The following is a 52083-nucleotide window of genomic DNA, read 5'->3' as shown; positions in this document are numbered from 1 at the left end:
TGATTTTGCTCTTCAACACTCACACACACCAAACAGCGCCCCCCCCCATTGGCCAAACCAGTCAACCAAGTTGAAAGCTTTGACCATTGCCCACCCACCGCTCTAGAGCGACTATTTCACCGGTCTACGTACCCATCCTGAAAATAAAAAACACACAGGGATTTGAAGCGATGCGTGATTACTCGGCTGCCACCACCCAGTTCAACTACCAACACACCGTCGACGCTGCCTTGTCGGGCAACCTGCAGGCCCTCAACGCCTGCGTCGAATGCTGCGACCGCCACGCATTACCTGGCCGCATCGCACTGTTCTGGGAGGGCAAGGACGGCCGCAGCGCCACCGTCACCTTCACCCAACTGCAAGACCAGGCCGCACGCTTCGCCAACTTCCTCCTGGCCCAGGGTGTCAATCGCGGCGACAAGGTGGCAGGCCTCCTGCCACGCACCGCCGAGCTGCTGGTGGTCGTCCTCGCCACCTGGCGCATCGGCGCGGTCTATCAGCCGCTGTTCACCGCCTTCGGCCCCAAGGCCATCGAACACCGCCTGAACAGCTCCGGCGCGGCGCTGGTGGTGACCGATGCAGTAAACCGTCCCAAACTGACGGAAGTGGCCGACTGCCCGACCATCGTCACCGTCGCCGGCCCCAACGGCGAAGGCATCGTGCGCGGCGATTTCAGCTTCTGGGCCGAGTTGCCCAACTATGTCAACCTCTGCGAACCCGTATTGCTGGGCGCCGACGATCCGTTCCTGCTGATGTTCACCTCAGGCACCACCGGCCCGTCGAAAGCCCTGGCCGTGCCGCTCAAGGCAATCGTCGCGTTCCAGAGCTACACCCGCGACGCCGTCGACCTGCGCCCCGAAGACGCATTCTGGAACGTCGCCGACCCGGGCTGGGCCTACGGCATCTATTTCGGCGTGACCGGCCCCTTGTCCATGGGCCACCCGATCACCTTCTACGATGGCCCGTTCACCCTCGAAAGCACGTGCCGTGTCATCAACAAATACGGGATTACCAACCTCACCGGTTCGCCCACCGCCTACCGCCTGCTGATCGCCGGGGGTGAGCAGTTCGCCAAGTCGATCAAGGGCAAGCTGCGTATTGTCAGCAGTGCCGGCGAGCCGCTGAACCCGGAAGTGATCCGCTGGTTCGCCGATAACCTCGGCGTGACCATCCACGACCACTACGGCCAGACCGAGCTGGGCATGGTGCTGTGCAATCACCATGGCTTGGAGCATCCGGTGCACGTCGGCTCCGCGGGCTTTGCCTCGCCGGGCCATCGCATCGTGGTGCTGGACGACAACCATCAGGAGTTGCCCGCCGGCCAACCGGGCATCCTCGCCATCGACCGCGAGCAATCGCCGATGTGCTGGTTTGCCGGTTATGACGGCGTCAAGACCAAGGCCTTCGTCGGCAAGTACTACCTCAGCGGCGATACGGTGGAGCTGAACCCCGATGGCAGCATCAGCTTTGTCGGGCGCAGCGACGATGTGATTACCACCTCCGGCTATCGCGTGGGGCCGTTCGACGTAGAAAGCGCCTTGATCGAGCATCCGGCCGTGGTGGAGGCCGCCGTGGTGGGCAAGCCATGTCCGGAACGCACCGAGATCGTCAAGGCGTTTGTGGTGCTCAGCGAGCAGTACCGCGCCGAGCCGGCCCTGGCCGAAGAGCTGCGCCAGCACGTGCGCAAGCGCCTGGCCGCTCACTCGTACCCGCGGGAAATCGAATTTGTCAGCGAGCTGCCCAAGACCCCGAGCGGCAAGCTGCAACGCTTCATTTTGCGTAATCAGGAAATTGCCAAGGCCCAGGCGGCCACGGCGTGACCCATTCTTCAAGGAAACAATGATGCAGATTGAGAACAAGGTTTTTCTGGTCAGCGGTGGCGCTTCAGGCCTCGGCGCGGCAACCGCCGAGATGCTCGTGGCGGCCGGTGCCAAGGTGATGCTGGTGGACCTGAACGCCGACGCAGTGGCCGCCCAGGCGCAAAAGCTCGGCGCGCAGGCCCGCAGCGTGGTCGCCGATATCAGCCAGGAAGCCGCTGCCGAAGCGGCGGTACAGGCCACCGTCGCCGCCTTTGGCGGTTTGCATGGGTTGGTCAACTGTGCCGGTGTGGTGCGGGGCGAGAAAATCCTCGGCAAAAATGGCCCGCACGTGCTGGCCAACTTCGCCCAGGTGATCAACGTCAACCTGATCGGCAGTTTCAACCTGCTGCGCCTGGCTGCAGCGGCTATCGCTGAAACCGAGGCGAATGCCGATGGCGAGCGCGGTGTGATCATCAATACCGCTTCAGTGGCAGCGTTTGACGGCCAGATCGGCCAGGCGGCCTATGCCGCTTCCAAGGGCGCGATTGCCAGCCTGACCCTGCCGGCGGCCCGCGAACTGGCGCGCTACGGGATTCGGGTGATGACCATCGCCCCCGGTATTTTCGAAACTCCGATGATGGCGGGCATGACGCCGCAAGTGCGCGAATCCCTCGCCGCCGGCGTGCCATTCCCGCCGCGCCTGGGCAAGCCGGGCGAGTACGCCGCGCTGGTGCGGCATATCATTGAAAACAGCATGCTTAACGGCGAGGTGATCCGTCTCGACGGCGCCTTGCGCATGGCAGCCAAATAAGGAGATTTTTCATGACTGATCCCATCGTTATTGTCAGCGCAGTACGCACGCCAATGGGCGGGTTCCAGGGCGATCTCAAAGGCCTCACCGCTCCGCAACTGGGCGCTGCGGCGATTCGTGCAGCGGTCGAACGCGCCGGTATCGCTTCCGATGCCGTGGATGAAGTGCTGTTCGGTTGCGTGCTGCCCGCCGGCCTCGGCCAGGCGCCGGCACGCCAGGCGGCGCTGGGTGCTGGCCTGGACAAGTCCACGCGCTGCACCACCCTCAACAAGATGTGCGGCTCGGGCATGGAAGCCACGATCCTGGCCCATGACGCGTTGCTGGCAGGCAGCGTGGAGGTGGCCATCGCCGGTGGCATGGAGAGCATGTCCAACGCGCCGTACCTGCTGGACCGCGCCCGCAGCGGCTATCGCATGGGCCACGGCCGGGTGCTCGACCACATGTTCCTCGACGGCCTTGAAGACGCCTACGACAAGGGCCGCCTGATGGGCACCTTTGCCGAGGACTGCGCCGAGCACAACGGCTTTTCCCGCGAGGCCCAGGACGCGTTCGCGATTGCGTCCCTGACCCGTGCGCAACAGGCGATCACCGACGGCAACTTCATCGCCGAAATCGTCCCGGTGCAGGTCACCGTGGGCAAGGAACAGAAAACCATCATCCACGACGAACAGCCGCCGAAAGCCAAGCTGGACAAGATCGCCACCCTGAAGCCGGCCTTCCGTGAAGGCGGCACGGTGACGGCAGCCAACTCCAGTTCGATTTCCGACGGTGCGGCGGCGCTGCTGCTGATGCGCCAGTCCGAAGCGCACAAGCGCGGGCTCAAGCCTCTGGCGGTGATCCATGGCCACGCGGCGTTTGCCGATGAGCCTGGCCTGTTCCCGGTAGCGCCGGTGGGGGCGATCCGCAAGCTGATGAGCAAGACCGGCTGGAACCTCGACGAAGTCGACCTGTTTGAAATCAACGAAGCCTTTGCCGTGGTCAGCCTGGTGACCATGAGCAAGCTGGAGATTCCCCACAGCAAGGTCAACATCCACGGCGGTGCCTGTGCCCTGGGCCATCCGATTGGCGCGTCCGGCGCGCGGATCCTGGTGACCCTGCTTTCGGCCCTGCGCCAGAAAGGCCTCAAGCGCGGCGTTGCAGCTATCTGCATCGGCGGCGGTGAAGCCACGGCCATGGCCGTTGAATGCCTGTACTAAGGAACACCTATGCTGCCGAATGACGAACAACTGCAAATCAGCGAAGCCGCCCGGCAATTTGCCCAGGAACGCCTTAAACCGTTCGCTGCCGAGTGGGACCGCGAGCATCGCTTTCCCAAGGAAGCCATTGGTGAAATGGCCGAGCTGGGCTTTTTTGGCATGCTGGTCCCGGAGCAATGGGGCGGCTGTGATACCGGCTACCTGGCCTACGCCATGGCCCTGGAAGAGATCGCTGCCGGTGACGGCGCCTGCTCGACCATCATGAGCGTGCACAACTCCGTGGGCTGCGTGCCGATCCTCAAGTTCGGCAATGATCAACAGCGCGAGCAGTTCCTCAAGCCCCTGGCCAGTGGTGCGATGCTCGGTGCGTTTGCCTTGACCGAGCCCCAGGCCGGTTCCGACGCCAGCGGCCTGAAAACCCGTGCCCGGCTGGAGGGTGATCACTACGTCTTGAATGGCTGCAAGCAGTTCATCACCTCCGGGCAAAACGCCGGGATCGTGATTGTGTTTGCAGTCACCGATCCGGCTGCCGGCAAACGCGGCATCAGCGCCTTTATCGTGCCCACCGACTCGCCGGGCTACAGCGTCGCGCGGGTCGAGGACAAGCTCGGCCAGCATGCTTCCGACACCTGCCAGATCCTGTTTGAGGATGTGAAGGTGCCGGTGGCCAATCGTTTGGGCGAGGAGGGCGAAGGCTACCGGATCGCCCTGGCCAACCTCGAAGGCGGGCGTGTCGGCATTGCTTCGCAGGCGGTAGGCATGGCGCGGGCGGCATTTGAAGCGGCCCGGGACTACGCCCGCGAGCGGGAAAGCTTTGGCAAGCCGATCATCGAGCACCAGGCCGTGGCCTTCCGCCTGGCGGACATGGCGACGCAAATCGCCGTGGCGCGGCAGATGGTGCATTACGCCGCCGCCCTGCGTGACAGTGGCAAGCCGGCGCTGGTGGAAGCGTCCATGGCCAAGCTGTTTGCTTCGGAAATGGCCGAAAAGGTCTGCTCGGCAGCCTTGCAAACCCTCGGCGGTTACGGTTACCTGAGCGACTTTCCCCTGGAGCGGATCTACCGCGATGTGCGGGTCTGCCAGATTTACGAAGGCACCAGCGATATTCAACGCATGGTCATTTCACGCAATCTCTGAGGAGTCTCTATGAGTTACGAAAGCATTTTGCTGGACGTGCAGGGCCGGGTCGGGCTGATCACCCTCAATCGCCCGCAAGCGCTGAACGCCCTGAACGCGCAACTGGTCAGCGAGCTGAACCAGGCGCTGGACAGCCTGGAAGCCAACCCGGAAATCGGCTGCATCGTGCTCACCGGCTCGAAAAAAGCCTTTGCCGCCGGTGCCGACATCAAGGAAATGGCCGAGCTGACCTACCCGCAGATCTACCTCGACGACCTGTTCAGCGACAGCGATCGCGTGGCCAACCGCCGCAAGCCGATCATCGCGGCGGTCAACGGGTTTGCCCTGGGTGGCGGTTGTGAACTGGCCTTGATGTGCGACTTCATCCTGGCGGGCGACAACGCCAAGTTTGGCCAGCCGGAAATCAACCTCGGCGTGCTGCCGGGCATGGGCGGCACCCAGCGCCTGACCCGCGCCGTGGGCAAGGCCAAGGCCATGGAAATGTGCCTGACCGGGCGCTTTATCGATGCGGTGGAAGCCGAGCGCTGCGGGATCGTCGCGCGCATCGTGCCGGCGGATGAGCTGTTGGACGAAGCACTGAAGGTCGCGACCCTGATCGCCGGCAAGTCGGTGCCCATCAGCATGATGGTCAAGGAAAGCGTCAACCGCGCGTTTGAAGTGAGCCTGTCCGAAGGCGTGCGCTTTGAGCGCCGGGTGTTCCACGCGGCGTTTGCCACGCTGGATCAGAAGGAAGGCATGGCGGCGTTTGTGGCCAAGCGTGCGCCGGAGTTCAAGGACAAGTAAACACTGTCCTGAAACGCTGAAGATCAAAAAATGTGGGAGCGGGCTTGCTCGCGAAGGCGGTATTACAGTCACCCGATGTATCGACTGATCCACCGCCTTCGCGAGCAAGCCCGCTCCCACATGGGTTATGCGAAATACCTGTTACAGCTGGTAGTTTTTCAATTCTCTGGCAATCACCATCCGCTGAATCTCGCTGGTGCCCTCGTAAATCTGGGTAATCCGCGCATCCCGGTAGTAACGCTCCACCGGGTAGTCCTCCAGATAGCCATAACCCCCATGAATCTGCATGGCTGAAGAGCACACCTTCTCGGCCATTTCCGAGGCAAACAGCTTGGCCTGGGAGGCCTCCGACAGGCATGGCTTGCCCGCACTGCGCAATCGGGCGGCATGCAGGATCAGCAGGCGCGCCGCATTCAGGCGGGTTTGCATGTCGGCCAGCAAGTTGGCCACGCTCTGGTGCTCGATGATCGCCTTGTCGAACTGCACCCGGTCACGGGCATAGGCCAGCGCGGCCTCAAAGGCGGCACGCGCAATACCCAGCGCCTGGGCGGCAATCCCGATGCGTCCGCCTTCGAGGTTGGACAGGGCGATGGCCAGGCCCTTGCCGCGTTCACCCAGCAGGTTGGCTTCCGGCACGGTGCACTGGTTGAGGGTGACGGCACAGGTGTCCGAGGCACGAATGCCCATCTTGTGCTCGGTACGGTCCACCACGAAGCCCGGGGTGTTGGTCGGCACCAGGAACGCCGAGATGCCTTTCTTGCCCAGCTCCGGGTCGGTCACTGCAAACACGATCGCCAGCTTGGCGCGCTTGCCGTTGCTGACAAACTGCTTGGCGCCGTTGATCACCCACTGGCCGTCCCGCAGTTCGGCACGGGTGCGCAGGTTGTGCGCTTCGGAACCGGCCTGGGGTTCGGTAAGGCAGAAGCAACCGATGGCATGGCCGTTGGCCAGTTCCGCCAGCCAGGTTTCCTTTTGTGCTTGTGAGCCGTAGTTGAGGATTGGCCCGCAACCCACTGAATTATGGATACTCATCAGTGCGCCGGTAGCGCCGTCGCCAGCGGAAATCTCTTCCACTGCCAGGGCGTAGGCCACGTAGTCGACGTAGGTGCCGCCCCATTCTTCAGGCACCACCATGCCCAGCAAACCCAACTCGCCCATCTTGGCGACCAGGGCATCGTCGATCCAGCCGGCCTTTTCCCAAGCCTGGGCGTGGGGGGCGATTTCGCCACGGGCAAAGTCCCGCGCCATGTCGCGGATCATCACTTGTTCTTCTGTAAATTCAATATCTTGCATGATTTAGTTCCCGTTCTTGTCGAAGTCGCGGAAGAAGCTTTCGACATGATCAGCCTCCAACGCCTGCAGGGTTGGAGGGTTCCAGCGAGGGGTTTTGTCCTTGTCGATCAGCAGGGCGCGGACGCCTTCGATCAGGTCGCCACGGGCAAACCATTGGCGGTCCAGGTGCAGTTCCAGGGCAAAGCACTGCTCCAGCGGCAGGTGGCGCCCGCGACGCAGCATCTGCAGGGTCACGGCCATGGCCAGGGGGGAGCGCGTCTGCATCAGGCTGGCGGTGGTCAATGCCCAGTCATGGCTGTCGGCGACGGTGACTTGCTGCAATTGCTCGACGATGCTCGGCACGTCCGGCAAGGCAAAGAAGTGATCGATGGCTGGGCGTAGCGCCGCCAGAGGGGCGTCGGGCAATTGTTGCACCGCGAGGCTGGCCAGCAGGCCTTGCAGGTCCTTGAGGGGAGAATCGTGCCATTCCAGGCGGTCCAGGCGCTGGTCGAGGTCGGCGAGCCGGGTGCTGTCGAGGTACCAGTCCGCCAGGCCGCAATACAGGGCGTCGGCGGCGCGAATCTGCACGCCGGTCACCCCGAGGTAGATCCCCAGTTCCCCGGAAATGCGCGGCAGGAAATAGCTGCCGCCCACGTCAGGGAAATACCCGATGGCCACCTCGGGCATTGCCAGGCGGCTGCGGTCGGTGACCACCCGCAGGTCGGCGCCTTGCACCAGGCCCATGCCACCGCCAAGGACGAAGCCGTCCATCAGTGCCAGGACCGGTTTGCGATAGTTGTGAATGGCGAGGTCGAGGGCGTATTCCTCGACGAAGAAGTCTTCGTGGAGGGTGTCGCCGCTCTTGAAGCTGTCGTACAGCGAGCGAATGTCGCCGCCGGCGCAGAAGGCTTTTTCACCGGCACCGCGCAACACCACGGCATGCACCTGGGGATCGTCCGCCCACGCCTGCAAATGCCGGCTGAGGCTGCGGACCATGTCCAGGGTGAGGGCGTTAAGGCCTGCGGGGCGATTGAGGGTCAGGTGGCCAATATGGTTGCGTACGTGCGCCAGGACCTCGTCTTGCACAATCCCGGCGCTGCTTGCCTCGGATGAAACCTGAGCAGTCATCTCTAACTCCCTGCTTTTATTGTTCTTTATCAAGATGTTCGCGGGCGAACCATCTCGCGATCGTACCAGTGCAAATTTGCCCAGTACAAGTCGGAATCATGCAGGTCGTTTTTGCATTTTTGCCTTATGGAGGAGGCTGGCCCTGGTGCTGGAAAACCGCGCCGATGGTGCGCCGCCGGGCATACCGCTCGCTGGCCTGGATCAGCTCCTCCAGCTCCTGGGGGGTAACGTCCAGGAACTGCTCGCGCTCGGCGAGGGCCTGCTTGAGGTCCTCGGCGCTGATCCCGGGGTTTTCGGTGGCCATTGGCATAAAGATCGGCGCAGCCGGTTCGCGGGTGCCCTTGGGGTAACGCGTGCGCGTGGCGTTGTTGTAGGCCAGCGCGCAGGCCAATAAGGCTGTGGCTCCCAGCATGACTGCGGCAAGTTCGTGCCAGCCCATGGCAATCGAGGCGGGGTCAGCCAGCACCAGGCTCATGGCCAGGCCGCCCGCCGGTGGATGCAGGCAGCGCAGCCAGCAGATCAGGATCACGGTCATCCCGGCAGCCAGGCATGCGCTGCCCAGCGTTCGGCCCAATACCCGGGCCACCAGCAGCGCAACAATCCCGGCACACAGGTAGCTGCCGATGATCGACCAGGGCTGGGCCAGCGCGCCGGAGGATACGGCAAACAGCAGCACCGCCGAGGCTCCCAGCGGGCCTATCAGGTGCAGGGCCACCTCGGTGCCGAACACCTGGGCGCACACCCAGACGCTGAACAGTGTGCCCAGGGCCATGCCGATGGCGGCACGACTCCATTCGGCAGGGCGGGTATTGATGGCAGCGGGTAACCAGCGAGCGAGCATTGACAGACGATCCGTGAAAAGCGGGCGAAAAAAAAGGCTTGCCTGGTTTCCCGGAAAAGCCCTTTAAAGAAGTTCCTGCATTTGGGGGAGGAACCTGCGCAGTGTGCCAATCGATGAAGACTGCTGCCAATGCATATTAATGCAGGTCAAGTGCAGTATTTTTGCAGTAAAACGTGTCAGCCAAACGGTATCAGGCGGGTTGGCGGTGGCATGGGGTTGCTGATCTTGCCCAGCACACGGTCATCGGTTTCCTCGTTGATCAGCAGGTTTTGTACATTTTCCCGCAGCGATGGATTGTTGGCCAATGGCCCCTTGAGCACCACCAGTGCATCACGCAGTTCCATCAGCCGATCCAGTTTTGGCAGCGGGATGTAACCCGCATTGACTCTGTCGCGGGACAAAGGCGCGACAGCGTCAGAGGTTGAAGGCTCGGGCAATCGACGGTCGGACACAAAACATTCCTCTAAATGAAATAAACGGCAGCGCTGAATGCTGTTTAAAAGGTCTTTATTGTTATTTCGACTGTTCGTTTAAGCGGGGCATGTCTTGATTGATGGCTTGCTGCTACGTTCGTCGAGTTTCTTTCGAAAGTAACAGGAATGCCTTACACCGCACCTTTGGAACTTCTGAAAATAGTTAAAAGGTATTAAATAATTAACTCGCTTGGCAGGCGAGTCTACAGTCGAGGGCTAGGGGCGGGAAGAGGGCGTCTTATCGGTAGCAGCGTATAGATGCGTAGGATGTTTCTCGATAGTTGCTACGCTAAAAGTTTCGAAGTTGAAGGGGCAAAGAAGTTTCTTACATACACTTGGATTTATAACTACTGAATGTACTGGCGCGGGATAAGCGGTTGGTTCCGCTTATCCCGCGCCCTGTATCAAGGTTGTGCGGGTTTGATCAAATGCAGCAGTACGTAGGGGTTCTTGTCGAACTGGCCGGTCAGTACCGGCTGCAGTGAACGAAAACGCGGGTCGCTCAACGCTTCATAGTCCGACTGGCTCATGATCAGCCATGCAGGAGCCTGGATCGGCGCCAGATCGGCAGGCAACTGGGTAAACAACGGCACCCGGTCGCAATCGAGGTTGACCATGAACTTGATGGCTTTTGCGTCCTTGCCCAGTGCGTGCAATACCAGCGGCGCCGGTTGTTGCTGGGTCAGCGCATGGGCCTGGAGGGTAAAGGTGCGCGTGTCATACAGCCGGCGCTCCAGCGGCTCGACCATCACGATATACGCCAGCCACACCGCCAATACCGCGGCGAAGGCCGGGCCCACGTAGCGAAGCCGCCGGTTGAACAGCAAGCCCAGCACCAGTACCTGGATCGCGATCAGGATCCCGAACACCGGATTGAGGCTGCCAATCTGCTCGGGGAAGCGGTGACGCGCCACGAACAAGCCTGCGATCAGCAGCCCCGGAATGACCGTCCACAACCCCAGCATCAGCCAGCGCAGCCCGGCGAACAGTCTGCCCCGCGACACCTGGAACGGATACGCGGCGATGATCGCGGCCAGGGGCAGCATCGGCAGCACATAGCGCGCTTTTTTCGCCTGGGGCACCGACAAGCCGATCATCACGATCAAGCCGGCGGCGAGGCAGTACAGCACCAGTTTCAGCGCCGGGCCCTTGTCCTCGCGGCCACCGGCGACAATCGCAATCAGCGCGAGTATTGCCAACGGATACGCCGGCGCGTAGTTACCCAGCGAACTGCTGAAGTAATACAGCGCGCTGCCGGAGCCTTCGGTGCCGTCCATGCGACCCAGGAACTGCATGCGGATCACGTCCTGCATGAACGTTTCACCGCCACTGAGCTTGGCCAGCAGCAACAGCAGGCCCACGCACGCCGCCAGTAACGCCAACGCCAGCAGGCCGAAACTGAACAGCTGGCGCCATTGCCGATTGATCAGGTAATAGCTGCACAGCATGCCGGTGGGGATCACCAGGCCGATCGGCCCACGGATCGCGAACCCCACGATCAGCAGCGCAAACAGCCAGTGCAGGCGCTTGCCGGCGCCGAAGTGGTCGTGGGCGTAACCCAGGTAGAAGACCGTCAGAGCCACTGCCGCCAGCATCTGGTCGAGGGACACCGCGCGGGTTTCGCTGATGAAGGTACTGCTGAGCAGCATCACCGCGATGCTCAGCAGTGCCCAGCGCCGGGAGTAGGGCGCGGTCAGCCGGTAGAGCAGCACCACGATCAGTGCCGAAGCGATGGCCGTGGGCAGCCAGGCCGTCAGGCTGGTGACCTGCCCCAGGGGCACCGACAGCAGCCAGGTCAGCAGCGTCGAGGTGGCCAGGTAATCGGCATAAGGTTGCCCGTACGTGGTCGGGAAGAACCCCGGCCCGTGGCGCAGCATCTCCTGGGCGAACAGCACGAAGCGCGAGTCAAAGCCGATGATTGCCTGGTTCCAGTTGCCCGCGACAAACAGGATCAGGGCCAGCAGCCCCAGGATCCATGAGTGGCGGCGGATCGTCGGGCTGAGCAGGGGCCGATGAGCTTTGTCCACGTCTCAGGCTTCCTCGGCCTGAGGCGCCCAGTTTTGCTGGGGGATCGGCAAGTTGCAGGAATCGCCGCGGCCCATCGGGAAGTACTGGATGCCTTTGCGTGCCAGGCGTTCGCCGTCGTACAGGTTGCGGCCGTCGAAGATCACCGGGGTTTTCAGGCGTTGCTGGATCAGGTCGAAGTCCGGTGCCTTGAACTGTTGCCATTCGGTGCAGATGATCAAGGCGTCAGAGCCACTCAGGGTGGATTCCGGGGTGCCCATCAGCATCAGGCGCGGCTCATCACCGTAGATGCGCTGGGTTTCCTGCATGGCTTCCGGGTCAAACGCACGTACATTGGCGCCGGCGGCCCACAAGGCTTCCATCAGCACCCGGCTTGGCGCATCGCGCATGTCGTCGGTGTTGGGCTTGAACGCCAGGCCCCACAGGGCGAAGGTCTTGCCGCGCAGGTCGCCCTTGAAGAATGCATTGGCGCGTTCGAACAGCTTGCTCTTCTGGCGCTGGTTGATGGCTTCCACGGCTTCCAGCAGGTCGCTGGAGCAGTTGGCGGCCTTGGCGCTGTGGATCAGGGCGCGCATGTCCTTGGGGAAACACGAGCCGCCATAACCGCAACCTGGGTAGATGAAGTGGTAGCCGATACGCGAGTCGGCACCAATGCCCAGGCGCACGGCTTCGATGTCGGCGCCCAGGTGTTCGGCCAGTTCGGCGATCTGGTTGATAAAGCTGATCTTGGTGGCCAGCATGCAGTTGGCGGCGTACTTGGTCAGTTCGGCGCTGCGCAGGTCCATGAAGATGATGCGGTCGTGGTTGCGGTTGAACGGTGCATACAACTCACGCATCACCTCGCGCACTTCCTCACGTTCGCAGCCGATGACGATCCGGTCCGGGCGACGGCAGTCGGCAACGGCCGAGCCTTCCTTGAGGAATTCCGGGTTGGAGACGATATCGAACTCCAGGTGGCGGCCGGCAATGCGCAGGGCTTTTTCCATGTGCGCACGCAAGGTGTCGCCGGTGCCTACGGGTACGGTGGATTTTTCCACGAGGATCACCGGGTCGATACGGTGGCGAGCCACTGCATCGCCCACGGACAGCACGTATTTCAGGTCGGCCGAGCCGTCTTCATCGGAGGGGGTGCCCACGGCGATGAACAGCACTTCGCCGTGTTCGACGGCGAGTTTTTCATCATAGGTAAACGTCAGGCGTCCGCCTTCGAGGTTTTCCTTGACCATGGCCGCCAGCCCCGGCTCGAAGATGCTCACGTGGCCCTGTTGCAGCAGCTTGACCTTGTTCTCGTCAACGTCCATGCAGATGACATCGTGACCGACTTCGGCCAATACGGTGGCCTGCACCAGACCGACGTAACCACTACCAAATACACTGATTTTCATGGGGCATTCCTGGGACTTGTGGTGCTAGCACGACGAGAGTTGATAGTCAGGACTCCGAGGATGACCAAGGCCACTCCCGCAGTTTTTGAAAGCGAAAAATGTTCGTTGAACACCGGCAGGCTGGCGGCCAGCAGGTAGACCAATGCGTAGCTGATGCTGAGCAGCGAGTAGGCACGGCCCAGAGGCAGGTCTTTCAGTGCGCCAAGCCAGCAGAGCATCGACAGGGCATAGGCGATGATCGCCAGGATCACCACGCCCAGTGCGCCGAGGTCGATGGCACCCGTGTTGAGTGCTGTCAGCCATTCGGTGGGCAATGGCAGGCGCGTCATGCTCCAGCGCATGCCCAACTGGGCACCGCTGACCAGTGCCACGCTGCCCAGGGCCAGGGCAAAACCGCGAGCGCGACTCATACCTGACGCCCCAGCAGCACCACACCGGCAATCACCAGCAGCACGCCGAACCAGTGGCGACCATCGATGTGTTCATGGAACACAAAGCGCGCCACCAGGGTGACCAATACAAAGTTGAGGCTCAGCATCGGGTAGGCGATGCCGACTTCCAAACGTTGCAGCACCAGCAGCCACACCAGCAAACCCAGGCCCAGGCACACCAGCGCCGACCACAGCCACGGCGAGCGCAGCTTCAGGGCCCAACCGTCGGGCTGGTCACGCCAGCCTTCCACGGCAAACTTCTGGGACACCTGGCCCATGCAGGTCAGCAGGCAGGCACCTAACAACAGCAGCAGAGTGGTCATGGCGCGCTCTGCGGGAAGATCAGAATCACGATATTGCCCTGCTCGTAACGCTTGCCGTCTTTGGGCAGCAGGTCCACTTCCTGGCGTTCGTCGTCACCCTTGACCCGCATCACCACGCCCACCGAGCCTTGCTTGCGCGCCTCGCTTATCCATTGCTGGACGCTGGCGGCATCGATCTTGCGGTAAGCGGTGTCCGGGAAGGCGATGCCGTATTTCACTTCGCCAACGGTGTTGTAGAGCATCACTTCAGGACGCTGCAGGCGCCATGACAAGGCCGATGCGGCGCCGAGGTCGTTGCTCAGCAACGCAGTGGTCGGCTGCAGCTCCTGGAGGTGGTCGATGATGAACTGGTCGGGGGTCTTGTTATAAACCACCGAGTGCGGCAACGCGGCCGGCACCAGCGCCACCAGCAACCAGCTGCCGATCACCGGTGCGGCCCACATGTGCAACGGGCGGGCGGCTTGCAGCAGGTTGGCGATGATCCAGCCGAACAGGAAGACGAACACCAGCACCAGGCTGAGTGTTTCCTGGCCGTGCTCGTACACCGGTTTTTTCAGCTGGAACCAGGTCAGGGTCAGCAACGCCAATACGCCAATGACCAGATTCACCCAGCCGTTGATGCGCAGTACGCGGCCACGGGCCTGGGCCAGCTTGTCGGCGAGGGTATGCCCCATCAGCAGCGCCAGTGGCAGCAGGCAGGGCATGATGTACGACGGCAGCTTGCCCTTGGCCAGGCTGAAGAACGCCAGCGGCATCAGCAGCCACAGCAGCAGGAAGGCGACCTTGCTGTTGCGTTTTTCCAGCCAGGCCTGCTTCACGGTGGACGGCAGCAACGCCATCCACGGCAGGGTGAACGCAACCATCAGCGGCAGGTAATACCAGAAGGGCTCGGAGTGCTGGGCGTCGTCGCCGGCAAAGCGCTGGATGTGCTCGTGCCAGAAGAAGAAATTCCAGTAGTCCGGTTCCTGGGCATGCACCATCAGCGCCCAGGGCAGGCTCACGACAATCGCCACCACCACGGCCACCAAGCCATAGGTGAGCAGTTCACGAATGCGTTTTTGCCAGAGCACGTAGGGCAGGGCGATCAGCACCGGCAGCAACCAGGCAAGGAAACCCTTGGTCATGAACCCCATGCCGCAGGCGAACCCGAGCAAGGCCCACGACCACAGGCGGCCGCGGGTGGTGGTGCTGTCGAAGCAGAACCACAGCGCCGCCCCGATCAGGTTGACCCAGAAGGTGAACTGCGGGTCGAGGTTGGCATAGCCCGCCAGGAACGCGACGCTGACAAAACTCATGTACAGCACGGCGCTGACCAGGCTCTTGCGCGGGTCGTTCCACAAACGCCGGGCCACGAAATACACCAGCAGGATGCTCAAGCCAGTGCTCAAGGCCGAGGCAAAACGCACGCCGAACAGGTTCTGCCCGAAAATCGCCTGGCCCAGCGCGATCATCCAGTAACCGGCCGCCGGTTTCTCGAAGTAGCGAATCCCCATGAAGTGTGGCGAGGCCCATTTGCCGGTCAGCAGCATTTCCTGGCTGATCTGCGCATAGCGGGTTTCGTCGGGAATCCACAGCCCGTGGGTGGCCAACGGGATCAGGTAGAACACCCCGAAGGCCAGCAGGAGCAGGGGCAGGGCCCAGCGCCGGATCATGCCTTTTGCACTCCGAGCCAGCCTTCACGGCCGCTCAACGCACCACGCACCAGGTGTTGCTGGGGCAGGGTGGTGAGGTCGGCGGGCAACAGGTCGCCCAACGGTTTGAACGCGATGCCGCGCTGCCCTGCCTGGGCGAGCATCTGGCGAAAATCATTGGCCATCAGAATCCCTTCTACTTCTGCGTGGATCGTATAGACGTTGAGCTTCGACGGCTTGAAGCGGTCGAGGATGTAGCTATTGAAATCCTTGGCGGCCACCACCGGGCCCACGACTTCGTCGAAGGTCGGCATGTCCACCGGAATTTGTGGCGTGCCGGCACTGCCATCCGCCAGGGTCGGCCGGAACAGGCTGGTACCACGGCAATCGCTGTTGTAGCGGAAGTTGAACTGTTGCTTGGCTTGCACCACGCGCTCATCGGCACGCCAGCCCGCGGCGGCTGAGCAGTCGATGGGTTCACCGAGGATGTCGCTCAAGGTGTCGACGCCACGGCGAATCTGCTCGATCAGCTGTGCATCGCTCCAGCGCCCGGTGTTGGCTTGCCAGCCGTGATGATCCCAGGCGTGCAGCCCGACTTCATGCCCGGCGGCCTTGGCCTGGCGCATCAGGTGCCCCAGGTCGCGGCCAATGGGTTTGCCCGGCCAGGCGGTGCCGGCCAGCAAAATGTCCCAGCCGTACAAACCGGCAGCGTTGGAGCGCAGCATCTTCCACAGGAACTGCGGGCGGATCAGGCGCCACAAGTGGCGCCCCATGTTGTCCGGCCCGACGCTGAAGAAGAAGGTCGCCTTGACCCCGGCTTCATCAAGCGACTCCAACAACCTTGGCACCCCTTCACGGGTGCCTCGGTAAGTGTCGACGTCGATGCGTAGACCCGCTTGCATCAACGCTTGTCCGCGATTTCGAGCATGGCTTCACGCAGGAAGAAATCCAGAGTGTTGCCGATGGTTTCGCTCATCTCCACGGTAGGCTCCCAGTTCAGCAGGCGCTTGGCGTTGTCGATGCTTGGCTTGCGGTGCGCCACGTCCTGGTAACCGGTGCCGTAGAACGCCTTGCTCTCTACGTCGCGGAAACCGGCAAACGGAGGGAAGTTGCTGCGCAGCGGGTGAGCTTCGAACTGACGCAGCAGTTCTTCGCCCAGCTGACGGATGCTGGCTTCGTTTTCCGGGTTGCCGATGTTGATGATCTGACCGTTGCAGTTATCGTTGTCGTTATCAATGATGCGCGCCAGGGCTTCGATGCCGTCGGCGATGTCAGTGAAGCAACGCTTCTGCTCGCCACCGTCGAACAGACGGATCGGCGTGCCTTCCACCAGGTTCAGGATCAGCTGGGTGATGGCGCGGGAGCTGCCGATACGGGCCGAGTCCAGGCGGTCGAGGCGCGGGCCCATCCAGTTGAACGGACGGAACAGGGTGAACTTCAGGCCCTTGTCGCCGTAGGCCCAGATCACGCGGTCCAGCAGTTGCTTGGAGACCGAGTAGATCCAGCGCTGCTTGTTGACCGGGCCCACCACCAGGTTGGAGGTGTCTTCGTCGAAGTACTGGTCCTGGCACATGCCATACACTTCGGAGGTCGACGGGAAGATCACGCGCTTGTTGTACTTCACGCAGTAGCGAACCAGTTTCAGGTTCTCTTCGAAGTCCAGTTCAAATACGCGCAGCGGGTTGCGGGTGTATTCGATCGGGGTGGCGATGGCCACCAGCGGCAGGACCACGTCGCACTTCTTGATGTGGTACTCGATCCACTCGGAGTGGATGCTGATGTCGCCTTCCACGTAGTGGAAGTTCGGGTGGCTGCGCAGGCGCTCGATGGCGTCGGAGCCGATGTCCAGGCCGTAGATTTCGTAACGGTCGTCACGCAGCAGGCGCTCGGACAGGTGGTTACCGATGAAACCGTTCACGCCCAGGATCAGCACGCGGGTACGACGGGGCTTGCGGCCGGACTCGGCGCCGCGCAGTACGGAACCGTCCACCAGGCCCAGTTCATCCGCCAGGGACGGGCCGGCCAGGTACAGGCCGTTCTCGTTGCGCTGGCCGAACTTGACCACCAGGGAGTCTTCACCGCAGGCGATGCGCAGCGGGTTGACGCTGATCACTCGGCCTGGCGCCAGGCCTTCGTTGCCCTTGACGACTTCGGCGTTCCAGACGATCAGCTTGTGCTCGCCCACGGCGCAGAAGGCGCCCGGGTATGGTTGGGTAACGGCGCGAACCAGGTTGAACAGCTCTTCAGCCGGTTTTTTCCAGTCCAGCTTGCCGTCCGCTGCGGTGCGACGACCGAAGTAGGTGGCCTTGCTTTCGTCCTGGGCAGTTTCGGTCAGCTTGCCTTGAGCCAGTTGCGGCAGGGCGTCGCGCAGCAGGTTGGTGGCGGCGTCACGCAGTTTGGCGTGCAGGGTCAGGCCGGTGTCGGTGCGCTCGATCACGACTTTCTGCTGGGCCAGGATCGCGCCGGCATCGGCACGCTTGACCATGCGGTGCAGGGTCACGCCGGTTTCGGTTTCGCCGTTCACCAGCACCCAGTTGGCCGGTGCGCGGCCACGGTACTTAGGCAGCAGGGAGCCGTGCAGGTTGAACGCGCCTTTCTTGGCGGTGGCCAGCAGGGCTTCGCTCAGCAGGTTGCGGTAGTAGAACGAGAAGATGTAGTCCGGGTTCAGCTTGGCGATGCGCTCGATCCACAGCGGGTGGTTGGCGTCTTCCGGGGCGTGTACCGGGATGCCATTGCGGGCGCACAGCTGGGCGACGGAACCGTAGAAATTGTTTTCCTTGGGATCATCGGCATGGGTGAACACGGCAGCAATTTCGTAACCCGCATTGAGCAGGGCTTCAATGCCAGCACAGCCAATATCGTGGTAAGCGAAGACAACAGCTTTTGAATTCATGACGAAACCTGATCGGAAGGAGAAGTAGAGGTGTGGGAGGACGTCAGGCCGTCGACCGTAAAGGTCTCGGCCGGTGCTGCCGGTTGGTTGCGCAGCACTTTTTCGATAAAGAACCGTGGGCGGGCCCGCACATCGCTGTACATGCGGCCCAGGTATTCACCCAGGAGGCCCATGCCGATGAACTGGCCACCGGTGAACACGAACAATACGGCGAACAGCACGAACATGCCGTCGCCAGCCCAGCCGGAGCCGAAAGCGAGACGCAGCACGATCAGTGCAAAGGCGAAGAGCATGCCCAGGGCCGCCAGGCTGAAACCGACGATGCTCAACAGGCGCAATGGCGTGGTGGTCATGCAGGTCAGCAGGTCGAACATCAGGCTGATCAGGCGCATCGGGCTGTATTTGGACTCGCCGTGTTCACGCTCGGCGTGATGCACCAGGATTTCCGTGGTGTGGCGCGCAAAGCTGTTGGCCAGGATCGGGATAAAGGTGCTGCGCTCGCGGCAGGCCAGCATGGCGTCGACGATGGTGCGGCGATAAGCACGCAGCATGCAGCCGTAGTCGCTCATGGCCACGCCGGTGGAGCGTTGCACGGCGAGGTTGATCAGGCGCGACGGCCAGCGGCGAAAGGCCGAGTCCTGGCGGTTGTTGCGCACGGTGGCAACCACGTCGTAGCCCAGGGCGGCCTGTTCGACCAAACGCGGGATTTCTTCCGGCGGGTTTTGCAGGTCGGCGTCCAGGGTGATCACCACGTCGCCCCGGCAATGCTCGAAGCCGGCCATGATTGCGGCGTGCTGGCCGTAGTTGCGGTTGAGGATCACCGCCACCACGTTGCTGCCTTCGAGCGCGGCGGCGTCTTCCAGCAATTGCGCGGAGTTGTCGCGGCTGCCGTCGTCCACCAGGATGATTTCGTATTCGTAAGCCAGTTGTTTGCAGGCGGCCATGGTGCGGCGCAGCAGTTCAGGCAGGCTTTCTTGTTCGTTGTAGACCGGGATAACGATCGACACGCAATGAATTGGATAGGGTTTCAAAGATTCATTACCTCGGGGGTTAGAGCAACTTGGAGCGTAAAGACAGCAGTTATCGTCAGCCTCGGATGCCGGGCATCCGATCAAAGATAGCGTTGATTTGTGGCATTCATTCGACAGTCCTGACAGGTCACAGTGGGTCTTCCATGGCATACGTGAGTAAAGACTAAAATGCTCAAAGGTAAAGCGGAATCAACGAGTTAACCTGCAAAGTACGGTTCGTTCTCAAGTCGTGCCGCCAAGATTAAGCGCAAAAATGTTCAACGAATATGAAACGCAGATGAAAAAGTCGTTTTTTTGGCAGGTAGACAGCTAGGGTTCAGGTAAACAGCAGAAGCACGGACAACGCCGTGCCGATGAGGGGAGAAGGGGCGGTAGCCTTTTTCTTCACGCGGGCAGGTTCCTGAAGAATCTTCTCTGCAATGCCGCGCAAGTGCCGGTAAAGTAAGCCATCTCTTGCCAGGGCAGTCGGATGAATAGCGTGCAGCGTTTACGGCCAATGTTGATGGTGTTGTTGATGACGGTGGCCTGGGCCACGAGTGTGCGGGCCGATGACGGCGTGGCACTGACGTCCATCGACCAGGTGCCCGATGGCGTAGAAGTGCGGGGTAAACAGGTCGGCGCCTTCGTCTGGAGCGACAAACAGGGCAGGAACCTGTTGGTACTCGCAGAGCAAGTCAGCGAACGCGACGACGACGGTGCGCAGTCGGCCTTTGTCTACGCCGCCCAGTACCTGCTCGACGGTGACCGGCCCAAGCGCCTGTGGATGCTCTACGACGACGTGCAGCATTGCGAGTTCGATGCCGGCGCGCACTTCAACAGCGACGCCACCCGGGTCACCGACCTGCTGGGCGATGGCATCAGCCAGGTCACCGTGGGGTATAGCCGCACCTGCACCAGTGACGTCAGCCCCAATGATTTCAAGCTGATCATGCACATCGGCAAGTCGCAGAAGTACCGCCTGCGCGGCATCGACCGCTATGGCGCCAGCTGGTGGGATGAAGACGCCGGCGCCCTGCAGGGCATGCCGTTGCCCAAGGATTGCAGCATCGCCGCCCAACAGGCGCTGGTCAGCCAGTACAAGGAGCAGGGTACCGAGCTGCCGCTTCCTGGCTGTTACGGCGACGAAGAAGATTTTGCCAAGGCGCCCAAACCGTACCTGGAGTTCATGCGCCAGCACTGGTTTGCCTTGATGCAGAAGCAGGACACCGACTGGAGCCAGCAGCAGACGCCAGCCCCGGCGGAAGACGATCAGGAATAGCCCCGGGGATTGACCTGCGCTAGACTCGGCGCTCGCCAATTCACTAAATATGTCGATTAAACAGATGGTTAGTCGACATATTTAATCCAAAGGCTGATCTACCTTGACTGAGTCTACCCGCAACCCGCTGACCCTCTATCTCACCCGCCTGGCGCCCTCCAGCCAGCTGACCATGCGCTACGTGCTGCAGGACGCCGCCGACCGCCTGGGTTTTGAAGACATCAACCTCGAAGACATCGACTGGCACCTGCTGCAGCCCGAACACGTCATGGCCCTGGTGGCGGTGCTGCGGGAAGACGGGTATGCGCCGAACACCTCCTCGCTGTACGTCAACGCCGTGCGCGGGGTGATGAACGAAGCCTGGCGCATGAGCCTGATCAGCCAGGACCACCTGCTGAAGATGCGCTCGGTCAAGGCCATGGCCGGCACCCGCCTGAGCCAGGGGCGCAACCTGCGGCGTACGCTGATTCGTGAGTTGATGGAAGTCTGCGCCGCCGATCCGCGCCCGCAGGGCCTGCGGGATGCGGCGGTGATCGGGATCCTGTATGGCTCGGGCATGCGCAAGTCGGAATCGGTGAACATCGAGCTGGGCCAGGTCAACTTTGACGAGCGCAGCCTGCAGGTTACCGGCAAGGGCAACAAGCAATTGATCAAGTACGCACCGGCCTGGGCCTTTGCCAAGCTGGAGGCATGGCTGGCGTTTCGCCGCAGCCAGTTGAAACCGGGTGAGCAGGACGATGGTTTCCTGTTCAACCGGATTCGCCGGGGCAGCCATATCACCCGCGAGCGCATCACCAAACACGCGATTTACTACATCGCCCGCCAGCGTGGGGAACAGGTCGGCGTGAAAATCATGCCCCATGATTTCCGCCGTTCGTTTATCACGCGGGTCATTGAAGAGTACGACCTGTCGATCGCCCAGAAGCTGGCGCACCACACCAATATCCAGACCACCGCCACCTACGATGTGCGCGACGACAATGAGCGGCGTAGGGCAGTGGATCGGTTTGACCTGTAGGGCCGCCCGTAACCTGGCCCGCCAACTGCCTTGAACTCTGCCCGGCAGCCGCGCTCGCAATAGTAGGGCGCGGGTTTTGCCGCGTGCCGTGTTTATTCAGTCGAAGGAGCAGACCATGGATACCTACAACATCAACAAGACCGGCACCGGTTGGGCGTTGACCAAGCAGGGCTCGGCACGGCCGTCGAAAACGGCGGAGACCAAGGAGGCGATCGTTGAGTTGGCGAAAGAGTTTCTCAGCGACAAGACGGCGTCGCTGAGAATTCACAGCATGGATGGGCGGATTCAGGAGGAAAGAACCTATCCGCGCAAGGCTGACCCGACACGATCTCCGGGCTGACCGAGCACCCAATGTGGGAGCGGGCTTGCTCGCGAAGGCGGTGGTTCAGTTACACATGCATTGGCTGACACTCCGCCTTCGCGAGCAAGCCCGCTCCCACACTGGATCTGCATTCGACCCTAGAGAATCGGCTTGCCGCCCGTCACCGCATACCGCGAGCCCGAGATGTAACTCGCCTCATCCGACGCCAGCAACACATAGATCGGCGCCACTTCCACCGGCTGGCCGGGGCGGCCCAGCGGTGTCTCGCTGCCGAAGCTGTTCACGTCTTCGTCCGGCATCGTCGAGACAATCAACGGCGTCCAGATCGGCCCCGGCGCCACGCTGTTCACGCGGATGCCCTTGCTGCCCAGCAGTTGCGCCAGGCCACCGGTAAAGTTCGCAATCGCGCCCTTGGTGGCGGCGTAAGCCAGCAACGTTGGCTTGGGCATACGGCAGAGACCAAGGAGGCGATCGTTGAGTTGGCGAAGGAGTTTCTCAGCGACAAGACGGCGTCGCTGAGGATTCACAGCATGGATGGGCGGATTCAGGAAGAAAGAACCTACCCCGCAAGGCTGACCCGACACGATCTAAGGGCTGACCGAGCACCCAATGTGGGAGCGGGCTTGCTCGCGAAGGCGTTGGATCAGTCACAGATGCATTGCCTGACACTCCGCCTTCGCGAGCAAGCCCGCTCCCACATTGGATTTGCATCCGACCCTAGAGAATCGGCTTGCCGCCCGTCACCGCATACCGCGAGCCCGAGATGTAACTCGCCTCATCCGACGCCAGCAACACATAGATCGGTGCTACTTCCACCGGCTGGCCGGGGCGGCCCAGCGGTGTTTCGCTGCCAAAGCTGTTCACGTCTTCGTCCGGCATCGTCGAGACAATCAACGGCGTCCAGATCGGCCCCGGCGCCACGCTGTTCACGCGGATGCCCTTGCTGCCCAGCAGTTGTGCCAGGCCACCGGTAAAGTTGGCAATCGCGCCCTTGGTGGCGGCGTATGCCAGCAACGTTGGCTTGGGCATATCGGAATTCACCGAGCTGGTATTGATGATCGACCCGCCGGCCTTCATATGCGGCAGCGCCGCCTTGCAGATGCGAAACATCGCGGTGATGTTGATATCGAAGGTCTTGACCCATTCCTCGTCGGGTATCTCTTCGAGGGTCTCGTGGGTCATCTGGAATGCGGCGTTATTGACCAGCACGTCGATCCGCCCGAACTGCTCGACGGTCTGGTCGACAATCGCCTGGCAGTTGGCTTTTTGCGCGAGGTCGCCGGGCAGCAGCAGGCATTGGCGGCCGGCTTCTTCAACCCAGCGTGCGGTTTCCTTCGCGTCCTCGTGTTCGTCCAGGTAGGCGATGGCCACATCGGCACCTTCGCGGGCAAAGGCAATCGCCACGGCGCGGCCGATACCGCTGTCGGCGCCGGTGATCAGGGCGATCTTGTTGGCCAGGCGGCCGGAGCCGGTGTAGCTCTTCTCGCCGCAGTCGGGATAGGGGTCCATCTTCTTCTGCGAACCGGGAACGGATTGGGCCTGGCTGGCGAAAGGTGGGCGTGGGTAGTCAGTCATCTCAATCTCCATAGATCACAACGGGTTCTATGGATTAGTGATTTTCAGCTGCCGGATAGTTGTAATCGATGCCGGCCGAGCCCGACGAATGGTTTGCGCTCAACCGTGCTGGCAGGCATCGCCCAGGCGCATGTAGTCCAGTTCATGACGCACGCCGTGGCTGTCGATGTAGACCATATGACCCTTGACCGGCCCGCACTCGGTGGAGGATTCGGTACTGACGCGCACCACCTTGGCGATGTCCAGGTCCTGGGAATAGTCGTACGCCTCGCTGGCGGGGGTGTTGGCACTCACAGTGGGTACCGGGGTTTCGCCCTGGGCGAAGGCAAGTGTGCTGAACAGGCCCAGCACGGCGATAAGCAGATAACGCATGAGAACCTCCGACACCACGAAGGTGGTGGCTTGACTGTGGGGTTCATTCTACAAAGCACCTGGCGCGGGGATGAACGCTTGCGGGCCAATAGAAGACATCAGCCAAATCGATGCAGCAAGCCTCTTATAACCGGTTATAAACTCATAGCATCTTCGCCTAAACGCAGCCCTATAAATATCCGTCTGCCGTTGCTCATCCCTGTAGACACATACAACAGGGAGTTCCTCGATGTTTTTATTCAAACAACAACTACCAAGGCTGACGCTGACGGCGGCGCTGGCGATGGGAGTGTGCACGACATCGGTGATGGCCCAGGAAGTGGCCGGCCAGGTGTTCACCTTCGATATCGCTGGCGGCCCGCTTGATACGGTGCTGCTGGATATCTCCCGGCAGACCGGGGTGATGATTTCGTTCAATCAACAGTGGGTGCAGGGCAAGCGCAGTGCCGCCATCCGCGGCGATTTGGGCAGCCTGCAAGCGGTGGACAAGGCATTGCAGGGCAGTGGCCTGCAAGTAAGCGACAGCGAACAGGGACTGACGGTGCATCCAGCACCCGTGACGTCCACCAGCGTCGCACCGGCCGAGGGCAAAAGTACTGATTACCGCCTGGAAAAAGTCACGGTGACCGGCTCGGCGATTCGCCGGGTGGACGCGGAAACGGCAGTGCCGGTAACCATCCTGCGGGTCGAGCAATTGCGCGAGCAGGGTGTGAGCACCACCGAGGAGTTGATCAACCGCATTTCGGCCAACCAGTCTGCCGTTGGCTCCGGGCGTTCGGTGGGTTCCAGCAGCGGCGGTGCGGCGTATGCCGACTTGCGCGGGATTGGCGCGAACAAAACCCTGGTGCTGCTCAATGGCCGGCGCCTGAGCAACAACGCCGTCAACACCACCAACGGTTCCGGGGTGGACTTGAACACCATCCCGTTCGCCGCCATCGACCGCGTGGAAGTCCTGCGCGATGGCGCCTCGGCACTGTACGGCACCGATGCGATTGGCGGGGTGATCAACTTCATTACCAAGACCAGCCTCACCGGTGGGCAACTTTCCACCAACTACGATTCGCCCACACGCTCCGGCGGCGGCGACAGCCATAACTTCAGTGGCAGCTACGGTTTCGGCGACCTTGAAGAGGACCGCTTCAACGTGTTCGGCGTGGTCAGCTACGACAAGCAGACGCGCCTGGCGGCCAAGGACCGTGACTTCACCTACAACTACCAGCCAGGTCGCGGCCTGGATTTCACCTCCGGCACCGCCGCGCCGGCCAACTGGAGCCAGGGCAGCAACGCGACCAACCCGCTGGCCGGCTCCGGTTGCAATTCCCCCGGGCTGCTGTCACGCAATGGCATCTGCCGCCAAAGCCTGTGGAGTTACCTGGACCTGGTGCCGGAAACCGAAAAAACCTCGGCCTTTGCCAAAGCCACCGGCAAGCTGGCCGATGACCATACCGTCAGCCTCGAATACTTCTGGGCGCGCAACGAAAACCGCACGCAGATTGGCCCAGGCACCCTGATGGGGGCCCAGGTCAATCCGGGTACGCCTTTCTATCCGGGCAACGGCATCACCCCGGGCCCCACGGGGTTCGCCCTGGACCCGACACAGCCGGTAGACGTGAACTGGCGTGAAACCGATGCCGGCGCGCGCAAGCACGAAGATGACAACACCAGCCAGCGGCTGCTGCTGAGTTTCGAAGGTAATGTGGCGAACTGGGACTACAACGTCGGCGCGTCCTACAACCAGAACAAAGTGGTGCAAACCATTCTTGACGGCTATGTAAACGACCAGACCATCAGCCAGGGGATTGCCAACGGTGTGATCAACCCGTTCGGGCCGCAGAGTGAAGCGGGCAGGGCGTTACTCGCCTCCAGCCGCGTGGATGGCGATTACGCCACCGCCGTGGGCCGAGTGAAGAGTATCGACGGGCGCGTAAGCCGTGAAATCGGCGACTGGTTCGGTGCGGGGCCGACGGGCCTGGCGCTGGGTGGTGAATATCGCAAGGAGGATTTCCACCAGGATTTCGCCCAGTTTGCCGAGACCGTGCAGAGCCTGGGCGTAGACCCCAATGGCGCAGTGCGCGGCAATCGCAGCGTGTCGGCCGAGTACGCCGAGGTCAACGTGCCGGTGCTCGAAAGCCTGGAACTGTCTGCCGCCGTGCGTCATGACAAATACAGCGACTTTGGCAGCACCACCAACCCGAAATACTCGTTCCGCTTCCAGCCGTTCAAGGAACTGGTGGTGCGCGGTGCCTACAGTGAAGGCTTCCGTGCGCCGTCGCTGTACGAGTTGTACAACCCGACCTACACCAGCTACACCGTGGCCAACTACAACGACCCGCGCCTGTGCCCGGGCGGCACCCCGGCCAATGGCGGGATCGGCAACCGCGACTGCGCCCAGCAGTTCCGCCGGCAAAGCGGGGGCAACGGCAGCTTGAGCCCGGAAACCGCACGTAACGTGACCTTTGGTTTCGTGTTCCAACCGATCGAGCGCCTCAGTGCCGGCCTGGATTTCTGGTGGATCACCATCGCCAACCAGATTGCCGAGTTTCCTGAGTCGTCGGTATTCGACGACCCGGATGCCTACGGCGACCGCTTGATTCGCAAGGCGGATGGCTCCATCGATCACATCGTTACCGGCCTTGCCAACCTGGGTAAGACCAAGACCAACGGCGTGGATGTGAGTTTCGACTACCGCTTCCCGAGCACCGCCATCGGTGACTTCGGCATCGGCCTGCAAGGCACCTACGTCAACGAATACAAATACCAGCAGGAGCTCAAGGGCGACTACATCGACAAACTCGGTGATTTTCGTGGCGGCGAGTTCTCCACCGCGGGCGCCGTTGCACGCTGGCGCCACAGCCTGACCGGCACCTGGGCCCGCGGACCGCTGGGCGTCAGCCTGACCAACCGCTACACCAGTGGCTATCACGACTCGGACCCCGACACTCACGACTCCGTAGGCTCTTACAACGTCTGGGACCTGGCGGGTACCTACAACTGGAGCAAGTCCCTGGCCGTCACGCTGGGCGCGAAAAACCTGTTTGACCGCGCACCGCCGTTCAGCAACCAGACCTATGCGTTCCAGAGCGGGTACGACCCGAAATACGCCGACCCGTTTGGCCGCATCCTCTATACCCGGGTCAGCTATAACTTCTGATTGTTCATCAGGTCCAGACACTGCTCTATAAAACAGGCGGATCCACTGCACCCATCCCGTAGGTGCAGCGGGATTCGCCGGTCCATAACCTTATTCCAAAACGGTATTTCCAGGCTTTTCATAAGACTCCTTATGATCACGTCATAACTCGTTATGACAAGTGGTCCTGATGAACGAATCAACCGTCGCCTTATCCCCTCTGTCCAGCGTTCCGCTGCATGCCCAACTGCGGGACCTGCTGCGCAGCCGCATCCTTGATGGTGAGTACGCGCCGAACACCCAGATGCCTTCCGAGAGCGAACTGGGCACGCGCTTCAAAGTCAGCCGCATCACCGTGCGCCAGGCCCTGGGTGATCTGCAAAAGGAAGGCCTGATCTACAAGATCCACGGCAAAGGCACCTTTGTTTCCAAACCCAAGGCTTATCAGAACGTCAGCACCCTGCAGGGGTTGGGCGAGTCCATGACCGAGCGCGGCTATGAAGTGATCAACCGCCTGCGCAGCTACCGCTTCGTGCCCGCCGACAAGCTGGTGGCCGAGCGCCTGGGCGTGGAGGAGGGCAGCACTGTCGCGCAGATCAAGCGGGTACGGCTGATCAACCGCGAGCCGGTGTCGCTGGAAATCACCTACCTCAGCCAGGCCCTGGGCGAACGCCTGGAAAACGCCGACCTGGTGACCCGCGACATCTTCCTGATCCTGGAGAACGACTGCGGCTTGCAACTGGGTCACGCCGACGTGGCGATTGACGCGGTACTCGCCGACAGCGAGCTGACCCAGGCGCTGAACGTCGAGGCCGGCTCGCCGATCATGCGCATCGAACGCCTGACCCACACCGCAGACGGTCAGCCCGTGGACTTCGAACACCTGTATTACCGTGGCGACGCGTTTCAGTATCGCCTGCGCATCGACCGTCAGCGAGGTAGCCGCCCGTGAGCCGCCAAACCCTGGAACTGGAATACGACATCGTGGTGATCGGCGGCGGTACAGCCGGCCCCATGGCGGCGATCAAGGCCAAGGAGGCCAACCGCGATCTGCGCGTATTGCTGATCGACAAGGCCAACGTCAAGCGCAGCGGCGCCATCAGCATGGGCATGGACGGCCTCAACAACGCGATCATTCCCGGCCACTCCACGCCGGAGCAGTACACCAAGGAAATCACGATTGCCAACGACGGCATCGTCAATCAGGCGGCGGTGTACGCCTACGCGACCCACAGTTTTGAAACTATCGAGCAGTTGGACCGCTGGGGCGTGAAGTTCGAGAAGGACGAAACCGGCGATTACGCGGTGAAAAAAGTCCATCACATGGGCGCCTACGTGTTGCCGATGCCTGAAGGGCACGACATCAAGAAGGTGCTGTATCGCCAGCTCAAGCGCGCCAGGGTCAGCATCACCAACCGCCTGGTGTGCACCCGCTTGCTGACCGACAGCGAAGGCGCGGTGAATGGCGTGATGGGTTTTGACTGCCGCACTGCGGACTTCCAGGTGATCAAGGCCAAGGCGGTGATCCTCTGCTGCGGCGCGGCCGGCCGCCTGGGCTTGCCGTCCTCGGGTTACCTGATGGGCACCTATGAAAACCCGACCAATGCCGGCGACGGCTACGCCATGGCCTACCACGCCGGAGCCGAACTGGCGAACCTGGAGTGCTTCCAGATCAACCCGCTGATCAAGGATTACAACGGCCCGGCGTGCGCCTATGTCACCGGCCCCTTGGGCGGCTACACCGCCAACAACAAGGGTGAACGCTTCATCGAGTGCGACTACTGGAGCGGGCAGATGATGTGGGAGTTCCACCAGGAACTGGAAAGCGGCAACGGCCCGGTGTTCCTCAAACTCGATCACCTGGCGGAGGAAACCATCCAGAACATCGAGCAGATCCTGCACAGCAACGAGCGCCCCAGCCGTGGGCAGTTCCACGCCAACCGGGGCACCGACTACCGCAGCCAGATGGTCGAGATGCATATCTCCGAGATCGGCTTTTGCAGCGGGCATTCGGCGTCGGGCGTGTGGGTCAACGAGCGCGCGGAAACCTCGGTCAAGGGCCTGTATTCAGCGGGCGACATGGCGGCGGTGCCACATAACTACATGCTCGGCGCGTTCACCTATGGCTGGTTTGCGGGCACCAACGCGGCAAGCTTTGTGGCCGGGCGCGAATTCAGCGCGGTGGATGCCCGGCAAGTGGCCGCCGAGCAGGCTCGGGTCTATGCGCCACTGGACCGCGAAACCGGTCTGCCGCCGGCCCAGGTCGAGTACAAGCTGCGGCGCTTCGTCAACGATTACCTGCAGCCGCCCAAGGTCACCCGCAAGATGGAAATCGGCTTGCAACGCTTCGCCGATATCGAGCGCGACCTGGACCAGATGAAGGCGCACAACCCCCATGAATTGATGCGCGCCATGGAAACCAGCGTGATCCGCGACTGCGCCGAAATGGCTGCCCGCGCCTCGCTGTACCGCGCCGAAAGCCGCTGGGGCCTGTACCACTACCGGGTCGATCACCCGCAACGCAACGACGCCGACTGGTTCTGCCATTGCCACCTGAAAAAGGGCGACGACGGGCAGATGGTCAGCTTCAAGAAACCCGTCGAGCCCTATGTGATCCCGCTGGATGCCGAAGAGATGCAGGCTTACGACCGCCTGCGCGTAGGGGCTGACGCCGCCTGAATGTGCCCCCCAAGCTCGCTCACCACAGGACACCGTGAAATGGCCTATCAGCCCCAGGAAATATTCTTTCGCTCCAACGCCCCGGTAACGGTGGACGAGGACAAGTGCATCGCCGAAAAAGGCTGCACGGTCTGCGTCGACGTGTGCCCGATGGACCTGTTGGCGATCAACCCGGCAACGCAGAAGGCGTACATGGCGTTCGATGAATGCTGGTACTGCATGCCCTGTGAAAAAGATTGCCCCACCGGCGCAGTCAAGGTCGAGATTCCGTACCTGTTGCGCTGAGACCTGCCGCAAACGCCATCCGCCAACCCCGGACGCAGCCCTAGCCACACCCCCTCGTTTCCCACCGCGCCAGACCGTGGCGGAGACGATTCCTTCAACCATGATTCGAGGGGAACTACCCAATGTTATTGCGCGCAACCCTGGCCGGCCTGGTGCTGGCTTGCTTGAGCCTGTCGGCCCAGGCACAAACGATCCGGGTGGCCATCGGCACCCAGGACACCACCATCAACTGTGCCGCGGGCGGCTTGCTGATCCGCGAGCTGGGGCTGCTGGACAAATACCTGCCGCACGACGGCAAGTACAAGGACGCGACCTACGACGTGCAGTGGAAAAACTTCACCAGTGGCGCGCCGCTGACCAATGAAATGGTCGCCGGCAAACTGGACTTTGGCGCAATGGCCGACTTCCCCGGTGCCTTCAACGGCGTAGCGTTCGAGGCGGCGGGCAAGCACAGCCTGTTCATCAGCGTGTTGTCGGGCAACATCAAGGGCAGCGGCAACGGCATTGTGGTGCCGGTCGCTTCCAGCGCCCAGTCCCTGGCGGACCTCAAAGGCAAGACGATTTCCGTGCCGTTCGCCTCCACGGCCCATGGCATGTTGCTGCGTGCTGTCGCGGCCCAGGGCTGGGACCCGCTCAAGGACGTCAACATTATTGCCCAGGCGCCCGAAGTGGCAGGCTCGGCGTTGCAGGCCAACAAGATCGACGCCCATGCCGACTTTGTGCCGTTCGGCGAACTGTTCCCCAACCGTGGTTTCGCCCGCAAGATCTACGACGGCTCGCAATCCAACACCCCGACGTTCCACGGCGCGCTGGTGGACGAAAGTTATGCCAAACAGTACCCGGAAGTGGTCGTCGCCTACCTGCGCGCGAGTATCGAGGCCAATCAGTTGCTGGCCGCAGAGCCGGAGAAGTACAGCGAGCTGATCGAAAAAGTCACCGGCGTCGAAGCCGAGGTCAACTACCTGTTCCATGGCCCGCTGGGCGTGCAGACCCGTGACTTGAGCTGGAAGCCCGAATACCGCCAGGCCGTGGGCACCGCGATCGACACCCTCAAGCTGCTGAAAAAGGCCGACCGTGGCCTAGACCTCAATACCTTTATCGATGACCAGTACATCCGTGCCGCGTTCAAGGCCTCGGGCCTGGACTATGCGGCGCAATTGGGCAACTACGCCCAGGCGCCGTTGAAGGCCAACGACGCCCTGAGCGGCGCGCCGATCACTGACTGGAAGCACGTCGCGCAAATCTGGGTCAAGGGTGAGCCCAAGGTGCGGGATTACGCGTCGGCCGAGGCGGCGTTCACCGCGCTGGACAGCCTGAACAAACAAGGCAAGGCGGTGCGCGCCGTGTATGCCCAGGCCGAAGACAGCGGCATCAAGCTGCTGGCGAGCCAGGCCTGGTTTGCGACCAACCAGCACGGCCAACTCAGTGCGTTCCTGCTCAAGGGCCAGGCGCAGCAATTTGCCCAGGCCCAGGGCGGCAAGGTGTTCAATTTCACCGACGCCGGCGCGCAGGCCGTTGCCGGTCGCTGAGGGAGCGTGTTCATGACAAGCACCCCATGGCGCTGGCTGCCCAAGGCCGCTTCCTTGCTGTTGTGCCTGCTGTTCTGGCAGTTGGCGGCCAGCCAGCACTGGAACCTGTGGCTGGTGACGTTTGCCAATGTGCCCACGCCGGGCTCCGTGCTGCAGGCTGCCCTGGGGCTGGCGGACTCGGGCAAGCTTGTGCGGCACTTGAGCGCAAGCCTGACCCGGGTGTTCGAGGGCTACCTGGCGGCCGCGCTGGTGGGGATCGGCCTGGGCATCGCGATTGGCCGCTGGAAGTGGGCGGAAGACCTGCTGTTGCCGCCGCTGGAGGTGATCCGGCCGATCCCGGCGGTAGCCTGGATCCCGCTGGCGATCCTGATGTTCCCGTCGTCGGAGCTGTCGATGATCTTCATCACCTTCACCGGCGCGCTGTTTCCGGTGCTGCTCAATACGGTGCATGGCGTGGAAGGCGTCGATCCTCGGCTGATCGCCTCGGCGCGCAGCCTGGGGGCAGGGCGCCGGGCGATCCTGCTGGAGGTGATTTTGCCGGGCGCCGCGCCGAGCATCATCACCGGCCTGGCGATTGGCATGGGCACTTCGTGGTTCTGCCTGGTGACAGCGGAAATGATCTCCGGCCAGTACGGTATCGGCTATTACACCTGGGAGTCCTACACCATCCAGAACTATGCCGACATTGTCGTTGGCATGCTGTTGATCGGCGTGCTGGGCATGGGCAGCAGCCTGTTGGTCAAGCGTCTCGGCGCACTGTTCACTCCCTGGCATCGACCACGAGGTAAAGCCTGATGAGTCATCTTGAAGGCCGTGTCGACATACGCGGCTTGTCCATTGTATTGGGCGAACAGCAGCAGGCATTCGAGGCGGTGAAAGCCCTGGATTGCAGGATCGAGCCGGGGCAGTTCGTGTGCATCCTCGGCCCGTCCGGGTGTGGCAAATCGACCTTGCTCGGCGCGCTGGCCGGGCATCTCACGCCAAGCCAGGGCACGCTGGAAATGGATGGCCAGCCGGTTGCCGGGCCGTCCCAGCAACGGGGCATGGTGTTTCAGCAACACACACTGTTCCCTTGGCGTTCGGTACGCGAAAACGTCGCCTTCGGCCTGAAGATGCGCGGCGTAGGCAAGGCCGAGCGCCTGGCCGCCGCCGATGAGATCCTTCACCTGGTGGGCCTGGAAGGTTTTGCCGAGCGCTGGCCCAACCAGCTGTCGGGTGGCATGCAGCAGCGGGTGGAAATTGCCCGGGTGTTGATCAATCGTCCCGGCCTGCTGTTGATGGATGAACCGTTCGGCGCGCTGGATGCCCTGACCCGCATGAAGATGCAGGCCTTGCTGCTGGACATCTGGACGCGCATCCGCACAACTGTTGTGTTTGTTACCCATGACATCGACGAAGCGCTGTTCCTGGCCGACCGCATCCTGGTGATGAGCCCGCGCCCCGGGCGCATCATCGAGGATTTCCAGCTGACTTTCCCAAGGCCGCGCAGCACCGAACTGATGACCTCGCCGGAATTTACCCACCTCAAGCGCCATTGCCTGGAGCTGCTGCACCACGAAGATGGTCGCCAGTTACCACGGCTGAACCCGCTCGGGCTACCCAACGATCACCCAAGACCGCGATTTGCCATATGACCTATGAAACCGAAAACCCCGACATCCAAGCCCTGCGCCCCCGGCTGCAAGCGCCGGATGCCGGCATGCGCCGGATCGCCCTGATTGACCTGGCTGACCTGGAAGACCCCGACGGCCTGGTGTGGCTGGTGGACAGCCTGCGCCACGACCCGGCCACCGACGTGCGCGCCCAGGCTGCCAGCCTGCTGGAGGCGTGGGAAGAAGACGCAGTGGTCGAGGCGCTGTGCCAGGCGCTGACCGACACTGAAGCGACGGTACGTGATGCCGCCGCCCAGAGCTTGAGCGTACTCAAGACGACGCAGGCGGGCCGGCTGTTATTGCCATGGGCCACCCACGCCGACGCGAGCGTGCGCACGGCAATCTTCCGTGCCCTGCGCGAGTTGCGCCTTGAAGCGGCGGCGCCGTCGGCAATGCTGGCGCTGAACGATATCGATGCGGGGGTGCGCCGCGAAGCGGTCGGTGTGCTCGGCTGGCTCAAGCACCTGCCGGCATTGGACGCCCTGGCGAGGTTGGCCAGCAGCGATCCGGACACCGAGGTCCGGCGTGCCGCCACCGGCGCCCTCGGCCTGGCCAGTGATGAGCGGGTACTGCCGGCGCTGTATGAAGCGTTGCAGGACGCCACCTGGCAAGTACGGGAAGAGGCCGCGACCACCTTGGGCAAAGTCGGTAGCACCCGCGCGGGAGACGCCTTGATCACGGCGCTGGCCGATGACTACTGGCAAGTCCGCCTGCGCGCCACCCGCAGCCTTGGGCGCCTGCGGTATGCACCGGCGTTGCCGGCGCTGCTCCTGACGTTGGGCCACAGCATCAGCAACCTGCGCAAGGAAGCCGCCCTGGCGCTGGGCGAGTTGGGCGACCGACAGGCCCTTGGCCCGCTGCGTGACGCGGCCGACGATGGCGACCCGGAAGTACGCAAGGCGGTGCGCATTGCCCTGGCACAACTGCAATGAACAGTGCACCGAACGGCATTGGCCGCGATGATGATGGGCGCTTGAGGCTGGAATGGCGCGACGGCGTGCAATGGATCGACCACGCTCGCCTGCGTCGTGAATGCCCGTGCTCGCAGTGCCGGGCCTTTCGGTTGAGAGGCATGCCGCCGCTGGTGTCGGACCGTGTCCGGGTGCTGGAGGTCCATCCCCAGGGGTATGGCGTGCAGTTGATTTTCAGCGATGGGCACCAGCGGGGGATTTACCCGTGGGCTTATTTGGCGGCAATGGGGCTCCAGACCGGGGCGCCAATCTCCGCTGGTCAGGTGCGCGACTGAGGTTGCAGGTGTGCCGGCAGGCGGCGCAGCGTCCACCACACCGTCAGCATCGCTGCCACGGCGCTGAGGGCGATGCCGATCAACATCGGCGCCGGTGTGTGGTCTGCGAACAGGCCGGCCAGGGACATGGCTACGGCGGCGGTGATCATCTGGATCGCGCCCAACAGCGCCGAGGCCGAACCGGCCACGGCACCGTGATCTTCCAGGGACAACACGCCGGCCGCCGGCAACAGCAAGCCGAGAAAGCCAAAGCCAATAAACAGCAGTGCCATCATTAACGGCAGGCTGTTGCCCCACAGTGTGGTAAGTGCCAGCAAGGTCATGACGGTCGCCACGCCCGCCACCGACCAGCGAATCAACGGCGCGAGGCCGAAGCGTGCACTCAAGCGCGCGGTCAACTGGCTCAGGGCAAAAAACGACGCCGCGTTGAGGGCAAAGCACAGGCTGAATTGCGTTGGCGTGAGCCCGTAGTATTCGATGTAGACGAATGGCGCGCTGCCGATGAACACGAAGAATGTCGCAAGGCCAAAACCGCCCACTACCGACAACCCGGTAAACACCGGATCACGCAGCAACGCGCCGTAGCTGCCGAACGCATTGCCCAGGGTCTTGCCCAGGCGGCGTTCGGCGGGGTGGGTTTCCGGCAATTGCACGGCGGTCATGATCAGGCACAGCACTGCGGCCACACCCAGTACCCAAAACACTTCGCGCCAGCTCCACACTGCAATGATCACGCTGCCGGCCAGCGGTGCGAGAATCGGTGAAATGCTCACCACCAGCATCAGCAACGCCATCAGGCGCGCGGCTTCATGGCCGGTGTACAAGTCACGCACAATCGCCCGTGGAATCACCATCCCGGCGCAGGCGCCAAAGGCCTGCAACGCCCGGAAGCCGATCAGCACCTCGATGGAGGGGGCGAGGGCGCAACCAATGCTGGCCACGATGAAAATCGCCAGGCCGGCATAGATCGGCGGCTTGCGCCCGAACACATCGCTGATCGGGCCGTAGAACAGCTGGCACACACCGATGATCATGAAGAACACCGTCAGGCTCATCTGCACCGCGGCAGGCGAGGCATGCAGGCTGGCGCCGAGTGTCGGCAACGCCGGCAGGTAGCTGTCGATGGCAAACGGGCCGACGGCGGTGATCAACCCCAGCAGCAGGGCGAGGTGGGCGATACTTCGAGACATGGTGGTTCCGGGCGGCGGTAAAAAAGAGGGGCCAGCTTAGTGATCGCCCTCGGCGCATACAAGCCGGTGTTTACAGACTCGCTACAGAGTCACCAGCGGCAGGGTGTCGTGAATAGGCAATTGATACGGGAGATAGACGTAAAGTATTGATTTAACTCAACTAAATATCCATTTAGTCGAGTTGGATATTTCGCGAATTTAAGGCTGGGCGAGGGCGGTCGCTCGGCGCTCACTGATGCGTTCAACCGCCAGCATATGGTCGGTGCCCCATTGGCAAAGCGGCCCCAATGCCTGGGCCAGCGAGCGTCCGAAGGGAGTCAGGGAGTATTCGACCTTTGGCGGTATCTCCTTGTAGTCGATGCGCGCGATGATTTCATCGCGTTCCAGCTCCTTCAATTGCTGGATCAGCACCTTGTCCGTCACGCCGCCAACGGCGCGCCGCAGTTCGCCATAACGGTGAACTTCATGGGCCAGGTGATACAGGACCAACGGTTTCCATTTCCCGCCAATCACCGCCAGGGCGGCGTCGAGCCCGCAGTTAAAGGTGCTGTTTGACATGTTTTTGCCCTCAGGCTGGGTACTTACCAAAAGGTGCATACTATTCAAAACAATAGCGCAGATCTACGCTTGGGCCTCAACATTTGAGGGAAACACTCATGAACAGGCTCAACGGGAAAATCGCCGTCGTCACCGGTGGCAACAGCGGGATCGGCTTGGCCAGCGCCATACGCTTTGCGGCCGAAGGTGCACAGGTCGTTATCGTGGGACGCCGCCAGGATGAACTGGACAAAGCCTTGGTCCTGATCGGGCATGACGCGATCGCGATCCAGGGCGACATTTCAAACCTGCGTGATCTTGAGCGGGTATTCGCGCAGATCAAGGCTGACAAAGGTCGTGTAGATGTGTTGTTCGCCAATGCGGGCCTTGGGGATCTGGAGCCCATTGGTGCGATCACGGAGGAATCGTTTGATCGCACCTTTGGCGTGAACGTGAAAGGCACGTTGTTCACCGTACAGAACGCGTTGCCATTGATGAGCGCCGGTGGCTCGATTGTGCTGACAGGTTCGACGACGGCCTCGATGGGCACCGCAGCGTTCAGCGTCTACAGCGCGTCGAAAGGCGCACTGCGAAACTTCGCAAGAAGCTGGGCGCTGGATCTGCAAGGCACAGGTATTCGCGTGAACGTGCTTTCACCTGGGCCGACAACGACACCAGGTTTGGACAGAGCGCTATCAGGTACCGGCCAGAAGGATGCGATTGTCGATTCGATGGTTACGCGTGTACCGCTGGGTCGTATGGGGCAGCCAGATGAAGTGGCGAATGCGGCATTGTTCCTGGCATCGGATGAGAGCAGCTTTATGACGGGCAGCGAGATGTTCGTGGATGGCGGTTTCGCTCAGGTGTGATCCAGGCTCATCGACCAAATCGAGACAGGCTGGGTTTGGTCGATGAGGAGCGTGGTGCACTGGTTGAAATCTGGCTGGCACTGACCCTGATAACGGGTCATATGATTACGCATAATGTATATTATGTTAAAAGAGGTGCCATGCCAGAAATGTTCATGAGGCTCATAAGGCACTGATTCGACAAACCCGCTTCTGGTGTCCATTCTCCCAACGGGCAATGTCCTTTGTGTTCATGGTGCGTCCTAATGAGGTGGCAGCCAATGAAGCTGGTTCAGTGTCGTTTCTCGTCCGGTCAGCGCGTGCCACTGCTTGTGCAGGATGGTCCAGAGGCGCTCTTGCCCAAGCTGGTACCATTTATCTACGTCCAGCTCAGACTCAGGCACCGTGCATACAACACGGCCGCAGCGCACCTGCGTGCGATCCAGGCCTTCTACACCTATGCCAAACGCCGAGAGCTGGATAACGCAACGTCTCTGGCTCTATCGGATACGCCCAGCGGAACATACCTGTCACGTATTCTCTTCCCTCAAATGCACATCTCAGAAAGGTTGAGGATCAAGACCAGAACAATTTCCGCGAAGCCTGTCGCAGAAGCAGTAGCCCGTGGCGAAGCGGAGATAGGCTTCCAACAATTGAGTGAGCTGATGCACATGGAAGGCATCGATGTGATTGGGCTTATCCCCGATCAGGTTCAGAAAATGACAATGTACTCAGCGGCCATCATCACGGGCAGCGTGCAGCAAGAGGGGGCTGCCGAGCTATTAAAGTTCCTCAGTTCAGAAGCCGCTAGGAGTGCCATGAAGCTCGGCGGATTAACACCTGTTCGATGAGCCTTGCTAGGAGCTGTGTGCTCGCTATTGGACCGCTGCTAGGACTGTAGCTGCTTTATGGTTGGTCATTTGAGGGGGCGATTTTGTTTGCTGACTCAAGCTTATGCCATCGAGTTCTTGAGGGCTTAGCCTCCTAGGCACGATTTATCGGCAGCTCATCTCACTTTTAATCCTATTCCGATGTTTTGCTTAGTACCGGACTTTCATAATTCACCTCAATGAGCGCCCCATCTGAACTCATCGATTGGCGGCAATTCAATGAGGTATAGACATGACTATCTCCAAAAAACATTTGTGTGCCCTGTTGGCAGGTTCGGCTGCAGCGCTAGCCGCACCGTTCATTTACGCGACCGGTATGCAGCCTGAGACCTCTGTGGTGATATTGTATGAGGCCGAAGGTGAAACCAGCATCAACGTCAAGAACACCGACGGCACTCCGGCACTGTTGTATTCGACTATCGAGAATATTCCCGAGGACACCGAGCCCCTGGTAGTGCTGACTCCACCCGTCACCCGTGTTGAGGCCGGTGAAACCCAGCTTGTGCGTTTCCTGCGTCAAGGAGGCGAGCCGGTGACAACCCAGCGACTCAAGCGCGTAATCTTTGAAGGCATCGCTCCAAAACTCAACAGCCAAGGTCGCTCGACTGTCGGTGTCAGCATGCGTCAGAACCTACCTTTGATCGTTCACCCCAAAGGTCTGGAGCCTAACCGTGAGCCTTGGAAGTTGCTGAAATGGGGTATCCATAACGGCAAGCTGGTGGTAATCAACAACAGCGCCTATGTCGTGCGGTTGTCTCAAGAGCTGAAACTCAAGCCTTCGGGCAAGACGGCCTTGCTGCCACGCACCTATGTCCTGCCTGGTGAGACATTGAAGATGGCGTTGGCACCTGAAGCTATCCACTCAAGCTCGGTAACCATCGGCCCTGGCACGGTCTATGGTTTCTCTGTCGATAAGTACGAAGCGCCTATCGATGCCACTACTAGTTACTGAGCACGCGCAATAGTCAACAGCTTTTGCACTCCCCGCCTGTTTCTACCTAGCAGTCCTAAACCATGAAAAAGCCTTTCCTGGCTACCTATAAGGGTGGCCGCTGCAAACTCGTGCCTGAACAAAGCACGCGCCCTTTCCTACCGATCTTTGCGCCCCTTGCGTACGCGATCTGGAACGCACTCTTGCTTACGCCGATTGCCGCCCAGGCGGACATGTTGCAGAGGGCTGGGCAAGCCAGCGGCGATTTCGCAAGGTTCGATATGCAAACCCTTAAAGCACGCGGCATTGACCCCAAACTGGCTGATTATTTTCGCGAGCCCGCGCGGTTTACGGAGGGCGCGCACGTGGCTTCACTGGTGGTTAACGGGGTCAAGCTGGGCAGAGTGGATGCCCGGTTCGACAACCACGGAGAGCTGTATTTTGACGAGGCATTGCTGACCAAGGCCCGTCTGAAGGTTCCCGGTTCGCAGTACGTGCTGAGTTCAAAGGACGCCACCGAAAAACGTTATGACTTTGTGGCAGCGTACCCGCAAACCGAGGTCAGCCTGCACCCGAACAAGGATGAGATTTTTCTAGTGGTCCCGCAGCATGCCTTACAGAGCGATGCGTCCCAGACTACGAACTTCAGCAGTGGTGGCACTGCTGCCCTTTTCAACTATGACGTAATGGCCATGCGTTCGGAATTCGGTTCGCAGTCTAGCGACTACCTGTCGGGCTCGACCGATCTGGGGTTCAACATGAGTAACTGGATCGTTCGCAGTCACCAGCTTTATAGCAAGAGCGACGACAGAGAGAGCTTCGAACATTTATACGCATACGCGCAACGCACATTCACCGAGCAAAAGGCCCTGCTGCAGGTCGGGCAGATCAATATCAACAACCCGCTTTTTTCCGGGGGGGCGATTACCGGCGTGCAGATACTGCCCGAAACGGCGCTACTGGGGTCGGCCCGTTCCGGGGCACGGGTAGAGGGCATCGCCAATACACAATCCACGATAGAAGTACGTCAGGTCGGTGCGTTGATCTACACCACGATAGTGCCGGAAGGACCGTTCAGCCTGAGCGATATACCGTTGCTCAACAGCAACTCCGATCTGGACGTCAAAGTGCGAGACATCACTGGCGCAGAGCGAAACTACGTCGTGTCAGCAGCGTCATTTCGCAACGCTGTTACAGTCCGACCTGGTTACACCTTTTCTGCCGGCAAGATACGCAACCAGGGCGCCAATGATGAGAACCAACCCTGGGTGATTACCGGCACCGGTACCTGGGGCCTGAGTGAAAGCCTGACCGCTACTACCGGGCTGATGGCAGCCCCCGACTATCAATCCACCGGATGGGGCGTGGACACCAACCTCGCAAAGGACACCAGCCTGAGTGTGCGTAACCTCTACTCCCACACAGCCAAGGAAGACGTAAAAGGCACCCAGGCCAGTGTCACCTTGAGCACGCGTTTCACCGAGGCCGTGTCGGGCAGTGTGTCGGCTACCCGGCAGACCACCGGCTATCGAGAACTGTCCGACACCACATTGCGTGCTGATCACGATTGGTACAACCGCCGCTACAAGAGCCAATACAGTGCCTCGCTGGGCTGGTCCAATAGCACGCTGGGCAGCTTCAACGTGTCCATTTCACCCAGCCGTACCTTCAATGGCGACTCTACCAACCGCCTGGTGGGCTCCTGGGGGAAAACGTTCAAACATGCCACTGTGTCTGCCACCGTGGAAACCGCATTAAGCGGCTCGTCCAACAGTCAGGGTGACAGCGACGACGCAATCTACTTCAGCGTCAGCGTGCCCCTGGGCCAGTCCCGTAGCGTGCGCACCTATGCCAGCCGACGCGGCGACAACCAGCGTTTTGGTGCAACGTATTCCGAAACCATCAATGACCAGTTCAATTACCGTCTTAGCACCGAGAGCACTGGCGACCGGGGTGACAACTATTCTACCGCCAACCTCTCGGCCATTCCTCGCTTCACCAGCGTGGACCTGGGTTATGCCCAAGGCCCGGACAGCGAGAACTACAACGCTCGAGTCTCCGGCGGCGCAGTAGCACATCAAGATGGGGTGACCTTCTCGCCATATCCGGTGCAAGACACCTTCGGCATCGTGGACGTCGGCGACCTGTCCGGGGTCAAGGTGTCGACACCTTATGGCCCGGTATGGACTGACTACAAAGGCAAAGCAGTGGTACCACAACTGAGTGCCTATCGAGATAGCCGCGTCGAGGTGCAAACAAAATCGCTGCCGAAACGGATCGACCTACAGAACGGCTTCCAGAGAATTGGCGCCGGCCGTGGTTCGGTGAGTCACCTCGACTTCAAGGTCATCAAGGTTCAACGCATCCTGATTAACGCCTCCGACATAGCAGGACAACCGCTGCCCAAAGGTTCTTCGGTACTTGATGACAAAAACCACTTCCTTACGACGGTCCTGGACAAGGGCGTCATCTTTCTTTCTGACCTGGCCCCTACTGAAGTACTGAGGGTTTCTCTCACTGATGAAAAGTCCTGCCTGCTGAAGATCGACTTCCCCAAGGAGACTGACTATGACGCTTTTTACGATGTTGCACCGGCTGTTTGTCATGCGCCGTAGCACCAGTGCAGATTGCGCGCGATGGCTTGGCACTGCGCTTACCCTGGTTGCCAGTAGTACGTTCGCGGCCGACTGCGAAATGCGTTTGAGCAACCCGGAGGTCGATTACGGCACACTTAACCGGAGCGATATGGATATCCGCGGGAGTGCTCCGATTGCCCTCGGAAACCGGCAACTAAACCTGACGGTGGTCTGTCGCGAAGAAACCCGCTTTGGATTGCGGTTTGAGGGACAAGCGGCGGATTTGAATAGCTACCGGTTTGCCGATAAAGGCCATTTCACAATCACGCTGAGTAACGCAACGCTGGATGGAAATACCGTGCAACTCGCTCAGGCTGGCAGTGCCAGGCCGTTATCGCCAACGGAGCTACTGCGCCCAAATGAAGTGGTGACAACTATGGTTCAAGGTCAGCGGGCTGTTGGCAAAGTTTTTTTGGCTCAGGTTGAAATTCAAACGTATATCAGTGACACAGAGACATATGCGCGCGACATCACCGTACTTGAAGGGCTCGGTAGTTTGACACTGGATACACAATAGAAGATTGCATATCGACTTTTATTTTTAGGCTTGTTCCTAGAGCTTCGCAAACATTATTAATAAGAAAATAGCATTCAGCTGGAATGGAAGCCAGCCACTCTGCCATTGGAGCGGCCTACCTAACTTTTCGTAACGGAGAAATAAAAATGCGTTTCAATCCAAAACTCGCCGCATGGGCCTTCGCCACTACTGCGACAGCCTTTTCTTTGGGTGCACATGCTGCATCGGTTGAGGTAAAAGTAATTGGCACTATTATTCCGAACGCCTGCACTCCGACATTGGCGGGTGGTGGCACTATCGATTACGGCACACGCAGTTCTACTGACTTGAGCGCAAACGACTTTACCCTGTTGCCTGAAAAAAATGTTGCATTCACTATTGTTTGCAATGCACCGACAAAAGTTGCGCTGAAGGCTATAGATAATCGTGCGGGCACACGAGTCCCTGGAGCAGTAAAGAAAATCAGGCCAGCCTTGAATGAAGTCGGCGCCTTTGGTTTGGGCAATGCGTCCGGAAAAAATATTGGTGTTTATGCGATGACCTTAGCCGTAAATGACTTCACTGCTGACGGCGCCAAAGTTGAATCAACCTTCAGCAAAGACTCCGGCACTACATGGCTAAACTCAAGTTCAGGAGGTATTGCAAATGATGGTTCAGTTCTCATGTCATGGTCGGCAACAACTGCTGGCGCTCCAATCGCATTCAAGACTCTGTCAGGTACTTTAAACGTGCAGGCCGCGTTGAATAAAGGTTCTGAACTGGATCTGAGCAGCGATGTGTCTCTGGACGGTTCAGCCACGCTAGAGTTAGTCTATTTGTAATGCAAAATCGGCCCGTAGCGTTTATTCGCTACGGGCTTTTGCCCCACGCTATTTCTCTACTCATTCCCGGGCCTAACAATCTACTTCAGATGGCGACTTAAAATTCCAAATGTATTATCGATTGCGCAACGCCAGATATTATCATGCCCGCGACATACAACATCGGTCGCAGTACCCCCTACGTTTATTATCGTTCCGTCCTCGCTGACACGACTAAGACTCCAATCAGAAATTTGCAAAGCCATATCGCCATAGACAAACAAATGTCGCCTGGTACTGCATACAGGAAATCCGAGGCTGAAGAACCCTTCCTACTCAAGGGCAATGGCGTCTTTACCACGATGCATTTTCCCCGCCGCATCAATCATGATGCTGTCGGCGTGAAATAATCCTAACGCTGCTTTGATGTCTAGCGAGGTAGACCATCTTCCATAATAGAGAAAAACTCCTCGCCGTTCTCCTCGAGCCTCCGCTTTTTTCTGACATCATGATTTTCCTTTTACAGATTTCATGTAGCTGCCGCCAAAAAAACTCACAGGCAATAACTTGTGAGCTTTCTCAAATTCAAGAATAAACCTACGGATATGCGTAAAACTTCACAGGCTACTCTAGTGTCTTCATTATCTTGAACAACCCATTGTTAGAGGTTATTCCTAGTTTGCGAAAAGCTGTGGCTTTCTGCGTGCTGATGGTTTTTATACTACGGTTGAACTTCTCGGCGATTTCCGTGATGGTCATGCCGTCGAGATAACAGCGGATCACCTCCTGCTCACGCGCCGACAGTAAAGCCAATTGCAGCACGTTAGTGTCACTGCTGATTAATTGAGGTGAATTGTCACTTTGCTGGATGCCATCGACTACTTTATAAGAAGCTTCTGCACTTAGGTAAATAGCTCCGGAAGCAACCACCCGGATAGCCTTGGCGAGGCATGTCAGATCCTCATCCTTGCCAATGAATCCGCGCGCTCCAACCCGCAGGGCCAGCGAGACAGTGGCAGGATCGTGGTGAGTTGAGAGCACCAGGATCCGGCAGGCAGGAAAGCGAACCCGCAAAGCGCGAATCAGTGAAACACCATCAAGCTCGTCGCGACCGAGAACGAAGTCCAGCAAAAGCACATCGACGGGCACTGTAGACATGCCGCGCATCAGTTCCCGGCTGTTTTTATATATCCCGACGATCTCTATGCCGGGGGCGTCGCCTAGGTGACTGGCAAGACCTTGGCGAACGACAGCATGGTCGTCGAGTAATGCAACACGTATAGACTTCATGGCGTTCAGACGTCACTCGGTATGGACCAGGTAACTCAAAGACTAAAATGAGAATAGTCAATACTGGCACCTGATCGAGAATTTTTAAGTACAAACACACAGTTCTGGAAAGTCGCACCCAGGCTTTTGTCGTGCACTATCGCGCGACGAGTCTCAGGAAATCAGCCTGCTCCAATGGAGGGGCCAGAGCCAATCCTTGTCCGGCGCTGCAACCTAGACGGTTGAGCATCTCGATGCTGGATGGGTCCTCAATACCCTCGGTCACCAGATTCAAGTTGAAGTAGCGGGCAAGGTTAACGATGCCGGAAATGATCTCGCTCGATTGTGGCGATTGCTCAGCAATTCCAGCTAACTTTCCGTCGACTTTCATCTCATCGAAGGGTATGTGCGTCAACAGAGCGAGCGTTGCGGCGCCGGCACCGAAGTCTCCGAGCGAAATCAGAAAACCTTTCGCTCGGAGTGCCATGATGGACGCTGACAACACCAGTTCGTTTCCAGGGGTGATTTGCTCAGTCAGCTCGATCTTCAATCGCCGGGCAGGCAAACCGGCCTTGTGCATCTTGATTGCCAACCGGGTAGCCAGTCCGGTGGCACACAGCGTGCGGGCCGAGGCATTTATAGCGATGGGAATATCTATACCCAGACGATCGAGCGTACCGAGGACTTCAATCACCGCTCTCTCTACATGACTGAACAGCAAGAGGCCTAACCCTAACTGGTCGACCATCGGGATCAGGATCAACGGGGGGATGTCGCCGTGGATTGGGTGTTGCCAGCGTATCAGCGCTTCGGCACCGATCACTTGACGACTGGCCAAGTTATATTGCGGCTGCAGCACCACACGCAGATTTTCACCCGACGTTATCACTGACACGACCTCGTCTTCGCTGATCAACAACTCAAATCTGTCAGATTGCGACAGCTGCGGTAGCAAGTGTTCGGCAGTAGCAAGCTTTTCGAGTACTTGTAGAAGCTGAGTGGGATGATTCTCGGCAACGATCTCAACCCGTATGCCCGATGCTCTGGCGAGTCGGGCATACGAGGCCAAGGCTATACTGGAAATACCTTTGACGATATCCGTACGGCCCTGCTCGATGGCAGCGGCCGACGAAGTCGCATCATCAAGCGCACAGGCCTTTATGGTCCAGACAATATGGGGAGCTCTGCGTACCCGGCCGTAGGCGTTAAGTTCACCGACCCAACACGGTAGCATCAGACTGTCGACATGATCAGCATGAATCTCGGCCATAACGATGTCCATAGGTTGCTTACGCAGGCGCAGCCTGCTCAGCGACTCAACGTGCTCGATATGGAAAAGACCACTACCGTTCAGGCGCTCTGTCATGCGTAACACATATTGTTCATCGTGGCTTAATACGACCAGATTGACTCGGGGGGGAGGCGTTAGAGTAAGGGGCGAGTTTTTCAACTTGACGATCGCTTCATGAGTGTACTGACAACTCATTTAAACAACGCCCGATCATTTCAGACTATAAGACTGCTCTTAAAAATAATGTGAGATGACAACTCTTATTCTTATCTCGCTCGTGGCGCGCGAGCAGTACAGTATAATTGACGGCCGCTCATGCCAACGGTAGGGTTTCGATCAAAAGCGTGAGGTCATTCACTGCTTTCCAGGAGGCATGGCCGTGAGAAAAAATGCAGAAAAATCCGACAGGTCGGCTGTTATCTTCAATATTGACTTTTTCCAAGCGAAGTACCAGGTGAAAGCACCATGAAGCGGAGAGCGGCGTTTTGGCCAGCGATTTTATTGGTCTGGTTACCGTCAGTTTTCTCCCATCCTCTGGATCTCACCCCTGAAGAACGCGCCTGGATTGCTGCAAACCCGGTCGTCCATGTGGCGGTCGAGCCTAACTGGAAGCCGATACAATATGTGGAGGACGGTCAGCTCATGGGACTGGCCACCGAGTACATAGACTTCATCGAACACAGCACAGGCCTTCGATTTGAGCCTGTGCCCGATTCGGGTCTCGGTCGGAGTAGGATAGAGAAGTTTCAGCGGGGCGAAGTAGATGTTCTTCCCGGGATCACGCCGATGTTTGCGCAGCAATCGATTATCGACGCAGCCCTCTTCACCAACACCTATTATACGGGCGCAACAATAGTTGTAACACGTAAAAACAGTCAGGCGGTGTTCGATCTACATCGACTAGACGGGCATATTGTTGCCGTCAAGAAGGGCAGCTCATATGAGAGCGCAATCAGAGCACTCTACCCAGCTGTCAAAATCCTTGGGACGAAAACGTCCGAAGATTCGCTTACTGCAGTCATTGACAAGCAGGCTGATGCGGCGCTAGACGTTGCACCTGTGCTGCTGCCTTTTTTACGTAGCAAATATGATGAGGAACTGTATGTATCCGGTGGGATAGCCCGTTTGCCAATGGAACTTTCCATGGCTGTACGACGTGATCTGCCCATCTTACGTGACATTATAGACAAGGTGCTAGCATCTCTGACCGCGGAGCAAATCGATGCGATGGTCCAGAACGAGCTCGAGTCGGCCAACAACTATGGCAGGCCGTCGCTAGACGTACTATTGCGCTATTACGGCCTCCAAATGGCACTGGTCTTGACTGGACTATTGTTGATCGCAGGATTTGCGGTTCACGCTAGGCAGCAACGGCGACTGGCCATGCGAAGCGAGAAAGAGAAAACTATGTTTCTGGCCGTCCTCAGCCATGAGATTCGCTCGCCGATGAATGCCATCCTCGCCTCCATGGAGTTGCTGATGCAGCGTCCCGAGCTGCCAGAAGAGTCTCTTCGTTTACTGGCGGTTGCTTCCAGCGGTGCGGAGAACTTGTTGTATTTGTTGGATGACGTTCTGGACATTTCCAAGCTCGAGGCCGGACGGCTTCAACTGGATCTGGGGCCCGTCGATATCATGGAGCTGACCCGCTCAGTTGTGGATTTGCTGGCGCTGAAAGCGAAGAACGGAGTTGAGCTTGAGCTGATACAAGAACACCCCATTGAACCCCATCTGATGCTGGATAGGTTTCGCGTTGAACAGGTGTTGCATAACCTCATCTCAAATGCGATCAAGTTCACGCCTGAAGGTGGCGTGACGATCAGTATACGGTTGGATCCCAGCCCTCCCCCGCTAAACCGGCATCAATTACAAATCCGCATAGTGGATACAGGTATCGGAATAGACGCCGACTCTCTTCAACGGCTTTTTCAACCATACACCCAAGCAAGCACGAATACTGCGCGCAAGTTTGGTGGCACCGGGCTTGGCTTGACCATCTGCAGGCAACTATTGGAATTGATGGGTGGTTCTATAGATCTCGAGAGCGAGCCTGGTAAAGGCTCTATCGCCTCAGTGCGGCTACCCTGTGATATTTACGTTCCGCCGCTCCACCTACAAGAACAGGGCCTATCCAGACAACAATTTGATGTGCCAGCGACGGAGCGTGTACTCAGGGTCTTGCTGGTAGAGGATATGCCTGCGAATCAAGCCGTCCTCCACGCCCAGCTCGAAGTCTTGGGCTACAGCCCGACACTCGCACCCGATGGGGAACAAGCCTTGTTTGCACTTGAGCAAAACACGTTTGACATTGTGTTATTAGACTGTGATCTCCCGAGCATTTCCGGTTATGAGGTGGCCCGCCAGTGGCGAGCCATAGAGTCGTCGCTCGCCCTTGTACCTACGCCAATCATGGCGATCTCCGCATCGACCGATGATGAACACACCACCACCTGCTTCGAAGCAGGCATGGACGGCGTACTGAAAAAACCCATCAAGCTGGGCAAGTTAAGAGATGCACTTCAACTCTGGACAGATTTGCCACTGGCACATATTGATGATGAGGCCGCATTCGTTACAGATGAACGAACAGCTTTCGCGCACCTTTGGAGCGACGTGCATGCGTTACGGGCCGCAGTTGAAATGGCTGACATGGAAGACGCGACTCATTACGCGCATCGATTGTTTGGTGCCTTCGCGATATTGAAACAACCCGATATGGCATCGTTGGCGAAATCAATGGAGGCCCGCCTCAAGGTCGGGGCCTTTAGCTCTGTACAGACGGATCTTCTCACATTGGAGCAGCTACTGGGGCAATATGCGTCATCCACAGGATCAGACAGAATTTCACCATGAGGGGATGATTGAACGCCTTTTAATCCCATTCCGATAGTCTGCACTCTGCACGACTACGTACAGTATTTGGCATCAATATATTTCTATGGGCAGATACGATGCCATCGAGTCCGATGCAGACGGAGCATTACAAAACTTTGCCTCAGGTGCTGATTGTAGGAGCAGTTGACGTTATCGGCTACAGCCCATCTTTCACCTACGAGGCGCAGTTCGTAGCGAACTTGAGTGCAGCTGCAATTCTACTGGCCACGCGACGGTTTGACGTCGTGCTGAACAGTATCTCGGCGGAGCGTACCGAGGGGCTAGCATTGCCGTCATTGCTGCTGGATCTTAGGCGGCAATGCATATTGTCGAATTTGCCTGTTGTCATATGGTACAACGCACAGGAGCAGAATTCCCTGGAATGGCATGCACGAGTAGCCGGACGTGCGGGTGTAAAAGTCCTGCTCTTCGACTTGGCTAGTGCAAATATCGATATGAATGTCGCCTGCGCGCTCTTGGAGAGCACTCATGTCGGGCCAGGCCAGCACAGCAAAAATCAAGCGCCCAGCGCAGTTGAGCTGATGCGCGCCCTGATGGCCAATATCGACCTCAGAATAGTGCTGCAACCACAACTCAACCTGCAAACCGGCGAGATCGTAGGTGCCGAAGCGCTGGCGCGTTGGAACCATGTATCCAAAGGTAATATTGCGCCGGCAACCTTTGTGCCGTTGGCCCGCCAAGCCGGTGTGGAGCTACTGCTCTTCCACACAGTGCTGACTAGAGTGATTGCGCTGTTGAGCGATCTGCACCGTCAAGGTATTGCGGTGCCGATAGCGGTAAATGCATCAGCCTCGATATTATCCACGACTGGGATTGGTCAATCACTCGCGCGAAGGCTTCGAGAAGCAGACGTGCCCACTTCACTGCTGACGATCGAATTGACGGAAGATGTGCCAGTTCATGATTGGCTTGCCTTGTCGATGGAGTTGGGTTCTCTGCGCATGTGGGGCTTTCCGATTGCAATGGACGATTTTGGGTGTGGCTTTGCTTCGATAGACCTGTTGACTCAAATGCCATTTTCCAAACTCAAAATTGATGGCCGCTTCGTACAAGGTATGGCCGATGACTGCGGCTGTTGTGCGGCAGTCTGCGCGGCGATTTCGATAGGCCAGGCCATGGACCTGGATGTCATCGCCGAAGGGATTGAATCTTCGTCGCAGGTTGAGGCGTTGCTCAAGTACGGGTACCGCACGGGACAGGGCTTTGCCTTGTCGTTACCTCTGGAGGTGGACGAATTCATACGCGCGCTCGCCACCGGAGCCTGAGAGCTATTACGGCGACGACGTATTCGAGCAACTGCGCCTGACGCTCGAAGAGTGGCAGATCAGTGTCTCGCTACTACCCGCCGGTCGTACCCTTCCCTGTACACCGCAAGCCACCAGTCATCCCGGTATCGGCTCCAAAGCCCGGCAGTAATCCGCGAATCAGGCTGGGCAAGTAGGCTCACCATGGTTGAGGCCCTGGAGCAGGCGTTGGCTGTACAGGCTCGCCTTGCCATCGCGCCAGGTCAGGGTTAATACATATAGCGTGTCGAAATCATCACGCCTCCAATCCTCGGCGATCATCCCCTCCTCACCAAGGGCCTTGCCTGCTACGGCATTGATCAGTTCCGGGAGATAACCACGAGACCAGGCGGTGTAGACCGTCGCGTTGTGATATTTCTTGCGCAGTAGCTCGTCCGCCAGTTCGTCAGTGTCGTTTGCCCCAAAGTCGATATTTACCGACAGGCCAAGGCGGATGGCGCTGGGGCCGATAGTCATCAGCGGGCGAATATAGCTATAGCGTTGGTCCTGACGCCCCTCCTTAACATATCGCGAGGGGTTGGCAGCGAACACGTAGTCGGCTTTGCCGAAACGCTCAGGCAGCATTATAGCGAGGTCCAGGGCGCGATTGAGCCCTTGGCAGTTCAGCTGCCCCAATCCCTCGCTGGGTTTTTCGGCGTGGCGCACGAATACCAGAGTCTGGGTGCCGTCCGTCGGTTTGACCTGACGTTCACTCCCCACTAGGGATGGCTGCACGGTTATGGCGGCAAGTCCCAGGATCGGCACCACGTGACGAAGGGACAGAAAGACAGATTTAAGGCGGGGAGGTAATTTATCCAACTTGAATATCGCTTGATGTTTAATAAGACAACATACTTAAGCAAAGACCATCATAGGGTTCTATAGGACTACACCTAAATTATTCAGCTTGCTGCTTTGAACCAATGGCGACGAATAAACAAATCAGCGCGCACTCTGCTTAGGTGGAGCTAGTACTGCCATGTCGGCGCGGAACGCACAGGAATCAACGGCTCATCAAAACCGGTATAAGGTGTTCCGATAGGAACTGCCCCGCCCTCCTCATCCATAAGTCGACTATTACGCATCGGATGCCAGAGAGTAGGTTTTAATGCTGCCTTTAAGTGTCAACTGTGGCTGTAACTGTCATCGTCGCAATGCAGTACCGCCGCTATAGGAAATTCAATAGTAGTTACGACATGTAGTATGACCAAGAAATCTGCATTTCCAATGCGGCGGGCGAATGCTCTGCTGTACAACGTACCGAACGAAAAGTTTGGCTCCAGGTACGTGGAATCTTTCGTTGCTGCAATGAGCTGGATTCAATAGGAGGCGGAGAAAAGTTGGTGTGTGCCAATGAGCAGTACTACCTGCTAAGAACTGGAGCGCCTACCTCATTGGAGCGCATCGACGCGGAGACTTTTATCAACGCCGCTATAAGCTGTGGAATACATGGTGAAATGAACCTGAACTTATCGCCCGTCGCAAGATTAGTGTAATCAGCAACCTGGAGTAAGTTCGGAATGAACGGTCGCACCATCTACCTTTTCATGTGGGGATATCAAGGCGCTTGACTCGCATCTAACCGGAGTCAGCACAGGGATACTCCTGATCAGGAGCGACAATTGTAAACCTGTGAGTCAATTTTGCGCAGGGCTGTTTATTCCATGCATCACTGTGGCGAGGGAGCTTGCTCCCTCACCACAGATTATCGCTGGACAACTTCCCTGGGTTAGAAGCGGAAGGTAAAGCCCGCGTTGATCCCGTTGTTGTTACCGCGGTTGGACAGCAAACCGCTGTAGCTCAACGACACCAGCGTGTCCTGGGTCAGGGCCATTTCCGCACTGGCCTTGATGATCGCACCGTCGCGAGCCACCGGCACACTATTGACCGCAAAGGCGTTGTCGCTACCAGTGAATTTCAGCGAAGCCTCACGATCGGTATCACCGAACTGATGTGCCCAGCCCAACTCGCCACGCAAGGTCACCGCCGACGTGCTGCTGACCGGCAGTTGGGTGTGAGCCCTCAGACCCAGGGTGGAGAGCGTTGCATCCTGGCTTTGCTTGCTGGCATGCAGGGCCGCGGCGCCACCTTTCTCCTTGAACGAATCGCTCTGGTAGTTCAGGTAGGTCAGGTTGGCAAAGGGTTCGAACGCGGCCCACTGGGTATAACCGATCTCGGCGAACACTTGATCGGTGCGTGCGCTGTAGTCGGCTCGTTCATGGTCCGACTGGCTGGCGTAAACCACGCGCCGTGAGGTGTCCAGACGGTGCCAGGTGGTGGCACCGCCCAAGTGCAGGGCAATCGCATCGAAACGTTTGCCGCTGTAGATCGACAGGTGATAGTTGTCGCTGTCCGCCGAGGCCGACGACTCGCCATTGAGGTGGCTCTGGGTGTAGCCGGTGGCCGCACCCACGCGCCAGCCATCGCCTACATCCGTGTCCAGACCCAATAGCACGCCGCTGGTGGACGACGAATAGCCACTGGCATTGTTGTCACCGCTGACGTTATCGCGACCGCCCAGCAGTTGCACCCAGCCGCCGTTGTCGGTGGCCAGGATCTGCGCGCTGGAGTCCTGCGCCTGAGCCTGTTGCAGGCGGCCGTTGACGGCTTCGCGAATGTAACGGCTGTCGGCCATTTGCGCCGCCGCCACATCCGATTGCAGTTGCCCCGACAGTTGTTTGAACGCCTCCCGCGCCTGGGCTGCCGAGTCGGAAGCCAGCAGGCTTTCATACACCGGGCTGCCGGCGCCCAATGTTTCGGCCACTGTCGCCACT

General features: G+C 59.6%; 45 protein-coding genes and 1 pseudogene (1 of these 46 cut by a window edge). 25 read left to right on the top strand and 21 right to left on the bottom strand.

Going from position 1 to position 52083, the window contains the following annotated elements; genetic code table 11:
• Window positions 1–170: 170 nt before the first annotated feature.
• The 5 genes from HX801_RS23475 to HX801_RS23455 are packed head-to-tail and all read left to right on the top strand — an operon-like array spanning window position 171 to window position 5726.
• Entirely contained in the window at window positions 171–1820 is a 1650-nt protein-coding gene (locus tag HX801_RS23475) for an AMP-binding protein (protein ID WP_102604356.1), read from the top strand.
• Between the two features lie 22 nt (window positions 1821–1842).
• A complete protein-coding gene (locus HX801_RS23470) occupies window positions 1843–2610 on the top strand; it encodes an SDR family NAD(P)-dependent oxidoreductase (protein ID WP_008433459.1) in 768 nt (255 codons plus the stop codon).
• Between the two features lie 11 nt (window positions 2611–2621).
• Window positions 2622–3806 carry an acetyl-CoA C-acyltransferase gene (locus HX801_RS23465; protein ID WP_008433457.1) on the top strand — a complete coding sequence of 395 codons (1185 nt, stop codon included), beginning with the start codon at window positions 2622–2624 and terminating at the stop codon, window positions 3804–3806.
• 9 nt (window positions 3807–3815) lie between these two features.
• Window positions 3816–4943, top strand: a complete 1128-nt coding sequence (locus tag HX801_RS23460; protein ID WP_008433455.1) for an acyl-CoA dehydrogenase — start codon at window positions 3816–3818, stop codon at window positions 4941–4943.
• A gap of 9 nt (window positions 4944–4952) precedes the next feature.
• A complete protein-coding gene (locus HX801_RS23455; RefSeq protein ID WP_003217608.1) occupies window positions 4953–5726 on the top strand; it encodes an enoyl-CoA hydratase in 774 nt (257 codons plus the stop codon).
• A gap of 141 nt (window positions 5727–5867) precedes the next feature.
• Here HX801_RS23455 and HX801_RS23450 read toward each other — a convergent pair whose 3' ends face one another.
• From HX801_RS23450 to arnC, 12 genes are all read right to left on the bottom strand, one after another.
• On the bottom strand, window positions 5868–7019 hold the full coding sequence (locus HX801_RS23450; protein WP_177022833.1) for an acyl-CoA dehydrogenase family protein: 1152 nt from the start codon (window positions 7017–7019) through the stop codon (window positions 5868–5870).
• Window positions 7020–7022: 3 nt separating this feature from the next.
• The gene (locus HX801_RS23445; protein WP_008433451.1) at window positions 7023–8126 is read right to left on the bottom strand and encodes an enoyl-CoA hydratase/isomerase family protein; all 1104 of its coding nucleotides are present in this window, start codon (window positions 8124–8126) and stop codon (window positions 7023–7025) included.
• Between the two features lie 124 nt (window positions 8127–8250).
• Complete coding sequence (locus tag HX801_RS23440) at window positions 8251–8967, bottom strand: HPP family protein (RefSeq protein WP_102604350.1); 717 nt, start codon at window positions 8965–8967, stop codon at window positions 8251–8253.
• A gap of 176 nt (window positions 8968–9143) precedes the next feature.
• The gene (locus tag HX801_RS23435; protein ID WP_256344058.1) at window positions 9144–9323 is read right to left on the bottom strand and encodes a type VI secretion system contractile sheath small subunit; all 180 of its coding nucleotides are present in this window, start codon (window positions 9321–9323) and stop codon (window positions 9144–9146) included.
• A gap of 521 nt (window positions 9324–9844) precedes the next feature.
• Complete coding sequence (locus HX801_RS23430; protein WP_177022832.1) at window positions 9845–11467, bottom strand: phospholipid carrier-dependent glycosyltransferase; 1623 nt, start codon at window positions 11465–11467, stop codon at window positions 9845–9847.
• Between the two features lie 3 nt (window positions 11468–11470).
• The gene (locus HX801_RS23425) at window positions 11471–12850 is read right to left on the bottom strand and encodes a UDP-glucose/GDP-mannose dehydrogenase family protein (protein ID WP_177022831.1); all 1380 of its coding nucleotides are present in this window, start codon (window positions 12848–12850) and stop codon (window positions 11471–11473) included.
• A complete protein-coding gene (gene arnF / locus HX801_RS23420; RefSeq protein WP_177021107.1) occupies window positions 12847–13260 on the bottom strand; it encodes a 4-amino-4-deoxy-L-arabinose-phosphoundecaprenol flippase subunit ArnF in 414 nt (137 codons plus the stop codon). Before arnF ends, HX801_RS23425 begins: the two co-directional genes overlap by 4 nt.
• Window positions 13257–13604 (bottom strand): 4-amino-4-deoxy-L-arabinose-phosphoundecaprenol flippase subunit ArnE, encoded by a 348-nt coding sequence (gene arnE / locus HX801_RS23415; protein ID WP_003217625.1) that lies wholly within the window; start codon window positions 13602–13604, stop codon window positions 13257–13259. The genes arnF and arnE overlap by 4 nt, the downstream gene beginning before the upstream one ends.
• The gene (gene arnT / locus HX801_RS23410) at window positions 13601–15256 is read right to left on the bottom strand and encodes a lipid IV(A) 4-amino-4-deoxy-L-arabinosyltransferase (protein ID WP_177022830.1); all 1656 of its coding nucleotides are present in this window, start codon (window positions 15254–15256) and stop codon (window positions 13601–13603) included. Before arnT ends, arnE begins: the two co-directional genes overlap by 4 nt.
• Entirely contained in the window at window positions 15253–16137 is an 885-nt protein-coding gene (arnD, locus tag HX801_RS23405) for a 4-deoxy-4-formamido-L-arabinose-phosphoundecaprenol deformylase (RefSeq protein WP_102604347.1), read from the bottom strand. Before arnD ends, arnT begins: the two co-directional genes overlap by 4 nt.
• Window positions 16137–18128 carry a bifunctional UDP-4-amino-4-deoxy-L-arabinose formyltransferase/UDP-glucuronic acid oxidase ArnA gene (gene arnA, locus HX801_RS23400; protein ID WP_177022829.1) on the bottom strand — a complete coding sequence of 664 codons (1992 nt, stop codon included), beginning with the start codon at window positions 18126–18128 and terminating at the stop codon, window positions 16137–16139. Before arnA ends, arnD begins: the two co-directional genes overlap by 1 nt.
• Window positions 18125–19159 carry an undecaprenyl-phosphate 4-deoxy-4-formamido-L-arabinose transferase gene (gene arnC / locus HX801_RS23395; protein WP_008433430.1) on the bottom strand — a complete coding sequence of 345 codons (1035 nt, stop codon included), beginning with the start codon at window positions 19157–19159 and terminating at the stop codon, window positions 18125–18127. The genes arnA and arnC overlap by 4 nt, the downstream gene beginning before the upstream one ends.
• 469 nt (window positions 19160–19628) lie before the next feature.
• Here arnC and HX801_RS23390 point away from each other — a divergent pair, with 469 nt between their 5' ends.
• The 3 genes from HX801_RS23390 to HX801_RS23380 all read left to right on the top strand — a co-directional run bounded on the left by HX801_RS23390 (window position 19629) and on the right by HX801_RS23380 (window position 21775).
• Window positions 19629–20417, top strand: a complete 789-nt coding sequence (locus HX801_RS23390) for a M949_RS01915 family surface polysaccharide biosynthesis protein (protein WP_177022828.1) — start codon at window positions 19629–19631, stop codon at window positions 20415–20417.
• A 103-nt stretch (window positions 20418–20520) separates the two neighbouring features.
• On the top strand, window positions 20521–21435 hold the full coding sequence (gene xerC / locus HX801_RS23385) for a tyrosine recombinase XerC (RefSeq protein WP_087692998.1): 915 nt from the start codon (window positions 20521–20523) through the stop codon (window positions 21433–21435).
• A gap of 115 nt (window positions 21436–21550) precedes the next feature.
• The gene (locus tag HX801_RS23380; RefSeq protein WP_003217639.1) at window positions 21551–21775 is read left to right on the top strand and encodes a DUF2188 domain-containing protein; all 225 of its coding nucleotides are present in this window, start codon (window positions 21551–21553) and stop codon (window positions 21773–21775) included.
• 119 nt (window positions 21776–21894) lie between these two features.
• Here HX801_RS23380 and HX801_RS23375 read toward each other — a convergent pair.
• The 3 genes and pseudogenes from HX801_RS23375 to HX801_RS23360 all read right to left on the bottom strand — a co-directional run.
• Window positions 21895–22206, bottom strand: a pseudogene (locus tag HX801_RS23375) (SDR family oxidoreductase); the annotation flags it as partial.
• A 268-nt stretch (window positions 22207–22474) separates the two neighbouring features.
• Window positions 22475–23332, bottom strand: coding sequence for an SDR family oxidoreductase (locus HX801_RS23365; RefSeq protein ID WP_003217640.1), 858 nt, complete (start codon window positions 23330–23332; stop codon window positions 22475–22477).
• Between the two features lie 99 nt (window positions 23333–23431).
• Window positions 23432–23704, bottom strand: a complete 273-nt coding sequence (locus tag HX801_RS23360) for a DUF2790 domain-containing protein (protein ID WP_102369062.1) — start codon at window positions 23702–23704, stop codon at window positions 23432–23434.
• A gap of 229 nt (window positions 23705–23933) precedes the next feature.
• Between HX801_RS23360 and HX801_RS23355 the strand changes: the two genes are divergently transcribed.
• From HX801_RS23355 to HX801_RS23315, 9 genes are all read left to right on the top strand, one after another.
• The gene (locus HX801_RS23355) at window positions 23934–26855 is read left to right on the top strand and encodes a TonB-dependent receptor (RefSeq protein WP_087692995.1); all 2922 of its coding nucleotides are present in this window, start codon (window positions 23934–23936) and stop codon (window positions 26853–26855) included.
• Window positions 26856–27024: 169 nt separating this feature from the next.
• Window positions 27025–27786, top strand: a complete 762-nt coding sequence (locus HX801_RS23350; RefSeq protein ID WP_008433419.1) for a GntR family transcriptional regulator — start codon at window positions 27025–27027, stop codon at window positions 27784–27786.
• On the top strand, window positions 27783–29513 hold the full coding sequence (locus tag HX801_RS23345) for a fumarate reductase/succinate dehydrogenase flavoprotein subunit (RefSeq protein ID WP_008433417.1): 1731 nt from the start codon (window positions 27783–27785) through the stop codon (window positions 29511–29513). The genes HX801_RS23350 and HX801_RS23345 overlap by 4 nt, the downstream gene beginning before the upstream one ends.
• A 39-nt stretch (window positions 29514–29552) precedes the next feature.
• Window positions 29553–29798, top strand: coding sequence for a ferredoxin family protein (locus HX801_RS23340; RefSeq protein WP_003217650.1), 246 nt, complete (start codon window positions 29553–29555; stop codon window positions 29796–29798).
• A gap of 122 nt (window positions 29799–29920) precedes the next feature.
• Window positions 29921–31327 carry an ABC transporter substrate-binding protein gene (locus HX801_RS23335; RefSeq protein WP_087692993.1) on the top strand — a complete coding sequence of 469 codons (1407 nt, stop codon included), beginning with the start codon at window positions 29921–29923 and terminating at the stop codon, window positions 31325–31327.
• Window positions 31328–31339: 12 nt separating this feature from the next.
• Window positions 31340–32122, top strand: coding sequence for an ABC transporter permease (locus HX801_RS23330; RefSeq protein WP_134326624.1), 783 nt, complete (start codon window positions 31340–31342; stop codon window positions 32120–32122).
• Window positions 32122–32961, top strand: a complete 840-nt coding sequence (locus tag HX801_RS23325; RefSeq protein WP_008433408.1) for an ABC transporter ATP-binding protein — start codon at window positions 32122–32124, stop codon at window positions 32959–32961. Before HX801_RS23330 ends, HX801_RS23325 begins: the two co-directional genes overlap by 1 nt.
• The gene (locus HX801_RS23320; protein WP_177022827.1) at window positions 32958–33911 is read left to right on the top strand and encodes a HEAT repeat domain-containing protein; all 954 of its coding nucleotides are present in this window, start codon (window positions 32958–32960) and stop codon (window positions 33909–33911) included. Before HX801_RS23325 ends, HX801_RS23320 begins: the two co-directional genes overlap by 4 nt.
• Window positions 33908–34225: a DUF971 domain-containing protein gene (locus HX801_RS23315; RefSeq protein WP_008433404.1), complete on the top strand. Its 318-nt coding sequence runs from the start codon at window positions 33908–33910 to the stop codon at window positions 34223–34225. Before HX801_RS23320 ends, HX801_RS23315 begins: the two co-directional genes overlap by 4 nt.
• Here the strand turns inward: HX801_RS23315 and HX801_RS23310 are convergent.
• Both HX801_RS23310 and HX801_RS23305 read right to left on the bottom strand, forming a co-directional pair.
• Window positions 34210–35415: a multidrug effflux MFS transporter gene (locus HX801_RS23310; protein ID WP_008433402.1), complete on the bottom strand. Its 1206-nt coding sequence runs from the start codon at window positions 35413–35415 to the stop codon at window positions 34210–34212. The two genes, HX801_RS23315 and HX801_RS23310, sit on opposite strands and share 16 nt — an antisense overlap.
• A gap of 198 nt (window positions 35416–35613) precedes the next feature.
• On the bottom strand, window positions 35614–35973 hold the full coding sequence (locus HX801_RS23305; protein ID WP_008433396.1) for a helix-turn-helix domain-containing protein: 360 nt from the start codon (window positions 35971–35973) through the stop codon (window positions 35614–35616).
• 98 nt (window positions 35974–36071) lie between these two features.
• On the opposite strand from HX801_RS23305, the gene HX801_RS23300 reads away from it, so the two are divergent.
• The 6 genes from HX801_RS23300 (at window position 36072) to HX801_RS23275 (ending at window position 42595) form a co-directional block, all read left to right on the top strand.
• Window positions 36072–36821 (top strand): SDR family NAD(P)-dependent oxidoreductase, encoded by a 750-nt coding sequence (locus HX801_RS23300; protein ID WP_087692989.1) that lies wholly within the window; start codon window positions 36072–36074, stop codon window positions 36819–36821.
• A 260-nt stretch (window positions 36822–37081) separates the two neighbouring features.
• Window positions 37082–37651 (top strand): substrate-binding domain-containing protein, encoded by a 570-nt coding sequence (locus tag HX801_RS23295; protein ID WP_177022826.1) that lies wholly within the window; start codon window positions 37082–37084, stop codon window positions 37649–37651.
• 271 nt (window positions 37652–37922) lie between these two features.
• A complete protein-coding gene (locus tag HX801_RS23290) occupies window positions 37923–38642 on the top strand; it encodes a fimbria/pilus chaperone family protein (RefSeq protein WP_177022825.1) in 720 nt (239 codons plus the stop codon).
• 62 nt (window positions 38643–38704) lie between these two features.
• Window positions 38705–41236 carry a fimbrial biogenesis usher protein gene (locus HX801_RS23285; protein ID WP_177022824.1) on the top strand — a complete coding sequence of 844 codons (2532 nt, stop codon included), beginning with the start codon at window positions 38705–38707 and terminating at the stop codon, window positions 41234–41236.
• The gene (locus HX801_RS23280) at window positions 41190–41774 is read left to right on the top strand and encodes a hypothetical protein (protein ID WP_177022823.1); all 585 of its coding nucleotides are present in this window, start codon (window positions 41190–41192) and stop codon (window positions 41772–41774) included. The genes HX801_RS23285 and HX801_RS23280 overlap by 47 nt, the downstream gene beginning before the upstream one ends.
• Before the next feature lie 146 nt (window positions 41775–41920).
• Window positions 41921–42595 carry a DUF1120 domain-containing protein gene (locus HX801_RS23275; protein WP_177022822.1) on the top strand — a complete coding sequence of 225 codons (675 nt, stop codon included), beginning with the start codon at window positions 41921–41923 and terminating at the stop codon, window positions 42593–42595.
• 603 nt (window positions 42596–43198) lie between these two features.
• On the opposite strand, the gene HX801_RS23270 is transcribed toward HX801_RS23275, so the two are convergent.
• The gene (locus HX801_RS23270; RefSeq protein ID WP_177022821.1) at window positions 43199–43864 is read right to left on the bottom strand and encodes a response regulator transcription factor; all 666 of its coding nucleotides are present in this window, start codon (window positions 43862–43864) and stop codon (window positions 43199–43201) included.
• Window positions 43865–44000: 136 nt separating this feature from the next.
• Entirely contained in the window at window positions 44001–45329 is a 1329-nt protein-coding gene (locus HX801_RS23265) for an EAL domain-containing protein (RefSeq protein ID WP_177022820.1), read from the bottom strand.
• A 270-nt stretch (window positions 45330–45599) separates the two neighbouring features.
• On the opposite strand from HX801_RS23265, the gene HX801_RS23260 reads away from it, so the two are divergent.
• Together HX801_RS23260 and HX801_RS23255 are read left to right on the top strand one after the other, a co-directional pair.
• Complete coding sequence (locus HX801_RS23260) at window positions 45600–47984, top strand: ATP-binding protein (RefSeq protein WP_177022819.1); 2385 nt, start codon at window positions 45600–45602, stop codon at window positions 47982–47984.
• Window positions 47985–48097: 113 nt separating this feature from the next.
• Window positions 48098–49291, top strand: coding sequence for an EAL domain-containing protein (locus tag HX801_RS23255; RefSeq protein WP_177022818.1), 1194 nt, complete (start codon window positions 48098–48100; stop codon window positions 49289–49291).
• Between the two features lie 159 nt (window positions 49292–49450).
• Here HX801_RS23255 and HX801_RS23250 read toward each other — a convergent pair whose 3' ends face one another.
• Window positions 49451–50065: a histidine phosphatase family protein gene (locus tag HX801_RS23250; RefSeq protein WP_371316584.1), complete on the bottom strand. Its 615-nt coding sequence runs from the start codon at window positions 50063–50065 to the stop codon at window positions 49451–49453.
• A 973-nt stretch (window positions 50066–51038) separates the two neighbouring features.
• A protein-coding gene (locus HX801_RS23245) for an autotransporter domain-containing protein (protein ID WP_256344291.1) crosses the window boundary here: on the bottom strand, window positions 51039–52083 show its 3' end. Its footprint extends 2600 nt past the window's final position; 1045 of the gene's 3645 nt are visible here — the last part of the coding sequence; its start codon lies beyond the right edge, outside the window — the gene reads right to left on this strand; the stop codon is at window positions 51039–51041.

Origin of the sequence: Pseudomonas sp. G1002, assembly GCF_013385455.1 — a bacterium.
Classification (GTDB): domain Bacteria; phylum Pseudomonadota; class Gammaproteobacteria; order Pseudomonadales; family Pseudomonadaceae; genus Aquipseudomonas.
This window is presented reverse-complemented; position numbering and strand designations above follow the sequence as displayed.

Excerpts from the sequence above, each read along its gene's own strand:
- HX801_RS23450 (WP_177022833.1), bottom strand. The coding sequence starts at position 7,019 with ATGCAAGATATTGAATTTACAGAAGAACAAGTGATGATCCGCGACATG.
- HX801_RS23285 (WP_177022824.1), top strand. The coding sequence starts at position 38,705 with ATGAAAAAGCCTTTCCTGGCTACCTATAAGGGTGGCCGCTGCAAACTC.
- HX801_RS23255 (WP_177022818.1), top strand. The coding sequence starts at position 48,098 with ATGCAGACGGAGCATTACAAAACTTTGCCTCAGGTGCTGATTGTAGGA.
- HX801_RS23270 (WP_177022821.1), bottom strand. The coding sequence starts at position 43,864 with ATGAAGTCTATACGTGTTGCATTACTCGACGACCATGCTGTCGTTCGC.
- HX801_RS23475 (WP_102604356.1), top strand. The coding sequence starts at position 171 with ATGCGTGATTACTCGGCTGCCACCACCCAGTTCAACTACCAACACACC.
- HX801_RS23460 (WP_008433455.1), top strand. The coding sequence starts at position 3,816 with ATGCTGCCGAATGACGAACAACTGCAAATCAGCGAAGCCGCCCGGCAA.
- arnT (WP_177022830.1), bottom strand. The coding sequence starts at position 15,256 with ATGATCCGGCGCTGGGCCCTGCCCCTGCTCCTGCTGGCCTTCGGGGTG.
- HX801_RS23290 (WP_177022825.1), top strand. The coding sequence starts at position 37,923 with ATGACTATCTCCAAAAAACATTTGTGTGCCCTGTTGGCAGGTTCGGCT.
- HX801_RS23330 (WP_134326624.1), top strand. The coding sequence starts at position 31,340 with ATGACAAGCACCCCATGGCGCTGGCTGCCCAAGGCCGCTTCCTTGCTG.
- HX801_RS23350 (WP_008433419.1), top strand. The coding sequence starts at position 27,025 with ATGAACGAATCAACCGTCGCCTTATCCCCTCTGTCCAGCGTTCCGCTG.
- HX801_RS23260 (WP_177022819.1), top strand. The coding sequence starts at position 45,600 with ATGAAGCGGAGAGCGGCGTTTTGGCCAGCGATTTTATTGGTCTGGTTA.
- HX801_RS23440 (WP_102604350.1), bottom strand. The coding sequence starts at position 8,967 with ATGCTCGCTCGCTGGTTACCCGCTGCCATCAATACCCGCCCTGCCGAA.
- HX801_RS23320 (WP_177022827.1), top strand. The coding sequence starts at position 32,958 with ATGACCTATGAAACCGAAAACCCCGACATCCAAGCCCTGCGCCCCCGG.
- arnA (WP_177022829.1), bottom strand. The coding sequence starts at position 18,128 with ATGAATTCAAAAGCTGTTGTCTTCGCTTACCACGATATTGGCTGTGCT.
- HX801_RS23265 (WP_177022820.1), bottom strand. The coding sequence starts at position 45,329 with ATGAGTTGTCAGTACACTCATGAAGCGATCGTCAAGTTGAAAAACTCG.
- HX801_RS23425 (WP_177022831.1), bottom strand. The coding sequence starts at position 12,850 with ATGAAAATCAGTGTATTTGGTAGTGGTTACGTCGGTCTGGTGCAGGCC.
- HX801_RS23465 (WP_008433457.1), top strand. The coding sequence starts at position 2,622 with ATGACTGATCCCATCGTTATTGTCAGCGCAGTACGCACGCCAATGGGC.
- HX801_RS23305 (WP_008433396.1), bottom strand. The coding sequence starts at position 35,973 with ATGTCAAACAGCACCTTTAACTGCGGGCTCGACGCCGCCCTGGCGGTG.
- HX801_RS23455 (WP_003217608.1), top strand. The coding sequence starts at position 4,953 with ATGAGTTACGAAAGCATTTTGCTGGACGTGCAGGGCCGGGTCGGGCTG.
- HX801_RS23310 (WP_008433402.1), bottom strand. The coding sequence starts at position 35,415 with ATGTCTCGAAGTATCGCCCACCTCGCCCTGCTGCTGGGGTTGATCACC.
- HX801_RS23445 (WP_008433451.1), bottom strand. The coding sequence starts at position 8,126 with ATGACTGCTCAGGTTTCATCCGAGGCAAGCAGCGCCGGGATTGTGCAA.
- HX801_RS23365 (WP_003217640.1), bottom strand. The coding sequence starts at position 23,332 with ATGACTGACTACCCACGCCCACCTTTCGCCAGCCAGGCCCAATCCGTT.
- HX801_RS23355 (WP_087692995.1), top strand. The coding sequence starts at position 23,934 with ATGTTTTTATTCAAACAACAACTACCAAGGCTGACGCTGACGGCGGCG.
- HX801_RS23380 (WP_003217639.1), top strand. The coding sequence starts at position 21,551 with ATGGATACCTACAACATCAACAAGACCGGCACCGGTTGGGCGTTGACC.
- HX801_RS23315 (WP_008433404.1), top strand. The coding sequence starts at position 33,908 with ATGAACAGTGCACCGAACGGCATTGGCCGCGATGATGATGGGCGCTTG.
- arnE (WP_003217625.1), bottom strand. The coding sequence starts at position 13,604 with ATGACCACTCTGCTGCTGTTGTTAGGTGCCTGCCTGCTGACCTGCATG.
- HX801_RS23335 (WP_087692993.1), top strand. The coding sequence starts at position 29,921 with ATGTTATTGCGCGCAACCCTGGCCGGCCTGGTGCTGGCTTGCTTGAGC.
- HX801_RS23390 (WP_177022828.1), top strand. The coding sequence starts at position 19,629 with ATGAATAGCGTGCAGCGTTTACGGCCAATGTTGATGGTGTTGTTGATG.
- HX801_RS23300 (WP_087692989.1), top strand. The coding sequence starts at position 36,072 with ATGAACAGGCTCAACGGGAAAATCGCCGTCGTCACCGGTGGCAACAGC.
- HX801_RS23295 (WP_177022826.1), top strand. The coding sequence starts at position 37,082 with ATGAAGCTGGTTCAGTGTCGTTTCTCGTCCGGTCAGCGCGTGCCACTG.
- arnF (WP_177021107.1), bottom strand. The coding sequence starts at position 13,260 with ATGAGTCGCGCTCGCGGTTTTGCCCTGGCCCTGGGCAGCGTGGCACTG.
- HX801_RS23340 (WP_003217650.1), top strand. The coding sequence starts at position 29,553 with ATGGCCTATCAGCCCCAGGAAATATTCTTTCGCTCCAACGCCCCGGTA.
- arnD (WP_102604347.1), bottom strand. The coding sequence starts at position 16,137 with ATGCAAGCGGGTCTACGCATCGACGTCGACACTTACCGAGGCACCCGT.
- HX801_RS23360 (WP_102369062.1), bottom strand. The coding sequence starts at position 23,704 with ATGCGTTATCTGCTTATCGCCGTGCTGGGCCTGTTCAGCACACTTGCC.
- HX801_RS23470 (WP_008433459.1), top strand. The coding sequence starts at position 1,843 with ATGCAGATTGAGAACAAGGTTTTTCTGGTCAGCGGTGGCGCTTCAGGC.
- HX801_RS23275 (WP_177022822.1), top strand. The coding sequence starts at position 41,921 with ATGCGTTTCAATCCAAAACTCGCCGCATGGGCCTTCGCCACTACTGCG.
- HX801_RS23280 (WP_177022823.1), top strand. The coding sequence starts at position 41,190 with ATGACGCTTTTTACGATGTTGCACCGGCTGTTTGTCATGCGCCGTAGC.
- HX801_RS23325 (WP_008433408.1), top strand. The coding sequence starts at position 32,122 with ATGAGTCATCTTGAAGGCCGTGTCGACATACGCGGCTTGTCCATTGTA.